Source organism: Sphingomonas sp. HMP6 (assembly GCF_013374095.1).
In the GTDB taxonomy this organism is placed as follows: Bacteria; Pseudomonadota; Alphaproteobacteria; order Sphingomonadales; family Sphingomonadaceae; genus Sphingomonas.
Genome location: NZ_AP022672.1, coordinates 2,175,247 through 2,231,534, shown reverse-complemented (window position 1 = coordinate 2,231,534; position 56,288 = coordinate 2,175,247). Strand labels below are relative to the sequence as shown.

Annotated in this window: 52 protein-coding genes (2 of these 52 only partly in view); 25 read left to right on the top strand and 27 right to left on the bottom strand. The window is 65.2% G+C overall.

Translation table 11 applies throughout. The features are described 5' to 3' along the window. Positions 1–855, top strand: partial view of a phosphoketolase family protein gene (locus tag HMP06_RS10885; RefSeq protein ID WP_176497106.1) — the 3' end only. Its footprint begins 1,545 nt before the window's first position; 855 of the gene's 2,400 nt are visible here — the last part of the coding sequence; its start codon lies off the left edge, out of view; it ends in the stop codon at positions 853–855. Continuing rightward, positions 855–1,844: an acetate/propionate family kinase gene (locus HMP06_RS10880; RefSeq protein WP_176497105.1), complete on the top strand. Its 990-nt coding sequence runs from the start codon at positions 855–857 to the stop codon at positions 1,842–1,844. The genes HMP06_RS10885 and HMP06_RS10880 overlap by 1 nt, the downstream gene beginning before the upstream one ends. Positions 1,845–1,846: 2 nt before the next feature. Here HMP06_RS10880 and HMP06_RS10875 read toward each other — a convergent pair whose 3' ends face one another. Continuing rightward, positions 1,847–2,398 (bottom strand): GNAT family N-acetyltransferase, encoded by a 552-nt coding sequence (locus tag HMP06_RS10875; RefSeq protein WP_176497104.1) that lies wholly within the window; start codon positions 2,396–2,398, stop codon positions 1,847–1,849. A 125-nt stretch (positions 2,399–2,523) separates the two neighbouring features. On the opposite strand from HMP06_RS10875, the gene HMP06_RS10870 reads away from it, so the two are divergent. The 3 genes from HMP06_RS10870 to HMP06_RS10860 all read left to right on the top strand — a co-directional run bounded on the left by HMP06_RS10870 (position 2,524) and on the right by HMP06_RS10860 (position 6,299). Continuing rightward, a complete protein-coding gene (locus tag HMP06_RS10870) occupies positions 2,524–3,975 on the top strand; it encodes an ATP-binding protein (protein WP_176498489.1) in 1,452 nt (483 codons plus the stop codon). Between the two features lie 125 nt (positions 3,976–4,100). After that, positions 4,101–4,835 (top strand): hypothetical protein, encoded by a 735-nt coding sequence (locus tag HMP06_RS10865; protein WP_176497103.1) that lies wholly within the window; start codon positions 4,101–4,103, stop codon positions 4,833–4,835. 168 nt (positions 4,836–5,003) lie between these two features. Next, positions 5,004–6,299, top strand: coding sequence for a hypothetical protein (locus HMP06_RS10860; protein ID WP_176497102.1), 1,296 nt, complete (start codon positions 5,004–5,006; stop codon positions 6,297–6,299). A 118-nt stretch (positions 6,300–6,417) separates the two neighbouring features. Here HMP06_RS10860 and HMP06_RS10855 read toward each other — a convergent pair whose 3' ends face one another. From HMP06_RS10855 to HMP06_RS10845, 3 genes are read right to left on the bottom strand one after another with little or no spacing between them, the layout of a single operon-like run. Then, positions 6,418–6,846, bottom strand: a complete 429-nt coding sequence (locus HMP06_RS10855; protein WP_176497101.1) for an acyl-CoA thioesterase — start codon at positions 6,844–6,846, stop codon at positions 6,418–6,420. Next, entirely contained in the window at positions 6,846–7,628 is a 783-nt protein-coding gene (locus tag HMP06_RS10850) for a sulfite exporter TauE/SafE family protein (RefSeq protein WP_176497100.1), read from the bottom strand. The genes HMP06_RS10855 and HMP06_RS10850 overlap by 1 nt, the downstream gene beginning before the upstream one ends. Before the next feature lie 26 nt (positions 7,629–7,654). Then, a complete protein-coding gene (locus HMP06_RS10845; RefSeq protein ID WP_176497099.1) occupies positions 7,655–8,863 on the bottom strand; it encodes an LL-diaminopimelate aminotransferase in 1,209 nt (402 codons plus the stop codon). 105 nt (positions 8,864–8,968) lie between these two features. On the opposite strand from HMP06_RS10845, the gene HMP06_RS10840 reads away from it, so the two are divergent. The 3 genes from HMP06_RS10840 to clpS all read left to right on the top strand — a co-directional run bounded on the left by HMP06_RS10840 (position 8,969) and on the right by clpS (position 12,080). Further along, positions 8,969–10,693, top strand: a complete 1,725-nt coding sequence (locus HMP06_RS10840; RefSeq protein ID WP_176498488.1) for a PHA/PHB synthase family protein — start codon at positions 8,969–8,971, stop codon at positions 10,691–10,693. A gap of 123 nt (positions 10,694–10,816) precedes the next feature. Next, complete coding sequence (locus HMP06_RS10835) at positions 10,817–11,590, top strand: phasin family protein (protein ID WP_176497098.1); 774 nt, start codon at positions 10,817–10,819, stop codon at positions 11,588–11,590. 142 nt (positions 11,591–11,732) lie between these two features. Then, a complete protein-coding gene (gene clpS, locus HMP06_RS10830; RefSeq protein ID WP_176498487.1) occupies positions 11,733–12,080 on the top strand; it encodes an ATP-dependent Clp protease adapter ClpS in 348 nt (115 codons plus the stop codon). 39 nt (positions 12,081–12,119) lie between these two features. Here the strand turns inward: clpS and HMP06_RS10825 are convergent, their stop codons facing one another. After that, positions 12,120–12,818 (bottom strand): Crp/Fnr family transcriptional regulator, encoded by a 699-nt coding sequence (locus HMP06_RS10825; RefSeq protein ID WP_176498486.1) that lies wholly within the window; start codon positions 12,816–12,818, stop codon positions 12,120–12,122. A gap of 186 nt (positions 12,819–13,004) precedes the next feature. Between HMP06_RS10825 and murA the strand changes: the two genes are divergently transcribed. Continuing rightward, positions 13,005–14,288, top strand: coding sequence for a UDP-N-acetylglucosamine 1-carboxyvinyltransferase (gene murA / locus HMP06_RS10820; RefSeq protein ID WP_176497097.1), 1,284 nt, complete (start codon positions 13,005–13,007; stop codon positions 14,286–14,288). A gap of 115 nt (positions 14,289–14,403) precedes the next feature. Here murA and HMP06_RS10815 read toward each other — a convergent pair whose 3' ends face one another. Beyond that, a complete protein-coding gene (locus HMP06_RS10815) occupies positions 14,404–15,429 on the bottom strand; it encodes an adenosine deaminase (RefSeq protein ID WP_176497096.1) in 1,026 nt (341 codons plus the stop codon). A 110-nt stretch (positions 15,430–15,539) separates the two neighbouring features. On the opposite strand from HMP06_RS10815, the gene HMP06_RS10810 reads away from it, so the two are divergent. Next, complete coding sequence (locus tag HMP06_RS10810; protein ID WP_176497095.1) at positions 15,540–17,093, top strand: DUF6311 domain-containing protein; 1,554 nt, start codon at positions 15,540–15,542, stop codon at positions 17,091–17,093. 9 nt (positions 17,094–17,102) lie between these two features. Here HMP06_RS10810 and HMP06_RS10805 read toward each other — a convergent pair whose 3' ends face one another. The 5 genes from HMP06_RS10805 to lgt all read right to left on the bottom strand — a co-directional run bounded on the left by HMP06_RS10805 (position 17,103) and on the right by lgt (position 21,885). Further along, positions 17,103–18,434, bottom strand: coding sequence for a cystathionine gamma-synthase family protein (locus HMP06_RS10805; RefSeq protein WP_176497094.1), 1,332 nt, complete (start codon positions 18,432–18,434; stop codon positions 17,103–17,105). Positions 18,435–18,508: 74 nt separating this feature from the next. Next, positions 18,509–19,267: a peptidoglycan editing factor PgeF gene (gene pgeF, locus HMP06_RS10800; protein ID WP_176497093.1), complete on the bottom strand. Its 759-nt coding sequence runs from the start codon at positions 19,265–19,267 to the stop codon at positions 18,509–18,511. Then, a complete protein-coding gene (locus tag HMP06_RS10795; RefSeq protein ID WP_176497092.1) occupies positions 19,264–19,788 on the bottom strand; it encodes a GNAT family N-acetyltransferase in 525 nt (174 codons plus the stop codon). Before HMP06_RS10795 ends, pgeF begins: the two co-directional genes overlap by 4 nt. Beyond that, complete coding sequence (locus HMP06_RS10790) at positions 19,785–20,750, bottom strand: class I SAM-dependent methyltransferase (RefSeq protein WP_176497091.1); 966 nt, start codon at positions 20,748–20,750, stop codon at positions 19,785–19,787. Before HMP06_RS10790 ends, HMP06_RS10795 begins: the two co-directional genes overlap by 4 nt. 202 nt (positions 20,751–20,952) lie before the next feature. Beyond that, positions 20,953–21,885, bottom strand: a complete 933-nt coding sequence (gene lgt, locus HMP06_RS10785; RefSeq protein WP_443026513.1) for a prolipoprotein diacylglyceryl transferase — start codon at positions 21,883–21,885, stop codon at positions 20,953–20,955. Positions 21,886–21,954: 69 nt separating this feature from the next. Between lgt and HMP06_RS10780 the strand changes: the two genes are divergently transcribed. Continuing rightward, a complete protein-coding gene (locus HMP06_RS10780; RefSeq protein WP_176497089.1) occupies positions 21,955–23,667 on the top strand; it encodes a class I adenylate-forming enzyme family protein in 1,713 nt (570 codons plus the stop codon). A gap of 120 nt (positions 23,668–23,787) precedes the next feature. Here the strand turns inward: HMP06_RS10780 and HMP06_RS10775 are convergent, their stop codons facing one another. From HMP06_RS10775 to HMP06_RS10765, 3 genes are all read right to left on the bottom strand, one after another. After that, a complete protein-coding gene (locus HMP06_RS10775) occupies positions 23,788–25,101 on the bottom strand; it encodes a hemolysin family protein (RefSeq protein WP_176497088.1) in 1,314 nt (437 codons plus the stop codon). Between the two features lie 80 nt (positions 25,102–25,181). Beyond that, complete coding sequence (locus HMP06_RS10770; RefSeq protein ID WP_176498485.1) at positions 25,182–25,610, bottom strand: nucleoside deaminase; 429 nt, start codon at positions 25,608–25,610, stop codon at positions 25,182–25,184. 82 nt (positions 25,611–25,692) lie between these two features. Then, complete coding sequence (locus HMP06_RS10765; protein WP_176497087.1) at positions 25,693–25,944, bottom strand: hypothetical protein; 252 nt, start codon at positions 25,942–25,944, stop codon at positions 25,693–25,695. A gap of 216 nt (positions 25,945–26,160) precedes the next feature. Here HMP06_RS10765 and rpmB point away from each other — a divergent pair, with 216 nt between their 5' ends. Next, on the top strand, positions 26,161–26,463 hold the full coding sequence (gene rpmB, locus HMP06_RS10760) for a 50S ribosomal protein L28 (protein ID WP_176497086.1): 303 nt from the start codon (positions 26,161–26,163) through the stop codon (positions 26,461–26,463). Positions 26,464–26,466: 3 nt separating this feature from the next. Here rpmB and HMP06_RS10755 read toward each other — a convergent pair whose 3' ends face one another. Then, positions 26,467–27,465: an esterase-like activity of phytase family protein gene (locus HMP06_RS10755; protein WP_176497085.1), complete on the bottom strand. Its 999-nt coding sequence runs from the start codon at positions 27,463–27,465 to the stop codon at positions 26,467–26,469. Positions 27,466–27,625: 160 nt separating this feature from the next. Between HMP06_RS10755 and HMP06_RS10750 the strand changes: the two genes are divergently transcribed. Further along, positions 27,626–28,045 (top strand): glycine zipper 2TM domain-containing protein, encoded by a 420-nt coding sequence (locus HMP06_RS10750; RefSeq protein ID WP_176497084.1) that lies wholly within the window; start codon positions 27,626–27,628, stop codon positions 28,043–28,045. A 313-nt stretch (positions 28,046–28,358) separates the two neighbouring features. Here HMP06_RS10750 and phbB read toward each other — a convergent pair whose 3' ends face one another. From phbB to purD, 5 genes are read right to left on the bottom strand one after another with little or no spacing between them, the layout of a single operon-like run. After that, on the bottom strand, positions 28,359–29,081 hold the full coding sequence (phbB, locus tag HMP06_RS10745; protein WP_176497083.1) for an acetoacetyl-CoA reductase: 723 nt from the start codon (positions 29,079–29,081) through the stop codon (positions 28,359–28,361). A 38-nt stretch (positions 29,082–29,119) separates the two neighbouring features. Then, the gene (gene hemH / locus HMP06_RS10740) at positions 29,120–30,160 is read right to left on the bottom strand and encodes a ferrochelatase (protein WP_176497082.1); all 1,041 of its coding nucleotides are present in this window, start codon (positions 30,158–30,160) and stop codon (positions 29,120–29,122) included. Then, positions 30,160–32,409, bottom strand: coding sequence for a xanthine dehydrogenase family protein molybdopterin-binding subunit (locus tag HMP06_RS10735; protein WP_176497081.1), 2,250 nt, complete (start codon positions 32,407–32,409; stop codon positions 30,160–30,162). The genes hemH and HMP06_RS10735 overlap by 1 nt, the downstream gene beginning before the upstream one ends. Positions 32,410–32,455: 46 nt before the next feature. Then, the gene (locus tag HMP06_RS10730; RefSeq protein WP_176497080.1) at positions 32,456–32,989 is read right to left on the bottom strand and encodes a hypothetical protein; all 534 of its coding nucleotides are present in this window, start codon (positions 32,987–32,989) and stop codon (positions 32,456–32,458) included. A gap of 59 nt (positions 32,990–33,048) precedes the next feature. After that, the gene (purD, locus tag HMP06_RS10725) at positions 33,049–34,314 is read right to left on the bottom strand and encodes a phosphoribosylamine--glycine ligase (protein ID WP_176497079.1); all 1,266 of its coding nucleotides are present in this window, start codon (positions 34,312–34,314) and stop codon (positions 33,049–33,051) included. Here purD and xseA point away from each other — a divergent pair. Genes xseA through HMP06_RS10710 form a run of 3 tightly spaced genes read left to right on the top strand, consistent with a single transcriptional unit; the run spans position 34,314 to position 36,863 of the window. After that, entirely contained in the window at positions 34,314–35,705 is a 1,392-nt protein-coding gene (xseA, locus tag HMP06_RS10720) for an exodeoxyribonuclease VII large subunit (RefSeq protein ID WP_176497078.1), read from the top strand. The two genes, purD and xseA, sit on opposite strands and share 1 nt — an antisense overlap. 11 nt (positions 35,706–35,716) lie before the next feature. Beyond that, positions 35,717–35,914 carry a DUF2093 domain-containing protein gene (locus HMP06_RS10715; RefSeq protein WP_176497077.1) on the top strand — a complete coding sequence of 66 codons (198 nt, stop codon included), beginning with the start codon at positions 35,717–35,719 and terminating at the stop codon, positions 35,912–35,914. A gap of 7 nt (positions 35,915–35,921) precedes the next feature. Continuing rightward, positions 35,922–36,863, top strand: a complete 942-nt coding sequence (locus HMP06_RS10710) for a M23 family metallopeptidase (RefSeq protein ID WP_232089600.1) — start codon at positions 35,922–35,924, stop codon at positions 36,861–36,863. A 3-nt stretch (positions 36,864–36,866) separates the two neighbouring features. Here the strand turns inward: HMP06_RS10710 and clpB are convergent, their stop codons facing one another. After that, entirely contained in the window at positions 36,867–39,446 is a 2,580-nt protein-coding gene (clpB, locus tag HMP06_RS10705) for an ATP-dependent chaperone ClpB (RefSeq protein WP_176497076.1), read from the bottom strand. A 216-nt stretch (positions 39,447–39,662) separates the two neighbouring features. On the opposite strand from clpB, the gene HMP06_RS10700 reads away from it, so the two are divergent. From HMP06_RS10700 to HMP06_RS10680, 5 genes are all read left to right on the top strand, one after another. Beyond that, entirely contained in the window at positions 39,663–42,029 is a 2,367-nt protein-coding gene (locus HMP06_RS10700) for a TonB-dependent receptor (protein WP_176497075.1), read from the top strand. A 104-nt stretch (positions 42,030–42,133) separates the two neighbouring features. Continuing rightward, entirely contained in the window at positions 42,134–44,278 is a 2,145-nt protein-coding gene (locus HMP06_RS10695; protein WP_176497074.1) for a penicillin acylase family protein, read from the top strand. 83 nt (positions 44,279–44,361) lie between these two features. Continuing rightward, a complete protein-coding gene (locus tag HMP06_RS10690) occupies positions 44,362–47,193 on the top strand; it encodes a M16 family metallopeptidase (RefSeq protein ID WP_176497073.1) in 2,832 nt (943 codons plus the stop codon). Between the two features lie 24 nt (positions 47,194–47,217). Further along, complete coding sequence (locus HMP06_RS10685) at positions 47,218–47,520, top strand: hypothetical protein (RefSeq protein WP_176497072.1); 303 nt, start codon at positions 47,218–47,220, stop codon at positions 47,518–47,520. Between the two features lie 106 nt (positions 47,521–47,626). Beyond that, positions 47,627–48,334 carry a DUF4163 domain-containing protein gene (locus HMP06_RS10680; protein WP_176497071.1) on the top strand — a complete coding sequence of 236 codons (708 nt, stop codon included), beginning with the start codon at positions 47,627–47,629 and terminating at the stop codon, positions 48,332–48,334. 18 nt (positions 48,335–48,352) lie between these two features. Here HMP06_RS10680 and HMP06_RS10675 read toward each other — a convergent pair whose 3' ends face one another. Beyond that, positions 48,353–49,420: a 5-(carboxyamino)imidazole ribonucleotide synthase gene (locus HMP06_RS10675; RefSeq protein ID WP_176497070.1), complete on the bottom strand. Its 1,068-nt coding sequence runs from the start codon at positions 49,418–49,420 to the stop codon at positions 48,353–48,355. Positions 49,421–49,547: 127 nt separating this feature from the next. Next, complete coding sequence (purE, locus tag HMP06_RS10670; RefSeq protein ID WP_176497069.1) at positions 49,548–50,039, bottom strand: 5-(carboxyamino)imidazole ribonucleotide mutase; 492 nt, start codon at positions 50,037–50,039, stop codon at positions 49,548–49,550. 108 nt (positions 50,040–50,147) lie between these two features. On the opposite strand from purE, the gene HMP06_RS10665 reads away from it, so the two are divergent. Further along, positions 50,148–50,813, top strand: coding sequence for a hypothetical protein (locus HMP06_RS10665; RefSeq protein WP_176497068.1), 666 nt, complete (start codon positions 50,148–50,150; stop codon positions 50,811–50,813). Between the two features lie 21 nt (positions 50,814–50,834). Here HMP06_RS10665 and gpmA read toward each other — a convergent pair whose 3' ends face one another. The 3 genes from gpmA to HMP06_RS10650 all read right to left on the bottom strand — a co-directional run bounded on the left by gpmA (position 50,835) and on the right by HMP06_RS10650 (position 53,390). Continuing rightward, a complete protein-coding gene (gene gpmA / locus HMP06_RS10660; RefSeq protein WP_176497067.1) occupies positions 50,835–51,521 on the bottom strand; it encodes a 2,3-diphosphoglycerate-dependent phosphoglycerate mutase in 687 nt (228 codons plus the stop codon). 127 nt (positions 51,522–51,648) lie between these two features. Beyond that, the gene (locus HMP06_RS10655) at positions 51,649–52,779 is read right to left on the bottom strand and encodes a M14 family metallopeptidase (RefSeq protein WP_176497066.1); all 1,131 of its coding nucleotides are present in this window, start codon (positions 52,777–52,779) and stop codon (positions 51,649–51,651) included. Beyond that, a complete protein-coding gene (locus HMP06_RS10650; protein ID WP_176498483.1) occupies positions 52,776–53,390 on the bottom strand; it encodes a DUF4136 domain-containing protein in 615 nt (204 codons plus the stop codon). Before HMP06_RS10650 ends, HMP06_RS10655 begins: the two co-directional genes overlap by 4 nt. A 165-nt stretch (positions 53,391–53,555) precedes the next feature. Between HMP06_RS10650 and ykgO the strand changes: the two genes are divergently transcribed. The 3 genes from ykgO (at position 53,556) to HMP06_RS10635 (ending at position 55,324) form a co-directional block, all read left to right on the top strand. After that, positions 53,556–53,681, top strand: coding sequence for a type B 50S ribosomal protein L36 (ykgO, locus tag HMP06_RS10645; RefSeq protein ID WP_010160916.1), 126 nt, complete (start codon positions 53,556–53,558; stop codon positions 53,679–53,681). Positions 53,682–53,686: 5 nt separating this feature from the next. Then, a complete protein-coding gene (locus tag HMP06_RS10640) occupies positions 53,687–54,295 on the top strand; it encodes an HAD family hydrolase (RefSeq protein ID WP_443026478.1) in 609 nt (202 codons plus the stop codon). 114 nt (positions 54,296–54,409) lie between these two features. Next, positions 54,410–55,324: a hypothetical protein gene (locus HMP06_RS10635; RefSeq protein ID WP_176497065.1), complete on the top strand. Its 915-nt coding sequence runs from the start codon at positions 54,410–54,412 to the stop codon at positions 55,322–55,324. Between the two features lie 93 nt (positions 55,325–55,417). Here the strand turns inward: HMP06_RS10635 and pyk are convergent, their stop codons facing one another. Next, on the bottom strand, positions 55,418–56,288 hold the 3' portion of the coding sequence (gene pyk, locus HMP06_RS10630; protein ID WP_176497064.1) for a pyruvate kinase. Its footprint extends 602 nt past the window's final position; the window shows 871 of its 1,473 coding nt (coding positions 603–1,473); its start codon lies off the right edge, out of view; it ends in the stop codon at positions 55,418–55,420.

Genomic DNA, 56,288 nt, shown 5'->3' with positions numbered 1-56,288 from the left:
CTCAAGGTGACGCGTGGCATTCCGTGGCGGCGGCCGATCGCGTCGCTCAACTATCTGCTGACCTCGCATGTCTGGCGGCAAGACCATAATGGCCTGTCGCATCAGGATCCTGGTTTCCTCGATCACGTCGCCAACAAGAAGGCGGAGGTCGCGCGCATCTATCTGCCGGCCGATGCGAACTGCCTGTTGTCGGTGGCCGATCATTGCCTGCGCAGCCGCGGCTATGTGAACGTCATCGTCGCGGGCAAGCAGCCCGAATGGCAATGGCTCGGGATCGACGATGCGGTGCGGCATTGCACGACCGGGGCAGGAATTTGGGACTTCGCCAGCGATGCGGGCGAGCCTGACGTCGTGATGGCGTGCGCGGGTGACGTGCCGACGCTGGAGACGATGGCGGCGGTCACGCTGCTGCGCCAGCACGTGCCCGACATCCGCATCCGGGTGGTCAACGTCGTCGATCTGATGGTGCTGCAACCCCAATCCGAGCATCCGCACGGCCTCGACGACCGGGCCTTCACGGCGCTGTTCACCGCCGACAAGCCAGTCGTGTTCGCATTCCACGGCTATCCGACGTTGGTGCACCGGCTGACCTATCGGCGGCCCAACCACGATAACTTCCATGTGCGCGGCTATAAGGAGGAGGGCACGACGACCACGCCGTTCGACATGGTCGTGCTCAACGATCTCGATCGCTACCGCCTTGCGCTCGACGCGATCGAGCGCATTCCGCGCCTCGCGCACATGGTCCCGAATGCCCGCGCCGTCTATTGGACCGCGATCGAGCGCCACAAGCTCCATATCGCCGAGCATGGCGAGGATTTGCCCGAGGTGCGCGACTGGCAATGGACACGGTGATGCGCGTCCTGACCCTCAACGGCGGGTCGTCGTCGGTGAAGTTCGGGTGGTATGACGCGGGGCAGGCGGTGGTCGAGGTATCGGCCGGGGAAGTCAGGCATGCGGATGGCGACCCGTTCGGGTCGATCGGCGATCTGCGACCCGACGCGATTGGCCACCGCATCGTCCATGGCGGCGTCGACCTGTTCGCGCCGGTGCTGATCGATCCGGCGGTTCTTGCCCGATTGGAGCGGGCTTCCGCCTTTGCGCCGCTCCATGGCCCGGCGGCATTGGCGATGATCGCGCAGGCGGAGGCGCGCTATCCCGATGTGCCGCAAGTCGCGTGCTTCGATACCGGCTTCCATGCCGATCTGCCCGATGTGGCGGCGGTCCTGCCGCTACCGGCCGACCTGCGGGGGGAAGGCATCCGCCGCTATGGATTCCACGGACTATCGTGCGAATCGATCCTGGCGCAGCTCGGCGACGCGGTGCCCGAGCGGCTGATCATCGCCCATCTCGGCAATGGCGCGAGCGTGACGGCGGTGCGGGGCGGGCGTTCGGTCGACACCAGCATGGGGCTGACCCCGTCGGGCGGCGTGGTGATGGGCACGCGCACCGGCGATATCGATCCGGGCGTGTTGCTCTATCTGCTGCGCGAACGCGGCCTGGATGCAGCAGCGCTCGAAGCGGTGATCGACCGGCAATCCGGGCTGCTCGGCCTGTCGGGGCGGTCGTCCGATTTGCGTGTGCTGCATGCCGCCGGGGACGCCGCTGCGGACCTTGCGATCCGTATCTTCTGCCGCTCGGTCGCAAAGGCGATTGCGGGGATGCTCGTGACGCTGGGGGGTGCCGATCTGATCGTCTTTACCGGCGGGATCGGCGAACACGACGCGGCAGTGCGCGCCGCCATTTGCAGCGACCTCGCCTTTGCCGGCCCCATCCCTGCGCACACCATGCCCGCGCAGGAGGGGCTGCAGATCGCGCGGCACGTCGCCGCTCTTACATCATAGCCTCACATCGCGCGCGGATATGCCCCCGGCGGCAAGCCATCGGCCATCAGTTTCCGGCTGACCAGCAGCAAGCTGTCGTCGCCCGGATAGGGTTCGACCGTGAAGCCCATGTCGCGCTCCAGTTCGATCGCAGCGTGGTTCTCGCGCGATTCGATCGCCTCGAGCACGCGCACGCCCTTGGCCTCGGCAAAGCGCGCGACATGCGCCAGCAATTCCCAGCCGATGCCGTGAAGCTTGTAATCCTTCGACAGCGCGATCGCGACCTCGCCATGCTCGAACGTCGCATCGCAGGCGAGCATCGCGGTGGCGATCATCGTCGATCCGTCGTTGGTGAAGGCCAGGAAATTCTCAGACCACCGATGGTCGACATGTGTCAGCGCGACGATCTGGGCGTGGCCGACCTCGGACAGGCCGGTCAGGAAGCGGAAGCGCAAATCCTCGCGCGTGACGTGTGTGAAGAACTCGGCGACCGTCCCTTCATCCTCGGGGCAGGCCGGACGGACGTGAAAGTCGAACCCGGTGCGGGTGGTGAGGTGCTGGCTGGGTGTGTGCATGGCGACCCCTGTAGCAGAGAATCACGGCAGGCGGCAGGACGGAATAGAGCCGGACGATAGACCCCCGGCCGATCGACGCGCGTTAGCGCTTGCCCCCGCCCCCCGGCATCGTTCATGCGAGCGCGATGACGTTTCAGGTCGACATGGGGCTCGACGGCGCGGGTCAGTCCGTGCCGATCGATCTGGAGGAATTGCTGGCGACGCGGTTGCTTGTCCAGGGCAATTCCGGTTCGGGAAAATCGCATCTTCTCAGGCGCTTACTCGAACGCAGCGCGGCGCAGGTGCAGCAAATCATCATCGATCCCGAGGGTGATTTCGTCACTTTGGGCGACGCGTACGGCCATATCGCGATTTCCGCATCGGAATATTCGATCGCCGAAGTTGCAAAGTTCGGTGCGAGAATCCGGGAACATCGCACCTCCGTCGTGCTCGATCTAGAGGGGCTGGAGATGGAGGGGCAGATGCGCTGCGCCGCCGCGTTCCTGTCGGCGCTGTTCGATGCGCCACGCGAACATTGGTACCCGGCGCTCGTGGTGGTCGATGAAGCGCAAGTCTTCGCGCCGTCGCAGGGCGCGGAGGTGACCGAGGAAGTGCGGCGCGCGTCCTTGGGCGCGATGACCAACCTCATGTGTCGCGGGCGCAAGCGTGGGCTTGCCGGGATCATCGCGACGCAGCGCCTCGCCAAGCTCGCCAAGAATGTCGCCGCTGAAGCCTCGAATTTCCTGATGGGCCGCACCTTCCTCGACATCGACATGGCGCGCGCGGCCGATCTGCTCGGCATGGAGCGGCGCCAGGCGGAGCAGATTCGCGATCTCGCGCGCGGCACTTTCCTCGCGCTCGGCCCGGCGGTATCGCGGCGGCCGGTGGCGATCCGGATCGGCGCGGTCGAGACCGGATCACGCGGTGGCGGCCCGACGCTGACCCCCTTGCCGCAACAGCAAGCGGGCGAAATGCGGCAATTCCTGTTCGCCGAAATGGAGGAGCCGGTGCGCCCCGCGCCACCGCCGCCGCGCCCACCGCGCGCGGAGCAAGTGCTCGACCGGATCGAAACGGTGGCAGAACCCGATCGCGCGCCCGCCGAGCCACGCTATGACGCCGCGCAACTGGCGCAGGTCATCGGCGACGTGCTCCACGCGATCGTCGCCGATCCCGACGCGGCGTCGCGCCCGGCATCGGTGCTGTATCAGGATTTTCAGGTGCGCTGCCGGATGGTCGGGGTGCATCCGGCCCCGCTCGATCCATCGGCCTTCTCGCGGCGACTCGCGGCGGCGCGCGCGGGGATTTTCGACGGGCTTGATGAGGAATGGGCGGAGGTGATCGCGGTGGCGGATGATCTGCCCGATGAAATGCTCGGCTGTTTCCTGTTGGTCGCCCGCGCCGCGCGCGAAGGCGCACCGTGCCCCAGCGACGAGGATTTGGCGCGCACCTATGGCACTTCCTCGATCGGCCGCGCGCGGCGGGTGCTCGGCTATATCGAGGGGCGCGGGTTGCTCGTCACGCGGATCGATCTCGCGGGGAAGCGCTCGGTCACCGTGCCGGCGCTGGGGTGGACCACGGCGTCGGCCGACGCGGGGTAAGACCGCCCCTCCCCTGAAGGGGAGGAGCGGTCTTGTGAAATGCCGCATCACGTGAACAAAAGGTCACCCTCGCTTAATCCAGTCTCTGTTGCGGTGCGGCACATCGCGCCCTAGGCAAGCCAGCGATGAGCGCCGAGTCCTATAGTTCCGCATCGGACCGGCCACGCTGGCGCGGGATCGTCCTTGCGTTGGTGGTCGAGGGCCTCATTTTGCTGCTGCTGACCACGCTCGGCAGCGGGATGTTCAAAAAGGTCGAGAAACAGCCCAAGCTGACCACCTTCGACGTGCGCCCGATCGGCCCGCCGGTCTCGAAGGAAGCGCAAAAGGCCAAGGTCGCCAGCAAGCGCAACCCGGTGAAGACCGCGTCGGCCGCACCACCCCCGCCGGTCGCGCCGCCGCCATCGCCGCTGAAGGCCCCGCCGACCAAGCTGATCCAGCTCAGCCCGGATGAGTTTGCCGCGTCCGATATCGGCAAGATCCCGTCGGCGCAGGGCGAGGGCGCGGGGCAGGATAGCGGGCGCGACAGCGTGGCGGCATACGGGCCGGGGCAGGGGCCGGGCGGCGGTGCGCTCTACAATGCCGAATGGTATCGCGAGCCGCGCGACGCCGAACTGGCCCCCTATCTGAAAGAATATAGCAAGGGCACGGGCTGGGCGCTGATCGCGTGCAAGACCGCGCCCGATTACCGCGTCGAGAATTGCCGCTCGATCGACGAATCCCCGCCGGGCGGCGGCCTGTCGCGCGCGTTGCGGCTGGCGGCATGGCAGTTTCGGGTGCGGCCTCCGCGGGTTGGGGGCAAGCCGATGATCGGGGCGTGGGTGCGGATCCGGTTTGATTTGACGGTTGGGTTTACGAAGTAGTTTCGTGTCGGGGAGACTGCGGCTCTTCTTCCTTCCCCTTCAGGGGATGTCGAACGGCAGCTATTCGTCGGGGAAGCGGACAGTTAGAAACCGCCCCGATTGCCGACCTTCATTCGGCCCACTCGCTTTCCAGTTTCAGACCCTTAACCCCAGATGATATGATGGCCCATGGGACCGATGCTCATCTTCGATAAATCGTTCTTGCAAAGCCTCAATGTTGATGAGGCGGTGATGCTCGACCAAATGTTTTGCTGTGTAATCACACCGCTTTTCTTCGCGGAAACGATGGCGGATTTGGCCAAGGATACCACCCGCGGGAGGACAGCTGAGCAGATTGTAGGGGGGCTGGCTGAACGAACTCCGGTCGTTCAAAGCTACGTAAACGCCTATCATCAGGAGCTCATTCTCGATGATCTACTGGGAGATCGTATAACAATGGATGGCCGACCAGCCCTTCCCGAGGGGATCCCGGTACGGGCGGAGGGTAAGACAGGTGTCGTCTACAAAAAATCACATGAAGCCGATGCCTTTGAGCGTTGGCAGCGAGGCCGGTTCTCCGAGGTTGAGCGGATCACTGCCCAGCTCTGGCGGGATGCGCTCTCCGATCTTGATCTGACTGCAATTTCGAAGGCGTACCGGTCGGCGATGCGGCGAGAAATTATACCAAAGAGTCACGAAGAGGCGCGCACGCTCGCCAGGAACATCATTGATGCGCCCAATCAGAACTATCGCGCCTTAATGCTCGCGCACTCGCTGTTGGAGCTGCCTCCGGAAGCACTCAAAGACATTGTCCGGGCGTGGCGCACGGCTGGCACTCCGCCATTGAGGGACTATGCTCCGTTCGCGGCGCACTGTTTGGAAGTCGATCTGTATTTCAGTCTGGCGCTTTCGAACGGCATCATTGGCGATCGCCGCGCAAGCAACAAAATCGATATCACCTATCTTCACTATCTGCCATTCGCGCAAATATTTGTGTCGAACGATCGTCTCCACCGGTCCTCGGTGCCTCTCTTTCTCGGGCCGAACCAACACTTCGTCTGGGGGCAAGACCTTAAGGCGAGCCTCGGCGCGCTTAACGCGACATTTCAGGCGATGCCTGATGAGGCGAAAGCGATGGGCCTATTCAAATTGGCGGATCGGCCACCGGTCGACGATACCGGATTATGCGGCGAGCTTTGGGATAAGTGTAGGCCAGGTTGGCGCAAGCCGCGCAAACCGATCCCTGAGCTAACTCCTGAACAACACGCGGAGATAGTCGGTGATGGGGATCGTTTTAGGGAGGCAGCATACCGAAGACCGGCGACGTACGTTGGCTCGCTAACTCAGCCAAGCAACTTCGATAACGTGCTAATTGAGCGGGCTATCCCGCGGCAGCGGGGTAGCTGGCGCATGTTTTCAGCGGAGATCGAGAAGTCGGAAGATGAGCTCAATGTCCGTCGTCGGGAGACGAAGCACCTCGATTGAGGTAACGACGAATGTCCGTTCACCTGAAGTCGCTGCTCCGAAGCGGCGTTCCCGCTTTCCACCATTTTTCGCCGTTCAGCCCGCGCATTGACGCTGCCCCATGCCATGAGGCCACGCCCTAACCCCCCGGCAAAGCCTCCAAAAACGCCCGCACCTCAGGCGCGATCGGTAGCGATTTCCCCGTCGGCAGGTGCACATTCACGATGACCATCTCGATCTTCGTATGCACCGCGCCGGTTTCCGCGTGGCACAGCTCGAAGCTCTGCGTCATGCTCGACGCGCCGATCCGGCCGATCCGCACGAACGCCTCGACCGTGTCGCCCAGCACGAAGGGCTTGAGATAGTCGATCTCGGTATGGCGGACGTGGAATTCGGTGCGCTCCCACGCCTCGCCCAGCGCCGCCGTGATCCCGGTCCAGTCCCAGAATTCGGTGACCGCGACATCGGCATATTCGAGGTAGCGCGAGTTGAAGACGACCTTCTGCCCGTCGATCTCGGCATAGCGGACCTTGAACTGGCAGGAAAAAGCGAAACCCGGACGCGCCATCAAAACAAACCCAATAATTTCACGCCGACCAGCGCCAGCACTACGGCCAGGATCGGCCCCAACACGCGGTCCGATATGCGGCTCGCGATCACACTGCCAATCACGATTCCCGGAATCGATCCGACCAGCAACGATACGAGCAATGCGCCGTCGACCGAGCCGAGCAGCCAATGGCCGATTCCGCCAAGCAAGGTCAACGGCACGGCATGGGCGATGTCCGATCCGACCAGCCGTTTGAGCGGCAGATCGGGATAGAGGATCAACAGCGCGGTCATGCCGAGCGCGCCCGCGCCGACCGAGGTGAGCGACACCAAAACGCCGAGCGCGATGCCGAGCAGCACGGTGAGTTCGCGCGCGCGGGTGTGGCCGATCTTGCCGAACGCGCGCTTCAGCGTGGCGACGATGCGCGCGCGGAACAGCGTGGCGAGCCCCGACAGGATCAGCGTGATGCCGAGCGCGATCGAGATCGCGCGACCGGTGGTGGCCGATTGCTCTCCGGCGGAATGGAGCGCCACCAGCGTCAGCACAGCCGCCGGTACGCTGCCCAGCGCCAACCAGCCGACGACGTGCCAATCGACCGTCCCGCGCCAGCCGTGGACGGTCGTGCCGACGGTCTTGGTCGCCGAGGCATAGAGCAAATCGGTGCCGACCGCGGTCGCCGGGTGGAAACCGAAAGCGAGCACCAGCAATGGCGTCATCAAGGATCCGCCGCCGACGCCGGTCAACCCGACCAGCAGCCCGACGAGCACGCCGGCCAGCGAATACAGCGGGTTGATCAGCATTGGGGGTCGATCAGCATTCGCGGGGGTCAGCCGGCCTTCGTGCTGGGAATGTTGACGCCCATCGACTGGAGATATTTCTTCACGTTGCGCGCCGCTTGCCGCAGCCGCTGTTCGTTTTCGACCATCGCGATGCGCACAAAGCCTTCTCCGTTCTCGCCATAGCCCACCCCTGGCGCAACCGCGACCTGCGCGTGCGTCAGTAATTGTTTGGAGAACTCAAGACTTCCTAAGTGCGCGAGCGCGGGCGGCAGCGGGGCCCAGGCGAACATCGACGCGCGCGGGGAGGGGATGTCCCACCCGGCGCGGCCGAAACTCTCGACCAAGACGTCGCGGCGCTTGTGGTAGAGCTGGCGGTTGGTCTCGACGATATCCTGCGGGCCGTTGAGCGCGGCGCAGGCGGCGGCCTGGATCGGGGTGAAGGCGCCGTAATCGAGGTAGGATTTCACGCGCGTCATCGCCGCGATCAATTTCTTGTTGCCGACCGCGAAACCGATCCGCCAGCCCGCCATCGAATAGGTTTTCGACAGCGAGGTGAATTCGACCGCGACATCCTTCGCGCCGGGCACTTGCAGGATCGAGGGCGTCGGATTGCCGTCGAAATACAGCTCCGAATAGGCGAGGTCGGAAATGATCCAGACCTGATTGTCCTTCGCCCAGGCGACGAGGCGTTCGTAGAAAGCGAGATCGACCGCCTCCGCCGTCGGGTTGGACGGGTAGTTCACCACGAGCACCGAGGGGCGCGGGACGGTGAAGGCCATCGCGCGTTCGAGCGCCTCGAAATATTTCTCGTCGGGCGTCGTCGGCACGGCGCGGATCGTCGCGCCGGCGATAATGAAGCCGAAGGTGTGGATCGGGTAGCTTGGGTTGGGGGCGAGCACCACGTCGCCGGGCGCGGTGATGGCCGTGGCGAGGCTGGCAAGGCCTTCCTTCGATCCCATCGTGACGACGACTTCGGTTTCGGGATCGAGATCGACGCCGAAGCGGCGGCCGTAATAATTGGCCTGGGCCTTGCGCAGGCCGGGAATGCCCTTTGATTGCGAATAGCCATGCGCGTCGGGCTTGCGCGTGACCTCGATCAGTTTCTCGATCACGTGCGGCGGGGGCGGCAAATCGGGGTTGCCCATGCCGAGATCGATAATGTCCTCGCCGGTCGCCCGCGCCGCGGCCCGCATCGCGTTCACTTCGGCGATAATGTACGGCGGCAAGCGTTTGATGCGATAGAATTCATCGGACATTGCAGGGATTCCGGCTAGAGAGACTTCGCTCCTTACGGCATTCGCGCTTTCGTGGGAATGACCGGCGGGGCCAGGACGAAGCGAGAGGACCGCCCGATGGCCGATATGCCGGATACGCCCACTGTCGCTTTGCCGAGTCTGGCGGAATTGCAGCATTGGACATGGGTGCTGGGGCGCGCGCAGCAAATGGTGCTGGAGCAGGGTCTGGACCTGGCGGGCAGCGTCCTGCCGCCGATTCCCGGGGTGACCGATCCCGCTACGCTTGCCCGCACGCGCGATTTCTGGACCGAGAGCCTGGGCCTGTGGCAGCGCATGCTGACCCCCGGCGAAGCGCCGGCGCCTGCTGAAACGCCCGAGCAGGCGCGCGACAAGCGTTTCAAGGATCCGCGCTGGCGGGAAAATCCGGTGTTCGACTGGATCCGCCAGAGCTATTTCCTGCTGTCCGACCAGATGCTCGCGCAAGTCGAGGCGGTGCAGGGGGTGGACGACAAGCAGCGCGAACAGATGCGCTTTGCCGCACGCGGTTTTCTCGATGCGATCAGCCCGTCCAATTTCCCCGCGACCAACCCAGAAGTGCTTGAGAAGACGATCGAAACCGGCGGCGAGAATCTGCTCAAGGGTTTGCAGAACATGCTCGCCGATCTCGGCAAGGGGCAATTGACGCATACCGACGCGGAGGCGTTCGAAGTCGGGCGCAATCTGGCGATGACGCCGGGCAAGGTCGTGCTGCGCACCGATCTGTACGAGTTGATCCAGTACAGCCCGACGACCGAAACCGTGCTGGCGGTGCCGCTGGTGATCTTCCCGCCGTGGATCAACCGTTTCTACATTCTCGACCTGACGCCTGAGAAGAGCTTCATTCGCTGGGCGGTGGAGCAGGGGATTACCGTGTTCATGGTGTCGTGGCGATCGGCCGATGCCAGCATGAAGGATGTGGTGTGGGACGATTATATCGCCGCGCAGATCGAGGCGATCGATACGGTGCGCGATGTGCTCGACGTGCCCGCGGTGCATACGATCGGCTATTGCGTGGCGGGAACGACGCTGGCGGCGACGCTCGCGATTCTGGCGGCGCGGGGCGAGGCGGACAAGGTCAAGAGCGCGACCTTCTTCACCGCGCAAGTCGATTTCGAAAAAGCGGGGGAGCTGCTTCATTTCGTCTCCGACGAGCAACTCGCTTTGATCGATTCGGTGACCAAGGACGGGTTTCTCGACGGGCGCTATATGGCGGCGGTGTTCAATCAACTGCGCGGGCGCGACCTGATCTGGAATTACGTCACCAACAATTATCTGCTCGGCAAGGACTATGCGCCGTTCGATTTGCTGCACTGGAATGGCGACACGACCAATTTGCCCGCGACCTGGCATCGGCGCTATCTGACGGATCTGTACCGCGACAATTTGCTGAGCAAGCCGGGCGCGCTGAGCGCGCTCGGCACCCCGATCGATCTCGGCAAGGTCACCACGCCAAGCTATATCCAGGCGGGACGCGAGGATCATATCGCGCCGGCTGAGAGCGTCTGGGCGCTGATGCGACTGTTCGTTGGCGAGAAGCGTTTCGTGCTCGCTGGCTCCGGCCATATCGCTGGCGTCGTCAACCCGCCCGCCGCGCACAAATACCAATATTGGCTGAACCCGACGCCGGTCGGGTCGATCGAGGAATTCGTCGCGGGGGCGACCGAGACCAAGGGGAGCTGGTGGCCCGACTGGATCGAATGGTTGCGGACGCAGGATGCGGCGATGGTCGACGCGACCGGCGCGCGGCGTCCGGGTGCAGGGGCACTGCCGGCGATCGCAGATGCTCCCGGGAGCTATGTCCGTACAAAATAAGCTTGTAGATCAATAGCATGGTCAACGCGTGTAACGTTATGTTGCGCCGCACCATTTTGCCTTGCAAATACGCCCCTTTGCTTTATATTGCAGTGCAGCAATAACGCGGGAGGCAAGCCGATCATGGCCAGTAAAGGTCCCAAGTCCGACGCATCGACCCCGGCAGCAAAGCCGGTTGAGAAGGTGGCGGCCAAGCCGGTGACGAGCGCGAAGCCGACGGCACCGATTGAAAAGACCGCCCCGGTTGCCGCGAAGCCCGCCGCCCCGGTTGCCGCGAAGCCCGCCGCGACGGTGGCCGTGCCGACGGCCGCCGCCGTCATTGCGGCCGTGCCGACGCCCGTCGCAGCCGTGCCGAAGTCGGCGCCCGTCGCGCCCACGATTACTACCGAAGCGAAAACTCCGGCCCCCGCACCAGCGGTGGCCATCCTCAAGAAGGAAGTCACCACCATGGAAAACACCATCAAGTCCGCCGCCGAGAAGGTTCAGGCCCAGGCCACCACGCTGTTCGGCGACGTCAACGAGCGCGCCAAGACCGCGATGGAAAAGGGTTCGAAAATGTTCGAGGACATGAACGAATTCTCGAAGGGCAATGTCGAGGCGCTGGTCGAATCGTCGAAGATCGCCGCCAAAGGTGCTGAGGAAATCGCCAAGTACACGACCGATTACGTAAAGACCTCGGTCGAGAAGGCCACCGCAACCGCCAAGCAGTTCGCCGCGATCAAGTCGCCGACCGAATTGTTCGCGCTGCAGAGCGAGCACGCCAAGTCGGCAATGGATTCGATGATGGCCGAAACCGCCAAGTTCACCGAGAACTATCTGAAGCTGCTCGGTGAAATCGCGCAGCCGATCTCGAACCGCGTCGCGGTTGCCGCCGAGAAGATGAAGATCGCCGCATAAGCGCTTCATGCCAAATTCGATGCGAAAGGGCGGTCCCGCGAGGGGCCGCCCTTTTCGTATGGCGGCATGCATCAGCCCCCTTGCCCTTACCCCCCGCAATGCCATATTTTGCGGGTACATGATCGACAGCACAACAATCTCGATGGCCGAGCGCCGCGATGGTCCCGACGATGGCGGAAAAGGTGACGACGAGGGCACCGGCATTGGTGTCGCGACCCGCACGCGCGCCAAGACCAAACAGCCCACGCCCTACCGCGTCCTGCTGCTCAACGACGATTACACGCCGATGGAATTCGTCGTGCTCGTGCTGCAGCGCTTCTTCCGCATGGATATGGAAGCGGCGACCCGGGTGATGCTCCACGTCCATCAAAAGGGCGTCGGGGTGTGCGGCATCTTCAGCTACGAAGTGGCCGAAACCAAGGTCAGCCAGGTTCTCGATTTCGCGCGGCAGAACCAGCATCCGCTGCAATGCATGCTGGAAAAGGCGTGATCTTCTAAATCCTTCCCCATTGGGACAGGATCTGAGACGTCAGCGGCCAGCCGGCAACCATCCCAGATCGAGCCCGGCATAGCGATCGACGAAATTCGCTGCCCGCTCCAGCGCGCGTTCGTCCGTAAAGGTGAAACGGCCCGCTTCACGCGCGAGCATGCCTTCATCCTCTAATTGCCGCAGCATCCGGTTGACGTGGACTGCGGTCAAACCCGTCGCATCGCCAATCTCTTCCTGCGTCAGGCCAAGCGCAAAGCTGGTGCTGATGCCAGCGTCGAGCATCCGCATCCGGTTGCGCAAATCGATCAGGATCGCCGCGACGCGCGCCTTGGCAGAGGTGCGCCCCAGCACCGCCAGACGATCGGTCAGCGCGGCACGCTCGACCTGGTTACATACTATGATGAGCGCCGCGAGCCGTGGATGGTCCGCCAATACCGCCGCGAAGGCGGACCGTTCGAACGGGCAGACCACGCAGTCGGACAAAGCCGAGATCGTCTCGCTCGCCTCGCGATACGCCAGGCCCGATACGGCGATCATGTCCCCCGCGAAATGAAAGCGGAGGATTTGGCGACTGCCATCAACCAGCAGGACCGAAGACATCATCATCCCTGTTCGAAGGATGAACATCTCTCCGGTCGTATCGTTCTCGCGCTGTACCGTGGCCCCGCGTGGGACCGGTCGGGTGCGCTCCTCCAGCAGCTCGAGCGCCCGCCGTTCGTTCGCGGTCAGCACTACCATGTCGCCCAGACGATTGGCGAAACAACTTCCTGACACGCGCGCACCATCCCCCTTGAACGATCTACACAAAGCAGGGCCGCGCCGAGTGTGCATTAAAGTCGATCAACCGGTCACCACCGGCGATCAGTCCGGAGCGGCCCAATCTATCGTGCTTGCGCGGATGTGGTGAGGCGATAAACGAAGCGGATGGATCGCATTCTCATTCGTGGCGGTAACCGCCTGTCGGGGCGCTTGCCCATTTCCGGGGCCAAGAACGCCGCGCTCACGCTGATGCCGTGCGCGCTGCTGACCGAGGAGCCGGTAACGCTGCGCAATCTGCCGCGGCTCGCCGATGTCGACAGCTTCGGGCATTTGCTCAACCAGCTCGGCTGTTCGACCCGGATCGAGGGTGCGCGGCCCGAGGATTTCGGCCGAGTGATGACGATCCGCGCCGGGAAACTCACCGCGACCGAGGCGCCGTATGACATCGTGCGGAAAATGCGCGCGTCGATCCTGGTGCTCGGACCGCTGATTGGGCGCGCGGGCGAGGCGACCGTATCGCTCCCCGGCGGCTGCGCGATCGGCAACCGCCCGATTGATCTGCATTTGAAGGCGCTTGAGGCGATCGGCGCGCAGCTCGAAATGGCGGCGGGCTATGTCAAGGCGACCGCACCGGGCGGGCGGCTGTCGGGGGGCAAATATACCTTCCCGATCGTCTCCGTCGGCGCGACCGAAAATGTCGTAATGGCCGCCGCGCTGGCCAAGGGCGGCAGCCGGATCGAGAATGCCGCGCGCGAACCCGAGATCGTCGATCTGTGCAATCTGCTCGTCGCGATGGGCGCGAAGATTTCCGGCATCGGCACCGAGACGCTGGAGATCGAAGGCGTCGATCGGCTGCACGGTGCGACCTACCGCGTGATGCCCGACCGGATCGAGGCGGGCAGCTATGCCTGTGCGGCGGCGATCACTGGCGGATCGGTCGAACTGCTCGGCGTGAAGCTGTCGGACATGCACGCGACCACCGATGCGCTGATCGCGGCGGGCGTGACGCTGGAGGAGCGCGGTGACAATCTACTCGTCTCCGCCTCCGGCCCGCTACAGCCGCTGACGCTCTCGACCGCGCCCTATCCGGGCTTCGCGACCGACATGCAGGCACAATTCATGGCGATGCTGTGCATGGCACAAGGCGCCAGCGTGCTGACCGAGACGATCTTCGAAAACCGCTACATGCACGTGCCGGAGCTCGCGCGGATGGGCGCGAATATCGAGGTTCACGGCCGTACCGCTGTCGTCCGCGGGGTCGAGCGGCTGACCGGCGCGCCGGTGATGGCGACCGATCTGCGCGCGTCGATGAGTCTGATCATTGCCGGGCTGGTGGCGGATGGTGAGACACAGGTCAGCCGCGTGTACCATCTCGATCGCGGCTATGAGCGGTTGGAAGAGAAGTTGAGCGCGGTCGGGGCGGATATCGAGCGGGTTGGGGACGGCTGAGCCAGTTTCGGTATAGATCCCGTTCGGGCTGAGCTTGTCGAAGCCCCCGCGCCACGTACGGACCGCGCGCCTGTTGAGCGGTGCCCTTCGACAGGCTCAGGGCGAACGGGAGTGGTTACCCTCGCGCCACATAGGCATCAAGCGCCGCGAGATGCCCCGCCACCACATCATCCGGCAGGAAGCTGCCGAGAAAACTGTTGCGCGCCAGCGTGACGAGATCGGCGCGGGGCAGGCCGCGTGCAGCCTCGATCGCGCGGTAATTGTCGGCGACGTACCCGCCGAAATACGCCGGGTCATCCGAATTGATGGTCGCGCGCAACCCTTCCCGGAGCATCCGGTCGATCGGATGCGCGGCCATGTCGCCGACCACGCACAGTTTGAGGTTCGAAAGCGGGCAGACGGTGAGCGTCATCGCCGACCGGGCGAGGCGCGCGACCAGCACCGGGTCCTCCAGGCTGCGATTGCCGTGGTCGAGCCGGTCGATCTCAAGCAGGTCGAGCGCCTGATAGACATAGTCCGGCGGGCCTTCCTCGCCGGCGTGCGCGACCGCTTTCAGCCCGAGCGCGCGGGCGGCGGCGAAGACGCGCACGAATTTTTCGGGCGGATGGCCGAGTTCGGACGAATCGAGCCCGACTGCCGCGATCCGGTCGAGCCACGGGCGCGCCGACTCGAGCGTCTCGAACGCGTCGGCTTCGTCGAGGTGCCGCAGGAAGCTCATGATGAGCTTGGTGGTCATGCCGTGTTTTGCCTCGGCCTCTGCCATCGCAGACAATAGCCCGGTGATGACGGTGTCGAATGCTACGCCGCGCGCGGTGTGCGTCTGCGGATCGAACATGATCTCAGCATGGACCACGCCGTCCGCCGCGGCGCGGTCGAAATAGGCGGCGGCGAGATCGTGGAAGTCCTGCGTGGTGAGCAGCACGGCGGCCCCGGCATAATAAATGTCGAGGAAATCCTGCAACCGCGAAAATTGATAGGCGGCCCGCACTTCCTCGACGTTCGCATAGGGGATTGCGACCGCGTTGCGCTTGGCGAGCGCGAACATCAGTTCGGGCTCGAGGCTGCCCTCGATGTGCAGATGCAGCTCGGCCTTGGGCAGGCTAGCGATGAAATCGGTGGGGGCGGTATGGGGCGTAGACATCGGCCATCCCTACGCTGCAGCCCGCACGAAGTTTAGCGCAAAAGCGATCATCCGGCGGTGTGCTCCTATGTTTACGAGACGTAGAGCCGCCTTGGTTATAAGCAGCGCGGATGAAACGCCTCCCGGTCCTGTTCCTGCTGCTGGCGACGGCTGTCCTGCTCTATGCCGCGTGGATGCCGCTAGCGACGCTCGATCCGCGCAATGTCGGCTGGTTGCTCGACGGGCATGACCATGGGCAAAGCGCGATCGGGCTTGCGGCCTATCTCGCCGGGGGTGGCTGGCCGCCGTTCCACATCGCCTTGCTGTCGGCGCCCGAGGGGACGAGCTTGCTGCTGACCGACAGCATTCCGTTGCTTGGCCTGTTGCTCGGGCCGTTCGCCGGGGTGTTGCCGCCCGGCCTGCAGTTCGTCGGGCCGTGGATGTTCGCGTGTCTGGTGTTGCAACTGCTGTTCGCTTGGGCGTTGGTCCGTCCGCACGCGCCCGATGTGCCGACGGCGTGGTTCGGTACCGTCCTGCTCGCGGCGATGCCGATGCTGTTCAACCGCTATCCCCATGCCAGCCTGTGCGCGCAGTGGCTGATCCTGTGGGCGCTGTGGATCTATGTCGCGCCGCGTCGTGCCGACCGGCCGTGGTGGTGGCTGGCGGTGCTTGGCGTGGCGGCGCTGGTGCACAGCTATCTGTTGCTGATGGTCGCAAGCATCTGGGGCGCATCGCTGCTGCGGCGGCTGATCGAGCGTCGGCAGGTGCGCCCGCTGATTGAGGCAGTGGGGATCATCGGCGTCGTCACGCTGCTCCTCGCGGCGCAGGGGGTGTTTGGCGGCGGGTTCGGTTCGACGCATACTTACGGCGCGTTTCCGATGGCGCTCGATGCGTGGTGGAACCCGGCCAACCCAACCTATTCGGCGCTGCTGCCGTCCTCCCCGCAGGATCACGGCCGCGGGTTCGAAGGGCTGAATTACCTGGGGGCCGGGCTGTTGCTGACGGTGCTGGTCGCGGCGGCGACGCGGCGCGTGGCGCTGCGGCAGCTGCTGTGGTTGCTGCCCGGCTTCGCGGTGCTCGCGCTCGTTGCGATCGGGCCGCAGCCGCTGTTCTTGGGGCAGGCAATTACGACGGTGGATCTGCCCTTATGGGTCACCGATGCGCTTGACCCGGTGCGCGCTTCGGGCAGGCTCGCCTGGCCGCTGACCTATACGCTCGTCTATGCCGCTGTCGTCAGCGTCATGGCGCTCCGCCGCGCGACGCTCTTGCTGGCCGCGGCGGTCGCGCTGCAAGCGATAGATCTGGCCCCGATGCTCACCGCGATCCGTGCTACGGCTGCGCGGGCGAACAGCAGCACTGTTTTCACGCGCACCCCCGACCCGCGCTGGGACAGCTTGATCGCGCGCGCGCGCCAAGTCGATTTCACACCGGCGGATGCGTTCATTAACTTGGAAGTGATGGAGGAGATCACGTGGCGCGCGGTCCGTGCGCGGCGCCCGGTCGGCTTCACCTACACCTCGCGCACCTCGCGCGCGACGAAGTTGCGCACCGCGGCGGATCGTCAGGCCTTCGAACGCGGCGTGGTGAAGCCGGGGCATCTCGTGATCGTCCAAGATGGCGCGGTGCCCGCGACGCTCGCCCTCCGCGCGATGCGGATCGACGGCGTCACGGTTATCGCGCCCTGAGCGATTGGCTCAGATCGCCGCGAGCGCCTGTTCGAAATCCGCGATCAGATCGTCGGCATCCTCCACCCCGATCGAGATCCGCACGAGATTGTCGGTGATGCCGAGCGCCTGCTTGCGCGCGTCGGGCACCGAGAGATGCGTCATCGCCGCCGGGTGCGAGGCGAGCGTCTCGGTCCCGCCGAGCGATACCGCGAGCTTGGCGATCTTCAGCGCATCGAGAAAGGCGAAGGCTTCCTTTTCCCCCCCGTTGACGAGCAGCGAGAAAGTGGAGCCCGCGCCCGTGCAATGCCGTGCGTAAATGTCGGCCTGGCGCTCCATCCCCGGCGTATCGGCAAGGAAGCCGAGATAGCCGACGCGCTCGACCTTGGGATGCTGGCGCAGGTATGCGCAGACCTTGACCGCATTCTCGCCCGCGCGGCTCATGCGGAGTTCGAGCGTTTCGAGGCTGCGCATCAGCATCCAGGCGGTGTTGGGATCGCAGATCGTGCCGATCGTGTTGCGCATCATGCGGATCGTGTTGATGTGCTCCTTCGAGCCGAGCACGCCGCCCGCGACGAGATCGCTATGCCCGCCGGCATATTTGGTGAGCGAATAGACGACGATATCGGCGCCGTGCTGCAGCGGCTTCAGCCACAACGGCCCGAGGAAGGTATTGTCGATCGCGATCGGCGGCTTTTCGCCCGTGAAGATCGCATCGCGGCTGGCGGCGACGGCCTGGATATCGACCAGCGCATTGGTCGGGTTGGCGGGGCTTTCGAGGTAGATCAACGCCACGTTGCCGGCGGTGGACGCTTTAGTGAGCACCGCGTCGATGTCTTCACGCGTCGCGCCTGCCGGAAAATCTAGATAGTTGACGCCGAACTTGCCGAGGATCCGCGCGATCAGCGTCTCGGTTGCCGCATACAGCGGGCCGGAATGGACGATCGTGTCGCCGGGTTTAACCATCGACAGGAACAACGTCGCGATCGCCGACATGCCGGACGAGAAGACCAACGCGTCCTCTGCCTGTTCCCAGACGCCGAGGCGATCTTCGAGGATTTCCTGGTTCGGGCCGTTGAAGCGCGAATAGACGAGGCCTTCGGAGCCGCCGGGGCGCTTGCCCGTCACGCCTTCGAAGTGACGCTTGCCTGCCGCCGCGTTGGGGAAGACGTAGGTCGAGGTGGCGAAGATCGGCGGCTTCAGCGATCCTTCCGAAAGTGCCGGATCATAGCCATGGCCCATCATCAGCGTGGAGGGCTTTAGCTTGCGCTCGCCGATCTTCTCGATCGAAGGCTTGGGCTTGGTGCGCGCGGCGACGCCGGTCAGATCGGCTTCGGTTTCATGCGTTTCGGTCTTCGCCATCGGATCGATCCTTCAAAAATGCTGCGCGACCCTAACGCGGGATAGTCTCAAATGATACCATCTGTGGTCGCGGATCAGAGCCCGATGATCGAAATCTGCCGGCCGTAACCCGGCTCGCCGCGATGCGTCGCGCGGCGGAAGCTGAAGAAGCGCGCTTCGTCGGCATAGGTGTCGAGGCCGAGCATCGCGACGCGGCCGATTCCGGCGCTGGCAAGGCGGTGCGCGACATAGGCCTCCAGATCGAACTGGAAGTGGCCGTCGCGCGCTTCGACGAAAAAGCGTTCATTGGCAGGGTCGTGCGCTTCGAAGCGGTGGGCGAAGGCGTCATCGACCTCATAACTGTTGCGCGCGATACACGGGCCGATCGCGGCGGTGATCCGTTCGCGCTTCGCCCCCAGTGCTTCCATCGCGAGGATCGTCGCGTCGGTGACGCCGCCGATCGCACCCTTCCACCCGGCATGCGCCGCGCCGATCACGCCTGCGTCTTTGTCGGCGAGCAGCACTGGTGCGCAATCGGCGGTGAGGATACCGAGCGCGAGGCCGGGGCGATCGGTCACCAGCGCATCGGCGCGCGGGCGCAGCCGGTCCTCGAAGGGGCTGCGGACCGTCACGCAATCGGCGGAGTGGATTTGATAGAGCGTGACGAGCGCCGCACCCGGCAGCACAGCTTCGCTCGCCAGCCGCCGGTTTTCGGCAACGGCGGCGGCGTCGTCGTCGGAACCGATCCCGACGTTCAGCCCAGCATGGAGTCCGGTGGAAACACCGCCTGTGCGCCCGAGAAAGCCATGCGCCACACCGTCGAGCGTGGCCGCGCGGACGCTCTCGACGCTCACAGCGCCAGCCGCATCAGATTGTCGTCGTCGACCGTCTCACCGACGCGAAACGCGATACGCCCGATATCCTCGAACCCGTATTTCTCGTAAAAGCGGTGCGCGCGGTGATTGTCGACATAGACGCTGAGGATAATCTCCTTCGCGCCGTGGCTGCGGGCATGTTCCAGCGACCAAGCCATCAATTCCTGCGCGACGCCCTGGCCATGCCATGCGCCGAGCACGTAGAATTGGTAGAGTTCGATCGCATCGGGACGCCATTCGCCCGGGAAGGTGACCGGGCCCATTTTGACGAAGCCGATGATCTCGTGGCCACCTTTTTCATTGGCCGACAGCGCGAGCCGGATTGCAAAATCGGGGTCGGACAATTGCGACGGCAAGCCGTTCGCGCCGAACGCTTCGTCGAGGAAGGCGGCGAGGTCGGACTGGCGATAGAGCGTGCCGAACGTCTCGGTAAAGGAGCGCCGCGCCATCGCGGCGAGCGGGGCGCCGTCGATGGTGCGGGCATCGCGATAGGTGATCATGCAAATCCTGCGGGGTTGGGCCAGCCGGGCGCAGTGACGGCGAGGACCTGAAAGAGATTGCCCATGTCCTGCGTCAGGCGCGCTTTGTCCACGGCGATCTGATCGGCGCGGTCGGGCGCGGCCTTGGCGAGCGCCGTGGCGCGCGCGTCGATGCCGAGCGCAGTGAGAAACGCGCCCTGGCCGACCGGACCAGCGACGTGCGCGCGCTCGACCAAAGCGGCGGCGGCGAGCGTGCCGAAATCGACATGCGCGGTCAGATCCTGTTCGCCGGGCGCCTCGAATGGGTTGGCGAATTCATGGCCGCGCACCGCCTGCAGCGTGTCGCCGATCGCCGGGCCGTCATAGCCATAATCGATCGCGAGCAGCGCGCCGCCCTGCGCCACGATCCGCTGCGCCAGACCGCGCAGGATCGCGACGCTGGCGGGGGAGGTTTCGATCACCGATCCGGCGGCGGCATCGCGCAAGGATTCGGGGATGACCGAATCGGGGACTTGCTTGCCCGCGATCGGCAGGAACAGCGTGTCCTGGCACGCCACGAGCCGTTCGAACCAGCCCGCGCTCCCCCGCACTAATTGCCGGATCGGTAGTGCGTCGAAAAATTCGTTGGCGATGACGATCAGCGGACGATCGGTCGGCAGCGTGTCGATCGCGTCGTGCCACGTCGCGTGCGGTATGCGCTCACCCTGGCGGCTGCGCAGTACCGGGCTGGTTTCGACCAGATGCACCGGTGGTGTGAAGCTGGCTTTGGTCATCGCACGCATCGCATCGGCGCTGAGCGTTCCGCGACCGGGGCCGAGTTCCACCCAAGCTGCCTCGGGGCGTCCGGCACGATCCCAAAGGTCTGCGCCCCAAAGCCCGATCAGCTCACCGAACATCTGGCTGATTTCGGGGCTGGTGGTGAAATCCCCGCCAGCGCCCAGTGGATCGCGCGTCGCATAATAATGCTGGTTCGCGGCTGCCATGAACTGCGCGAGCGAGATGGGTCCGGCCAGCGTGATCGCGCGGGCCAGGCGGTCGGCGAGGTTTTCTTCCCCCCTCCCGCTTGCGGGAGGGGCTGGGGACGGGCTCACGCTTTCCCTCGCAGCCTACCGTTTGGGGCTGGCGTCGCGCCCTCCCCCAGCCCCTCCCGCACGCGGGAGGGGAGAAAGAAAGTGCGCCCTCCCCTCACGCGACGCTCTCGCCCCCGGCGATCGGCTCGATGCGGGTACGGCGGCCTTTTGCGGTGACGATCAGGTACAATCCGCCGACGATCATCGGCAGCGTCAGCACCTGACCCATATGGATCGTGTTGGCGAAGAAGCCGCCCGCCCATTCGCGGAATTGCCCGTCGGGCTCGCGAAAATATTCGACCGTGAAGCGCGCGAGGCCGTAGCCGAACAGGAACAGCCCGACGAGCTTGCCCGGCTCATAACGCGCCTTGGTCCGCCAGAAGGCGAACCACAGGATCGCGAACAACGCGAGCCCTTCGAGCCCCGCTTCGTACAATTGGCTCGGATGGCGCGCCGGTTCGATCATACCGGACATGACCGTATCGGGGAATATGATCGCCCACGGAACGTCGCTCGGCTTGCCCCACAATTCGCCATTCACGAAATTGGCGATGCGCCCGAAAAACAGCCCAAACGGCACCGCGCAGGCGAGGTAATCGTGGATTCGCAGCCAATCGAGCTTCTGCTGCCGCGCGAAGAGAATGATACCGATCGATGTGCCGATCATTCCGCCGTGGAACGACATGCCGCCGTCCCACAGCCGGAAGATGCCGAGCGAGAACAGCAATTGCGGGGCGTAGAACGCGGCATAGCCGATCCGTCCGCCCAGGATGATGCCGAGCGTTGCGTAGAACACGAGATCGTCGGCATGGCGCCGCGCCATCGGGCTGCCCGGCTGCGCGATCAGCTTGAGCAGATACCACCAGCCGACGACGATGCCGGTGATGTAGGCGATCGAATACCATTTGATGTCAAAATTAATGATCCAGAAATGAATCGGCAGCGCGACCTTGCTTAAGCCCAAGTCGGTGAAATGCAGGTGCTGGGTGCCGCTCGCTGCAGCGGCATCGATGAGCGGGCCGAGCACCGGTTGAAGATGAGACAGGATCAAGGCTTTTCCCCGGAGGTTTGCGCCTCCATAAAGGCGGTAAGCAATAAGACCAAGTGGAGAGCGTGGATGCCGAGCAAACTGGACCTGCGGATGGATGCTGCGCTGGCCGCGTTGACCGGGGCGGGCGGGCCGCTCGCGCTCGGCTCGGTCAATGTCGGCGGGATCGAGCTGCCGCTGATCACCGGCGTGCCGCAGACGCTGCCGCCCTATTTCGCGCATTATTGCGCCGAACATGCCGACAAGACCTTTCTGGTTGCGGGCGATGAGCGCCTGACCTTCGCCGCCGTCTATGCGGCTGCCGCACAAGTGGCGCGGGCGCTGGTGGCAACGCACGGCGTGCAGCCGGGCGATCGCATCGGCATTGCGATGCGCAATTCGCCGTCGTGGATCGTGCTGTATATGGGCACACTCATGGCGGGCGGCGTTGCGACTCTGCTCAACGGCTGGTGGCAGTCGGTAGAGCTCGCCGCAGCGATGGCCGATGTCGAATGCAGCATCGTCTTCGCCGATCCGCCACGCGCGAAACGGCTCGCGGCGATCCCCGATCTCAAAACCACGGTCGTGACGATCGACGACATGCAGCCCTTGGCAACCGCGCTCGCCGTGCTGACCGCGGCTGGCGACATGACGCTTCCGACGGTCGCGCCGACCGATCCTGCGACGATCCTGTTCACCTCGGGCTCGACCGGCCAGTCGAAGGGCGCAATCAGCGATCACCGCGCGGTGACGCAGGCGGTCTACAATTATCTGGCGCAGGCGCTGGTCATGCTCGGTATTACGACCGCCGACGGCAACCCGCCGGTCGGGCAGCCCGCGACCTTGCTGAACGTGCCTTTGTTCCACGTCACCGCCGAAGTGCCGGTGTTCCTGCAAAGCTTCGCGATGGGGCGCAAACTGGTGCTGATGCCGAAATGGGATGCCGAGGAAGCGATGCGGCTAATCCAGGCCGAGCAGGTCAGTTACTTCGTCGGCGTGCCGCTGATGAGCTTCGAAATCCTGACCCACCCCAAGCGCGGCGACTATGATCTGTCGACCGTGACCGATTTCGCCGCGGGCGGTGCGCCGCGCCCGGTCGAGCATGTCCGCCGCATCGCCGAGGAAATGGGCGGGCCGAAGCCTTTGCTCGGCTATGGCCTGACCGAGACCAACGGCATCGGCTGCGGCAATTTTCGCGACAATTATCTCGACAAGCCCAATTCGACCGGGCGCGCGTCGCTGCCCTTGGTCGATCTCGCGATCCTCGACGGATCGGGCAAGCCGGTCGCACAAGGCGAACGCGGCGAGGTCGCGATCCGCTCGATCTGCAACTTCACCGAATATTACGGGCGGCCCGATGCGACCGAGGCGGCGTTCACGCCCGACCGCTATTTCCTGACCGGCGACATCGGCTATGTCGATTCGGGCGGCTATCTGTTCATCGTCGATCGCAAGAAGGACATCATTATCCGCGGCGGCGAGAATATCTCGTGCCAGGAGGTGGAAGCCGCGATCTACGAACATCCTGCGGTCGCGGAGGCGGCGGTATTCGGCCTGCCCGACGAACGGTTCGGCGAAGTGCCCGGCGCGGTGGTGCTGGCGCGGGCTGGCGAAGCGCTCGACACCGAAGCACTGTGCGCCTTCCTGTTTGCGCATATCGCGGCGTTCAAGGTGCCGCAGCGGATCTGGTTCGTTGATGAGGCGCTCCCGCGGCTGGGGACCGAGAAGATCGACAAGGTGTCGCTGCGGACCAAGTACCGCGAGATCGCGGCGGCGGAGGCGAGCGAGACGGTGGGGGCATAGCGAGCGAACACCTGCCGTTCGTGCTGAGCTTGTCGAAGCACTGCTTGCCCTACGCATGGCGTCGCGTGCGCAGAGGTGCCCTTCGACAGGCTCAGGGCGAACGGAACCGGAGGCGCGGCGTTACCCCGCGTCGCGCGCGCTGCTGATCAGGAGCTTATCGATCCGGCGGCCGTCGAGATCGACCACTTCGAATTTCCAGCCTTGCTCGACAAAGCTCTCGCCCTCGCCCGGCAAATGGCGGAACACCGCGAGCGCGAGGCCCGCGACGGTCGCGTAATCGCGTTCCTCGGGCAGATCGATGCCGAGCCGTTCGGCCAGCGCATCCGCCGCCATATGCCCGGCGACGAGCAGCGATCCGTCGTCGCGCGTCACCACGGTGGGCGCATCTTCCGGGTCGGCGTCGGAGGCGAATTCGCCCGCAATCGCGGCAAGCAGATCGGCGGGCGTCACGATCCCTTCGAAATGGCCATATTCGTCGTGGATTAGCGCCATCGGCACCTCGGCCTGGCGCAGTGCATCGAGCGCGTCCATCGCGTCGATCTGGTCGAGTACGACCGGTGCCTGCCGCATCAGCGTGCGCAGGTCGAGCGGCTCGCCCTTGAACAGCGCGACCGCAATATCGCGCGCCTGCACCACGCCGATGACCGCGTCGACCGATCCTTCGGCGACTGGCAAGCGGCTGTGTGACGCCTCGACCAGCGCAGCACGCAGGCCCGCATCATCGAGCGTGGCGTCGATCCATTCTATGTCTGTTCGGGGCGTCATTACCTCGCGGACGGGGCGATCCGCCAAGCGGACGACGCCCGAGATAATCGAGCGTTCATGTTCCTCGATCACGCCCGATTTGCTCGCTTCGGCGACGATCAGGTGCAGTTCCTCGGCGGTGACATGCTCCTCCGATTCGCGCTTCAGGCCCATCAGGCGGAAGAGCGCGCCGCTCGACGAATCGAGCAGCCACACGACCGGGGCAGCACCCCAGGCGAGCGCCATCAGCGGCCCCGCCATTGCCGCTGCGATCGGCTCGGGCGCGCGCAGCGCGATTTGCTTGGGGACAAGCTCGCCGATGACCAGCGACAGATAGGTGGTGATGCCGATCACGATCGCAAAGCCAAGCGACTGGGTCGCTTCGGCGCTAAGGCCGAGAAATTCCATCCGCGCCGCGACCGGCCCGCCCAGGCTCGCGCCCGAATAGGCACCCGCCAAAATCCCGATCAGGGTGATGCCGACTTGGGTGGTCGACAGGAATTTGCCCGGGTCGGCGGCGAGCGCCATCGCCGCGCGCGCGCCGCGCTTGCCAGTGCGCGCCATCGCCTCCAGCCGTGCTTTCCGCGACGAAACAATCGCCAGTTCGGACATGGCGAAAACGCCGTTCAACACGATCAGCGCGAAGATGATCGCGACGTCGATCCACGGGAAGGGGGGAAGCGGGTGCATAATACTGTGCGCTTCCTTCGCGCGATTCGGGCGAATTCACAACCGTCGCTTTATTTTCGAATGTTGCTGGGGTGCGGGCCTCAGCGCCGCGTGGCAAAGAAATCGCGGAGCAAGGCGGCGGCTTCGCCTTCGCCAAAGCCTGGAAACACTTCCGGCCGGTGGTGGATCGTCGGCTGGCTGAACAGCATCGGGCCATGCTCGACCGCGCCGCCCTTGGGATCACTCGCGCCATAATAGAGCCGCGCGATCCGGGCGTGGGCAATGGCCCCGGCACACATCGCGCACGGCTCCAGCGTCACCCACAAATCGCAATCGCTCAGCCGATCTGAGCCGATCGCCGCCGCTGCCGCGCGAATTGCTAATATCTCGGCATGCGCGGTGGGGTCGTGCAGGGCGCGCGGGGCGTTGGCGGAAGTCGCGATGATTCGCCGGCCCTGCACGACCACCGCCCCGACCGGCACTTCGCCCGCCGCTGCCGCGCTGGCGGCGGCGTCGAGCGCGGCGCGCATGGGGGCAGGGAGCGGGATCATCCGCGCCCCATGCCTTACGCTAGGCGAAACCGCCAGATCGTCGGTGCGATCATCAATGATGTTATTGCGTCGTGACGGTATTGCCGTCCGCGCCGGCCGGCTTGATCACCTTGACGGTCGGCACCTCGACCGTCTTGGTGGTGGTGCCGAATTCGACCGTCGCCATATTGGCGGTCACCTCGGGGGCCTTGCCGCCATTGACGCTGACCGTCGGCAGCGAGCCCGCCTTGCTGTCGATCTTTAGCATGCCGAGTGACACGAGCGCGACGACGACGAGGGCGGCAAGGCCGACCAAAGCCAAAAGGAAACGCATGGGAACTCTCCTGTTATGCCCAGCGAATGGGCCAAATCGATCCGTTACCGTAACCAAACGCCGGGTCCGCGCGATCGTTGCATGACCGATGCGCATTTGGCGAGGCCGGTTTTGCGCTCAGGCCGCACGCGATGTTGACCTGCCCCCCGCCTTTCGGTATGCGCCCCGCCTTCACGAGCCTCATTACGGGCTCGCTCATCGACTCAGGAATTCACGATGGCCCGCATTTGCGAACTGACCGGCAAGGGCCGGATGGTGGGAAACAACGTCTCCCACGCCAATAACAAGACCAAGCGCACGTTCCTGCCGAACCTGCAGAACGTCACGCTGATTTCGGATGCGCTGGGTACCAGCGTTAAGTTGCGCGTTTCGGCCCATGGGCTGCGTTCGGTCGAGCATGTCGGCGGGCTGGACAATTGGCTGGTCAAGACGACCAACGACAAGCTCTCGCTGCGGGCACGCCGCTTGAAGCGCGATGTGTCGAAGAAGCTGACCGCAGCCATCTCGGCTGCCGCTTAATCCTTATTTCGCCCGGTTCCGCTGCGGTGGAACCGGGTCGAGCCTGAATTTCAGCAGCAGGCTGCGCTGAACCGGAAGCTGGTTGTCATCGGACACCAGCCAGAGGATTGTCGCGCGCCCTTCGCGCGTTGCGGCGACCCCTTCGAAATTGTCGTGGATGAGTGGTGCCGCGAGCGTCGCGATGTCGCGACCGCGCACTGTCGCGCCGGGCCGGACTTGCGCCGGGTCGACCACGCTCAGCACGCTCGAAAAACGCGCCCAGCGAAACCCCCGATTCAGGATCAGCCAGCGCCCATCGGGCAGCACGGTCATGTCGCTCGGATCATAGCCTTGTGGCGGCAGATAATTGAAGCGGAAGCCGCTGCGCGGGTGGAGGACAGGATCGCCGTAGAAGACGATGCCTGCGCGCCCCGGCTTGCCGGGCCATGGGCGCTGCTCGCCGATCGTGGCCATCCCACCGCCGGGCAGCAGCGTCATCGCCTCTGGCCCTGCATTCTCGCCCCAATCGTGCATCGCGGGCGGGCTGACGCGCGCCTCGGCCCGGGCGAAACCGGGGGCATAGCGCCAGAAGGCGTTCGCATTCTCGAACCCGACCCAGATTGCGCCGGTCTTTGGATCGACGCTCATCGATTCGCTGTCGCGACTCCGCTTCGACCAGCCGGTGCCCGGCCCGCCGGGCAAATCGCCGAACTCGGCCGCGCGGACTTTCCAGTCGGACCCCAACACGAATCGCACGATATTGCCGCCATCGCTCAACAAGGTGAAGTGATCGCCAGCGATGGAAAGGGAGGAATAGCCGCCAAAGGCCGGGTCATGGCTCGAGAGTTTGATCCCGCCGAGCCACACCAGATCGCCGACGCGGCGACGGCGCGAATCGTCGCGATCGAGCATAACCGGCGTCGCGCGCATGTCTGCCCGCTTCCCCAGCACCGGGCGATGCACCGGTCGCGTTCCTTCGGGAACGAGGAACAGCACAAGTAGGAGCGACCAGAATATCCGCATTGCCTGCCCCTGCGGGAGCCGAAGGCATCGCGCAACCATCGTCTCCCCACCGGGCGTGATGAACGGCGGCTAACAACCTCATTCAGCCTCGTCTCAGTGCGACTCGGCCATAACCGCATCATCGGACACAGCCCAACCGGCCCCGAACAGGAGACGTACCATGATGAAGAAGCTCACGCTCGCCGCCACCGCGCTGGCCATGACCGCGACCGGTTTGGCCGCAACGCCCGCCGCCGCACAGCGCTACGACAACAGCCAGTCCTATGCCTATGATCAGGCGTATAGCGACGGCTACAATCGCGACGATGTTCAGTATCGTCGCGATTACCGGGACGACCGGCGCGATGATCGCCGTTACGACCGGCGCGATGATCGCCGCCAGTATCAGGACCGCCGCTATTACAACCAGTCGCGCAACCGCTGCCGTAGCGACCAGGGCACGATCATCGGCGCGATTGCGGGCGGTCTGCTCGGCAACGTGATCGCCGGGCGTGGCGACCGAACGCTCGGCACCGTGCTTGGGGCAGGTGGTGGTGCGCTTGCGGGCCGCGCGATCGATCGGGATGGGTGCCGGCGGTAAGGGCGCAGGGGCGGCTACGTCCGCCCCTATGCTCGCCTAAGCGAGCAGCGCCCTTACCGGACGGCGGGTCGCCCTAGCGAACCCGACCGACGGCGGCTTTGCCGACCGGCGTTGAACAGTTTCACAGGTACCCCCGTGTTGCGCAGCCGGGGGGCGGGGCCGGCCTTTCCTCGAGAAGGCCGGCCCCGTTTGGTTTTTCTCCGGGGGCGCCGACGGCAAAGCCGTCGGCCGGATCGGGGCGCTGCCCCGTCCGTCGTCCGTGCCGGTTCGTGCGCTGCGCGCAGCGGCGCGGGCGTGGCCGCGCCTCGAACCGTCAGTACATGTGCTGCCCGCCGTTGATCGACAGCGTTGACCCGGTCACGAACCCACCCGAATCGCAGCACAGGAACGTCACAGCGCGCGCGATCTCGGTCGCCTGGCCGAGCCGCCCGACCGGGATCTTCGCGACGATCTTCTCCAGCACGTCGGCGGGCACCGCCGCGACCATGTCGGTGTCGATATAGCCCGGTGCGATCGCGTTGACCGTCACGTTGAACTTCGCGCCTTCCTGCGCCAGCGCCTTGGTGAAGCCGTGAATGCCCGATTTGGCGGCGGCGTAATTGACTTGGCCATATTGCCCGGCTTGGCCGTTGATCGACCCGATGTTGACGATCCGGCCCCATTTGCGCTCGCGCATGCCCGGGAACACGCCCTTGGCCATGTTGAAGCAGCCGCCGAGATTGGTGTCGATCACCTCTTTCCACGCCTGATAGGTGAGCTTCATGATCGTGCCGTCGCGCGTGATGCCGGCATTGTTGACCAGCACGTCGACCGGCCCGAGATCGGCGGCGACGCGGGCGCAGCCGTCCTGGCAGGCGTCATAATCGGCGACATCCCATTTATAGGCGGCGATCCCGGTGCGTTCGGTAAACTCGCGGGCGCGCTCGTCATTGCCGGCATAGGTTGCCGCGACGGTCATACCCGCCTCTTTCAGGCCAAGGCTGATCGCCTCGCCGATGCCGCGTGTTCCGCCGGTTACGATTGCCACGCGTGCCATATGTCTCTCCTCCTTGGATCTTCGTCCGCGAAGGTACGCTAGGCGGGCGCGACCCACCCTTCAAGTTCCCGTGCGAGTAAAGTCTGTAACATATCAATGCCGATATCGCTGTCGTTAAGGCACGGAATATAGGCGAAGTGCGTCCCGCCTTTCTCCTCAAAGCTCTCGCGCCCGCGAATCGCAAGTTCTTCGAGCGTTTCGAGACAATCGGCCGAGAAACCCGGTGCGAAGATGGCGATCTTGGTGATGCCCTTTTCGGGCAGTTCCTCAAGCGTGGTGTCGGTCGCGGGATCGAGCCATTTCGCACGTCCGAAGCGCGACTGGAACGAGACGACGAGCGGCTTGCCCAGCCGCTCGCCCAACAACCGCCCGGTCTTCTGGCAATGGCAGTGATAGGGATCGCCCAGTTCTAGCGTGCGCTCCGGCATCCCGTGGAAGCTGGCGACGATCGCTTGCGGTTCGAAATCGAGCTTCGCCACCGCCGCCTCGATCGATTCGGCGAGCGCGTCGATATAGGCGGGGTCGTCATAATATGGCGGCAGCGTGCGAATCGCCGGCTGCCAGCGCATCTTCGCGAGCTTTTCGAACACCTTGTCGTTGGCGGTCGCGGTGGTGGCACCACAATATTGCGGGTAGAGCGGCGCGATCAGGATGCGGTCGCAGCCGGCGTCCTTCATCGCCTGTATGCGCTCGGGAATCGACGGCCTGCCGTAACGCATCGCCCAATCGACCATCACGTTGGGCCCAAACGCGCCCTGCAACGCGGTATTCTGCGCCTTGGTGATGGCAGCGAGCGGCGAACCGTCGTCGCTCCACACTTGCGCATAGGCCTCGGCCGATTTGGCGGGGCGCGTGTTGAGGATGATGCCACGCAGAATCGGCTGCCACAGGATCGACGGAATTTCGACGACGCGCTTGTCCGACAGGAATTCGAGCAGATACCGCTTAACCGATTTTACGTCCGGCCCGTCGGGCGTGCCGAGATTGGTGAGCAACACGCCGACCTTGCGGGTGCGCACCGGCGGATGCTCCGGGGGGAGCAGCTCGGGAGGAAGGGGAGGCGGAAGAACAGGCGGCATCAGACGGTTCCGGGAACGAGCGGCAGGCTCCGCAAGCGTCCCCCCGTAGCGGCTTGCAGCGCGTTGGCAATCGCCGGTGCAACCGGGGGCACCGCAAGTTCGCTCACGCCACCCGGTTCGGCCTCGCTCGGGATCAGTTCGACCGTGATGTCGGGCGTGTCAGCAAGCCGCGGCAGGCCGAGCGCGCCGAAGCTCCGCGCCTGTGCCAGATTCGCTTTGAACCCGATTCCACCGCCGATCGCGGCGGCCATGCCGAACAGCAGCCCGCCTTCGATTTGTTGTTTGACGATGTCGGGATTGACGTGCCGCCCGCAATCGACCGCCGCGACGATTCGGTCGACGCTGACCGCTTGTCCTTCCCCGACATGCGCTTCGACCAGCACCGCGATGTGGCTCCCGCGAAAGCTGTGGCAGGCGATGCCCTGGCCGCTACCCGCGACGCCGCCCTCCCAGCCGCCGAGTGACGCGGCGGTCGACAGGCAGCGCGCGAGCCGCGCATCGCCACCGAGCATCCCGATGCGATAGGACAGTGCTTCGGTGCCCGCCATGTGCGCGAGTTCATCGAGAAAACATTCGGTGAAAAAGGCGGTGTAACTGTGCGCGCCCGATCGCCAATGTCCGGTCGGCACGCCGATCTCGGCCGGGTGGTGATCGATCGCATAGGCCGGGATGCGATACATCGGCTTCGCGCCCGCGACGGCATAGCGATCGCTCGCCCCGGCCAGCGACAGCGCCGTGCTGAAGCCGCGATCCTGCGCGAGCAGGCGGCGGGCAAGCTGCTGCCCGGTGGCGGGGGCAGCGATCTTCGCCTGCCAGCCGAGAATTTGTCCGTTCGCGCCGAGGCGTGCGTTCATCCGCGCGCGCGCTGGCGGACGGAAGCGATCGTGCAGCAAATCCTCCGCACGGCTCCACACCAATTGCACCGGGCGGTTGAGCGTCTTGGCGAGCACCGCTGCCTGCGCCGCGCACTGCGTTTCCAGATTCGCGCCGAACGACCCGCCGATCAGCATCGGGTGCACCAGCACCGCATCCTCGGACAAGCCGATCGCGGCGGCCGCTGCGGCGCGGGCCAGACCGGGGGCTTGGGTCGGCAACCATAGATCGAGCTTGCCGCCGCGCAGCTGCGCGGTCGCGGTCATCGTCTCGATCGCGGCATGGGGGGCGAGGCCGACCTGATAGTCCGCCGTGACCAGCTTGGCGTCCTTGAACGCCGCCGCCACATCGCCGGCTTGGGCGAGTCGCGTGCCCGGCGCGTCGAGCGCGGCTTTCAGCGCAGCCGCGATGCTGGCATCGTCGATTCGGCCCCCGCGCGTTTCGAAACGCGGGGCCATCGCGTCGAGCGCCGCGTTCGCTGCCCACCAGCTATTGCCGACCGCCGCGACCCATTGGTCGTTGGTGACGACGTGCCGCACGCCCGAAATCCGGTCCGCCGCCGCGCGGTCGACGCGCACCAGCTTGCTGTCGCCGACCGGCCCCTGGCGAATGCTGGCGAAGAGCATGTCGGGCAAGCGGATGTCGCCCGCGAAATTGGCGGAGCCGTCGATCTTCGACGGGGCATCAAGGCGGGGGAGCGATTGGCCGTAGAGGCGGTTGGCAGTATCGCCGCGCAACGGCAGCGGATCGGGCAATGCGGTATCGCCGAAGTCGCGCGCTGCCTCTGCCGCCAGCTCGGCGAAGCGCAGCCGGTCCTTGCCGTGCGTGACGAAGCCGTCGCCGGTCGCGCAGGTCTGCCACTCGACCTTCCAGCGTGCGGCGGCTGCCTTGCACAACAGGATCCGCGCCGCCGCGCCCGCCGCGCGGAGCGGATCCTCGAAAGCGCGTACCGAGCTCGATCCGCCGGTGAACCTCAAGCCGATCTGCACTGCATGGGCGTCGCGCCATGCTTTCATCAGAGCATCGTCGCCGCCCTCGAACAGTTCCTCCGCCCCGAACGGATTGGCGTAGAGCGGATTGAGCGGGGCCGGTTCGACCGCGACGGTGCGCCAATCCGCGCCCAGCTCATCCGCGACGATCTGGGGAAGGGTGGTGTAGACGCCCTGGCCATGCTCGGCCTGCGGCACCGCGACCGCGACATGGCCGTCATCGCCGATCTTGATCCACGCGCCAAACACCGTCTCGCCCTGGTCGGCGGTGAGATTGGGCAGATATTTCCGCGGCCACAGGTTCCACGCGACGACCAGCCCGATCCCGGCGCCACCGCCGATCAGCAGCGTGCGGCGGTCGATCCGGGGAAGCGAAGGCGCGGGCATTGCCTTGCTGTATCGCGGCTGTGCAGGCGGCGAAAGGGGCGTGCGCCTATCCGCCCAATTTGCCGAAGGCGGCCTCGTACCCGGCATGATCCCCGGCGGCGAGCAGCTTGGCCTGTTCGATCCAGCGGTCGCGTGCCATCCGGCCCTGGAACGTGCCGAGCTTTGCGTCGAGGTCGGCAGCCGTTTGCGGGGTGAGCGCCGCGATCTGTTCGATCCGGGTGATGCCCTCGCCAGCAAGTGTGGCGGCGAGCTTGGGGCCAAGGCCCTTGATCCGGGTCAGCTCGGTTGCTGCCGGTGTCTCGGCGGTGGGAGCCTCCGCAACCGGCTCGGCGGGCACGTCGCTGACCGCGCCATCGCTGGAGATCGCGGTCGGCTCGGTCGTCGCCCCATGCTCTTCGGCGACCGCGAAATCGTCGGCCATCTGCTTCTGCGCGGCGGCGTTGCGGCGGCGTAGCACCGTCCCCCACCAGATCCCGGCGATGACCGCTACCGCGAGGACCAGGATCAGGACGACGTGGGTAATGGTGATCGGCACCATCATGTCGATCGCCTGGTTCGGATTTTGTGGGCCATCGGCCATAAAAATGCTCCTGTGCGTACAGCCAGATACAGCCAGATACAGCCAGATACAGCCTTCGATCAGCCCGCGTCGCGTTCAATCTCGCGCCACCCGATATCGTTCCGATAGAATCCGCCGGGAAAATCGATCGCGGTCAGCGCGCGATACGCGTCGGCCTGCGCATCGGCGATCGTCGGCCCGGTCGCGGTGACCGCGAGCACGCGCCCGCCCGAGGAAACGATCTGCCCGTCCTGCAGTCGCGTGCCCGCCTGAAACACCGTCGCGCCCTTCGCCTCGGCCGCAGCGATGCCGTCGATCGGGGCGCCGGTCTCGGGCGTGCCGGGATAGCCCTTGGCGGACATCACCACGGTGAGCGCCGCCGCATCACGCCATTTGGCGGGGCCGCGCGCGCCCAATTTGCCCGTCGCCACCGCCAGCAGCACCGCGAGCAAATCCTCGTCGAGCCGTGCCATCAGCACCTGGCATTCCGGATCGCCGAAGCGGGCGTTATATTCGATCAGCTTGGGGCCATCCGCCGTGAGCATCAGCCCGGCATAGAGCACGCCCGAAAACGGTGTCCCCGCCGCCGCCATTGCCGCGACCGTCGGGCGTACGATCTCGTCGAGCGCGCGCGCTTCGAGGTCTGGCGTCAGCACGCGCGCCGGGCTGTACGCGCCCATCCCGCCGGTATTCGGCCCAGTATCGCCGTCGCCGACGCGCTTGTGGTCCTGCGCGGTCCCAAACGGCAGGATGTCGGTCCCGTCGGTCAGCACGAACAGGCTAACTTCCTCGCCCTCCAAGAACTCCTCGATCACCGCTTCGCCGCCGCGCGCGCCAAACAGGTCAGCCAGCGCACCTTCCGCTTCCTCGCGCGTCATGGCGACGGTGACGCCCTTGCCCGCGGCCAGGCCATCGGCCTTGATCACGACCGGCACGCCGAACTTGTCGAGCGCCGCGCGCGCCTCGGCGCGGCTGGTCGCGTGGATATATCCTGCGGTCGGGATGTTCGCGCGGTCGCACACCGCCTTGGTGAAGGCTTTTGATCCCTCAAGCTGGGCGGCGGCTTTGTCCGGCCCGAATACGGCAATCCCGGCGGCGCGGAGACTGTCGCCCAGGCCATCGACCAGCGGCGCTTCCGGGCCGATGACGACAAGCTCGATCGCCTTGTCTGCACAAAACGCGACGGCCGCGGCATGATCGGTCACATCGAGCGCCACAATCTCCGCATGCGCCGCAATGCCCGGATTGCCGGGCGCGGCGAACAGTGTACCCAAGGCTGGCGATTGCGCCAGCTTCCACGCGAGCGCATGTTCGCGACCACCCGAACCGATCAGCAGGACATTCAATGGCGGACCCTCAAGACGTGTTGTTCGATGCGGCAGCGCGCCTGCTAGCCGACAGCGCGCCCGACGACAACGTGAGTGCGCCGGGTAATTCGGTGATGGGCGTCGGCGAGCTTGCCAACAAGCTGAAGCGCGTGGTCGAGAGCGAATTCGGCCATGTCCGGCTGCGCGGCGAGATTTCGGGCTATAAGCGCGTCGCCTCGGGCCATGCCTATCTCAGCCTGAAGGACGAAAACGCCGTCATCGACGGCGTGATCTGGAAGGGCAATGTCGCGCAACTGGGCTTCACCCCGCAGGACGGGGCCGAGGTGATCGCGACCGGCAAGGTCACCACCTATCCCGGCCGCTCCAAATATCAGATCGTGATCGATCGCATGGAATTGGCGGGCGAAGGCGCGCTGATGGCCTTGCTCGAAAAGCTCAAGGCCAAATTGGCGGGGGAGGGGGTGTTCGCAGCTTCGGCCAAGAAGCGGTTGCCGTACTTGCCCGCGCGGATCGGCGTGGTCACCTCGCCGACGGGAGCGGTGATCCGCGACATTCTGCACCGGCTCGAGGATCGCTGCCCAACGCATGTGCTGGTCTGGCCGGTCAAGGTGCAGGGGGCCGGATCGGCGGCAGAAATTGCCGCCGCGGTGCGCGGGTTCGACGCGATGCCGCCCGAAACGCGGCCCGATCTTGTCATCGTCGCGCGCGGCGGTGGCTCGATCGAGGATCTGTGGGCGTTCAATGAAGAGGTGGTGGTGCGCGCGATTGCGGCGTGCAGCATCCCTATCATCTCGGCGGTCGGGCATGAGACCGACACCACGCTCGCCGATTTCGCCGCCGATCTGCGCGCGCCGACGCCGACGGCAGCGGCCGAAATGGCGGTGCCGGTGCTCGCCGATCTGCGTCTCACGCTGGCGGGCTATGGCCAGCGCACCGAGAAATGCGTGCGGCGGTATCAGCAGCGCGGGCGCGAGCAGCTCGACGCGCTGGTCCGCGTGCTCCCGCGCCGCGACGCGTTGCTCGGGCCGCAACGGCAGCGTGCCGACGACCTCGGCGCGCGGCTCGATCGTGGGCTGGAACGCCGCGTGACCGTGGCGCGCGGGCAGCTCGACCGCTCGGGCGCTGCGCTGCGACTGTCGACGCTCGAACGGCAGCTCGAACGCGCGAAGGAGCGGGTTTCGGCGACATGGCGGCTGGTCGAATCGCTCGGGCCGAATGCGATCCTCGACCGCGGCTATGCCTTCGTGTCGGCGCGTCCTTCCGGTGCAGTGATCGGATCGGCCGAGGCGGCGCGTGGTGCTGGCGCGGTCACGCTCCATTTCCGGGACGGACAAGTCGATGCGAAGGTTGAGCGCAGCGGCCCCAAAGCATATGGTGCGGCCAAACCCGATCAACCGATCCTTTTGTAAGCGAGCCCGCCATGCTGATGTCCAATACTGATCGCGCGGCGCGGCTCCATTTCATGGCGAACGGGTTTCGCGTGCTCAGCCCGGGCGACCATGTCGTCTGCGCGTCATCGGGTGCGCGGGTTGCGCTCGACGATCTGCGCTATTGGAGCGTCGCGCGGCAGGAGGCCTATGCTACCGCCGCACTGGCCACCGCGGCGATGAGCGAATGACGCAGTCATGAAGCGGCGCGGGGGGCGCTCGGAAAGGCCGGCATTCTGGACGATCGGCCTCGCGGCAATGCTCGTACTGGGTAGCTGCGCGACCGTGCCTGATCGCCCGCAGATTCAGCCGCTTCCGCCCACGCCAATCGAACGCAAGCCGACCGTTCAGCCGCGCCAGGGGCCGGTGCGCGACAGTTTCAGCTATGCGGGATCGATGATCCAGGGCGGAATCGTCATCGGCATCGCGCCGAGCGGCACCAGCCTGCTCAGCTTCAACGGGGTGGACGTGCCCGTGGCCGCCGATGGCCGCTTCCTGATCGGGTTCGATCGCGATGCCGGGCCGACCGCCACGTTGGTCGCGACACTCGACGATGCGCGGCGCATTCGCGACACGCTGACCATCGCGCCGCGCGGCTGGGACGTGTCGCGGCTCAACAGCCTGCCCAAGATCCCGCTACCGCAGCCTGAATTCGATCGGCTTCGCCCGGCCGAACTCGCGCAGATCAACGCCGCGCGCCGAATCCAGTCCGATTCGCAAGGCTGGCGGCAGACTTTCCTGTGGCCGACGACGGGGCGGATTTCGACGCTGTTTGGGTCGCAACGCATCTACAAGAATGGCGAGGCGGGATCGTATCATTCGGGGCTCGATGTTGCGAAACCGACCGGATCGGTGATCCTGGCGCCCGCCGATGGTGTGGTGATCCTGGCGGCGGATCGTCCCTTCACGCTGGAGGGCAATTTGCTGATGATCGATCATGGCGCCGGGTTCAACACCGCCTTCCTGCATCTGTCGCGGATCGACGTGCGCGTCGGGCAACGCGTGATGCGCGGGCAGCCGGTCGCGCTGTCAGGCGCGACCGGGCGTGCTACGGGTCCGCATCTCCACTGGAGCCTCAGGTGGCGCGACGCGAAGATCGACCCGCTGCTCGTTGCGGGACCGATGCCGCGCGCTGAGTGACGCTCACTCGACGCGCAGCTCAAGCTTCCCGTCACCTTCATCGACCTTGACCGTCGCGCCGTCCTTCACCGCGCCGCGCAGGATCAAATCGGCGAGTGGGTCCTGCAGATAGCGCTGCACCGCGCGCTTGAGCGGCCGCGCGCCGTACACCGGATCGTACCCGACCCGCCCGAGCCACAGCCGCGCTGCGTCGGTGAGGTCCAGCCCGACCTTGCGCTCATCAAGCAGCTTGGCGATCCGCGCGACCTGAATGTCGACGATCGGCGCCATTTCCGCTTGGCCCAGCCGGTGGAACAGCACGATCTCGTCGAGCCGGTTGAGGAATTCGGGGCGGAAATGTCCGCGCACGATCTCCATCACTTGCGGCTCTACACTCGCGACATCCTCGCCATCGCCCAACGTCGTCAGCACCTGGCTGCCGAGGTTGGAGGTCAGCACGATGATCGTGTTGGTAAAGTCGACCGTGCGGCCCTGCCCATCGGTCAGCCGCCCGTCATCGAGCACTTGCAGCAGGATGTTGAACACATCGCCGTGCGCTTTCTCGACCTCGTCGAACAACACCACCTGATACGGCCGCCGCCGCACCGCCTCGGTCAGCACGCCGCCTTCCTCATAACCGACATAGCCCGGAGGCGCACCGATCAGCCGCGCGACGGCGTGCTTTTCCATGAACTCGCTCATGTCGATGCGGACCATCGCGGTCGGATCATCGAACAGGAATTCGGCGAGCGCCTTGGTCAGCTCGGTCTTGCCGACGCCCGTCGGCCCAAGGAACAGGAAGCTGCCGAGCGGCCGGTTGGGGTCCTGCAACCCCGCGCGTGCGCGCCGCACTGCGGTCGAGACAGCGCGGATCGCGTTCGCTTGCCCGATCACGCGCTTGCCGATCGTCGCTTCCATCGCGAGCAATTTGTCGCGCTCGCCTTCGAGCATCCGCTCGACCGGAATGCCGGTCCAGCGCGCGACGACGCCCGCTATATCCTCGGCGGTCACTTCCTCGCGCAGCATCGCGCCCTTGGTCGCGCCCGCCGCTGCATCCAATTGCCGCTGCAATTCGGGAATGCGCCCGTAAGACAGCTCGCCCGCCTTGGCGAGGTCGCCCGCACGTTGCGCCTGTTCGAGTTCGAGCCGCGCGGCGTCGAGCTGTTCTTTCAGCTTCGCCTCGGCTGAGATCTTGTCCTTCTCGCCCTGCCAACGTGTGGTCAGTTCGGCCGATTGCTGCTCCAGATTGGCGAGTTCGCCCTCCAGCGTGACGAGCCGGTCCTTCGACGCCGCATCGGTCTCGCGCTTCAAGGCTTCGCGCTCGATCTTTAACTGGATGATGCGCCGGTCGAGGATTTCGATTTCCTCGGGCTTGCTCTCCACTTCCATGCGGATGCGGCTGGCGGCTTCGTCCATCAGATCGATCGCCTTGTCGGGCAGGAAGCGGTCGGTGATGTAGCGATGCGACAGCGTCGCCGCCGCGACGATCGCGGCATCGGTGATCCGCACGCCGTGGTGGAGCTCGTATTTCTCCTTCAACCCGCGCAGGATCGAGATCGTGTCAGGCACGGTCGGCTCGCCAACGAACACCGGCTGGAAACGGCGCTGGAGTGCTGCATCCTTCTCGACATATTTGCGATATTCATCGAGCGTGGTCGCGCCGACGCAATGCAGCTCGCCGCGTGCGAGCGCGGGCTTGAGCAAATTGCCCGCATCCATCGCGCCTTCGGATTTCCCAGCACCAATCAGCTGATGCATTTCGTCGATGAACAGGACGATGTCGCCCTCGGCCGCCTTCACTTCGTCGAGCACGCCTTTCAACCGCTCCTCGAATTCGCCGCGATATTTCGCACCCGCGATCAGCGAGCCCATGTCGAGCGACATCAGCTTGCGGTCCTTCAGCGTGTCGGGAACGTCGCCATTGGCGATGCGCAAAGCGAGCCCTTCGGCGATCGCGGTCTTGCCGACGCCGGGTTCGCCGATCAGCACCGGATTGTTCTTTGTGCGGCGTGCGAGAATCTGGATCGTGCGGCGGATTTCCTCGTCGCGGCCGATCACCGGGTCGAGTTTGCCGTCGCGCGCCGCCTGCGTCAGGTCGCGCGCGAATTTTTTGAGCGCGTCGAATTTGTCCTCGGCACCCGCGCTGTCAGCGACGCGGCCGTTGCGCACCGTCTCGATTGCTTTGTTGAGTGCTTCTGGGGTTACGCCTGCCGTCTTGAGCGCCTTGCCCGCCACGGTGTTCAGCGACAAGGCCAGCGCCACCAACAAGCGCTCGACCGTGACGAAGCTGTCGCCCGATTTGGTCGCGATTTGCTCGGCCTGGTCGAGCACGCGCACGGTGTCATTGTCGAGCCCCGGCGTTGCTTGCGCCCCGCCGCCGCTGACCGCGGGGATCTTCGAGAGCGCGAGATCGGTTTCGGAAAGCGCGCGCTTGGCATCGCCCCCGGCGGCGGCGATCAGGCCCGAGGCCATGCCCTGCTCGTCCTCGAGCAGCGCCTTCAGCACATGCTCGGGCGAAATCCGCTGATGGCTCATGCGGATCGCGACGGTCTGCGCGGATTGCAGGAATCCCTTGGCCCGGTCGGTAAATTTTTCGATGTTCATGGTGGAAGTGTCCCTCCTTCGTTGCACCGCATGTAGTGTTGCATATGTGCAACACAAGGGCCGGAAGGCGTTCGATCGCCACTGTAATGTTTCGGACGCAAAAGGATCATGCTTCCGTCTCCAAATTTACGCATTGCCGCAACGCAGCATCGGTAGGCGCTGGGCCGGCGCACAGGGAGTGGTGTCGCCACATCCACGAAAGATGGGGTCTACATCATGAACCGTTCTGCCTTCTTCCTGCTTGCCGGCGTAGCTTTGTCCTGGCCGCTCGCCGCGTCCGCGAGCGATGTGCCGGCTGCTCCCGCTCTTGCTCCCGACGCGACGCCTGTCGCCGACGAACCCTCAGGCGACATCATCGTCGTCGGCAAGGGCCAGACGCGCCAGGTGCAGGAACTGAACCAGGCCGATATCGCGATCCTGGCGCCCGGCACCAGCCCCTTGAAGGCGATCGCCAAGCTCCCCGGCGTCAACTTCCAGTCGGCCGATGCGTTCGGAGCGTACGAATGGTCGCAGCGCGTCTCGATCCGCGGCTTCAACCAGAACCAGATCGGTTTCACGCTCGACGGCATTCCGCTCGGTGACGGGTCTTACGGCAACACCAACGGCTTGCATGTCAGCCGTGCGATCTCCTCCGAAAACGTCGCCCAGACGATCGTATCGCAAGGCGCCGGTGCGATCGGGACGCAGGCGACCAACAATCTTGGCGGCACGATCGAATTCCGTTCGTCCGATCCGACGTCGAAATTCGGCGTGCAGGCGAACGGCACCTATGGCAGCAACGATACCTATCGCACGTTCTTCCGGCTCGACACCGGCGTGCTGGGCGACAATGGCCCGTCGGCCTATGTCTCCTATGGCTATCTGACCACGGACAAGTGGAAGGGCTTCGGCAAGCAGAAGCAGAACCAGGTCAACGCGAAGTTCACCGCACCGGTGTCGCCAGACGTTCGTCTCGTCGGCACGTTCAACTTCTCCGACCGGCGCGAGCAGGATTATCAGGATCTGTCGCTCAACCAGATCAGCCGGCTGGGCCTCAACCTCGACAATATCGCGAACAATTTCCCGCTCGCGATCCGGATCGCGGATGTCGCCAACAACATCGACACGCGCAACAACACGACCGGCGCGTTGGGTGCCGACGGCTTCTCCGATGTGACGGGCAATCGCCCGACCAACCCCGCTGCGGGGACGGTGTATCCGGCTCCTTACGGCGCGACCGGGACGGTCGATGATTCCTATTTCGATGCCTCCGGTCTGCGGCAGGATTATCTCGCGTCGTTCGGCGTCGAGACGCGCAAGGGCGCGGCGATCCACGGCGAACTCAAGGCCTATTACCATTCCAACCACGGCCAGGGCACGTGGTTCACGCCCTATGTCCCCTCGCCATCGGGCGTGCCGATTTCGGTGCGCACGACCGAATATGACATTCGCCGCAAGGGCGTGTTCGGATCGATCGGCACCAATCTCGGCATGTTCGGCGATGTGACCGTCGGCGGCTGGTATGAACGCAATGATTTCCGCCAGGCGCGCCGTTTCTACGCGCTCGACAGCCGCACTGTCCCGACCCGCAGCGCGCTCCAGCTCCAGGAAAATCCCTTCTTCACGCAGCGTTACGGCGCGTACACGACCGACACGCTGCAATATTACGTGCAGGACAAATTGAGCTTCGGCGCGTTGACGGTCGATCTTGGCTGGAAGGGTTTCCAGGTCAAGAACAAGGCGAGCCAGATCGTCGTCAGCGACACGGCGGTCGGCGCGATCGATGCGACCGACTGGTTCCAGCCGCACGCGGGCGTCTCGTACAAGCTGAGCAATTCGGCCGAGCTGTTTGCCGATTTCACCGAATCGAAGCGCGCCTTCGTTTCGGCCTGGACCAACGGCCCGTTTTCGACCGGTCAGAATGGGTTCAACGCGCTGATCTCGACGAACAAGTTGAAGCCGGAGCAGTCGGACACGTTCGAAGGTGGCGCGCGCTTCAAGAGCGGCCGCTTTAACGGCTCGCTCGTCGGCTATTATGTCGATTTCAGCAACCGCATCCTCGGCACCACGGTCGGCGCCGGAATTGTCGGCAATCTCGCGACGCTCGCCAATGTCGGGTCGGTTCGCTCCTACGGGATCGAAGCGGCGGGCGAAGTGAAGCTGCCGTACGGCTTCGGCATCTTCGCCTCCTACGCCTATAACGACTCGACCTACCGCGATAATGTGCCGGTCGCGGGCGGCACGCCGATCGCGATCAAGGGAAAGACCACGGTCGATACCCCGAAGCATCTCGCCAAGGGCGAACTGACCTATTCCGGTTCGGTGTTCTTCGGGCGGATCGGTGCGGACTATATGAGCCGTCGCTACTTCACCTACACCAATGACCAGTCGGTGGCGGGGCGCGTGATTGTCGATGCCACGATCGGGGCGCACGTCACCATCGCTGACCGCAAGTTCGAAATTCAGGGCAATGCGACCAATCTGTTCGACAAGAAATATGTCGCGACGATCGGGTCGAACGGCTTTGGCTATGCGGGTGACAATCAGACGTTGCTCGCGGGCGCTCCGGCGCAGTTCTTCGTGACGCTGAAGGCCGGCTTCTGACCGGGCGACGGTGCCACCCCGGCCGGGGTGGCACCGTCACAAGCCGCTCGCACACCGCGCGGTCCCGCGCTAAAGCTCCGCCAAACGATAAGAGGTTAGGGCGGATGCGGGGCTGGTTTGGGCGTGGAATAGCCGGGTTGGCGCTTGTCGTAGCGCTCGCCGCGTTTGGCCTTGCGATGTGGGAGCCGCTTGCGGCCACTTCGGTCGCGGCACCGCCCGCACATCGCTATGACAGCGTCATCGCGCGCGACCGCTACGGCGTGCCGCACATCTTCGGCAAGACCGATCCCGACGTGGCGTACGGTGTGGCCTATGCCCATGCCGAGGACGATTTCGCGACGCTGCAGGAAGCGGTCGCGATGACGCGCGGTCGGCTGGGCGCAATGAGCGGGGCGGACGGCGCGAAGGTCGATTACACGCTGGCCCTGCTCGGCGCGCGTGAGACGGCGCACCGCGATTACGACAAGCAACCCGCCGATATTCGTGCGCTGCTCGATGCTTATGCGAGCGGCCTCAACGCCTATGCCCGGCGGCATCCGGAGGAGGTGCGACTGTCGAAACTCTTCCCGGCGAATGGCGAGGATATCGCGACCGGCTTCGTGTTGCGCACACCGTTCTTTTTCGGGCTCGACCAGACGCTCGGGGCGCTGACCGGCGACAAGCCGCTGCCGCGTGAGGATGCCGGCGCAACCCCCGACAGCCCCGATCCGACCGCGCTCCCCGCAACGGGCGAGGCGATGCCGAACGGCTCCAACGCCTTTGTCGTCGCGCCGAAGCGCTCGGCCGACGGCTTCACGCGTGTCGTGTCGAACTCGCATCAACCGTGGAAGGGGCCGGTCGCCTGGTATGAACTCAGCGTGCAATCGGGCACCGGCTGGCATTTCTCGGGCGCGACCTTCCCCGGCGTGCCCTTCCCGGTGATGGGGCATAACGAGACGCTGGGCTGGACCAACACCGTCAACCGGCCCGATCTAACCGACGTCTACAAACTCGTGACCAACGCCGATGGCACGCAGTACCGCTTCGACGGGAAATGGCTGCCGCTCGAAGCGAAGCGCGTCTGGCTCAAGGTCGCGTTCGGGCCGTTCGTGCTGCCGATCCCGAAAATGGCATATCGCGCGGTGCAAGGGCCGGTGGTGGTCAACAAGAGCGGGGCCTATGCGATCCGCTATGCCGGGGCCGACCAGCTCCGCATGGTCGAGGAATATTACCGCCTGACCCGCGCGCGCAATCTCGCCGAATGGCAGAAGGCGCTGGCGATCCAGGGCGTGCCCGCGACCAATTTCCTCTACGGCGATGCGCAGGGCAATATCGCTTATGTCTACAACGCGAGCTTCCCCAACCGGAAGCCGGGGTTTGACTACAAGCGCGTCCTGCCCGGCGACACGTCGCGTGATCTGGCGGCAGGGACGGTGCCGTTTGCGCAGGTGCCGAAGAATGTGAACCCGGCGTCGGGGTTTCTGGTCAACGCCAACAACACGCCATTCCAGGCGGCGGGGGCGGGCTCGGAACTCAAACCGGCGGACTATTCCCCGCTGCTCGGAATCGAGACCGACACGACCAACCGCGGCACGCGCGCGGTGGAGCTGATGGGGCAGGATTCGTCGATCTCGGCGGCCGATCTCGACCGTATCAAATACGATACCGGCGTCAGTCGGCTGAGCTGGGCGGCGCGCTGGTACCGCGATGTCGCGGGCGTAGATCCGAAGGACGACGCGCAGCTCACGGCGGCGGTGGCGCTGCTCAAGCGCTGGAACTGGGATTTCGACGGGAAGCACGCTGGCCAGGCGCTTGCCGCGATCCTGCTGCGGACCGGGCAGAAATGGCATTATCAGCGCCGTCCTGAACTGGATCCGCGCGATGCGCTGGCCAAGGCGGCGGCCTATCTCCAGACGCATTTCGGAACGCTCGATCCGCCGCTCGGCACCGTGCTGCGGTTGCGCCACGGGAAGGTTGATCTCCCGCTCGATGGCGCGCCCGACGTGCTGCGCGCGGCCTCGACCTGGACCGAGGCGGATGACGGGCGGCTCGTCGTCAATCACGGCGACAGCTTCATCATGTTCATGGAATGGGACAAAAAGGGCCGCGTCGCCTCGCAATCGATCCAGCCATACGGTGCGGCCACCACCCGTCCGGACTCGCCGCATTACAGCGATCAGGCGGCGTTGTTCGTCGCGCACAAGACCAAGCCGGTGCACTTCTGGCGCAACGATCTGCGGCGGAATGTCGAGCGGGTGTACCGGCCCTAAAGGGTGCGATTGCCTCCGCCAAACCTCCCGCTATACTCCGCCACCACAGTAAAGTTTTCATCGCCTTCCCAAGAGGATATCTCATGACCGTAAAGCTGTTCGCGCTCTCGGGCGTTGCTTTGACGACGCTTGCCATGCCCGCTTTCGCCCAGACCGCGGCGCCCGCGCCGAAGCCGGTGCCGGTGGCAGAGCTCGTGAAGCAGGTCGATATCCCCTACAGTGAATTCCGACTCGACAATGGCCTGCGCGTCATCGTCAACACCGATCGCAAGGCGCCCGTCGTCGCGGTCAGCGTTTGGTACAATGTCGGTTCGAAGTTCGAACCCAAGGGCAAGACCGGCTTCGCGCATCTGTTCGAGCATCTGATGTTCAACGGCAGCGAAAATGCCCCGGGCGATTACTTCACCTACACCAAGCAGATCGGGGCGACCGATCTCAACGGCACGACCTATTTCGACCGCACCAATTATTTCGAGACCGTGCCGTCCTCGGCGCTCGAGCGCACGCTGTTCCTCGAAAGCGACCGCATGGGCTATCTGCTCGGCGCAATCACGCCCGCCGTCATCGACGAACAGCGCGGCGTCGTGCAGAATGAGAAGCGCCAGGGCGACAATCAGCCGTTCGGCCTGGTCGAATATAAGCAGGTCGAGACGCTGTTCCCGACCGACCATCCGTATGGCCACAGCACGATCGGATCGATGGCCGATCTCGATTCAGCCAGCGTCGAGGATGTGAAGAACTGGTTCCGCGCGAATTACGGCCCGAACAATGCCGTGCTCGTCTTGTCGGGCGATATCGACGCCGCGACCGCCAAGACGCTCGTCACCAAATATTTCGGTGCCATCCCGAAGGGGCCGCAGAGCGTCGCCCCCGCCGCCGCCGTGCCGACGCTCGCCGCGCCCAAGGTGGAGACGATGAAAGATCGCGTTTCGAACACGCGTATCTATCGCATGTGGGCCGTACCCGGTCTCAACGACAAGGATTCGGTCGCGCTCGATGTCGCGGCCGGTGTGCTCGGTGGCCTGTCGAGCAGCCGGCTCGACAATGCATTGGTGCGCAAGGAAAAGCTCGCCGTGCGTGTCTCGGCGAACAATGAAAGCTTCGCGCAAGTCGGCATGTTCAGCATCAGCGCCGATGTGCGCCCTGGCGTCGATGCGGCGCTGGTCGCCAAGCGGCTCGACGAGATCGTCGCCGACCTGATCGCCAACGGCCCGACCGCCGACGAAGTCCAGCGTGTCGCGACGCTCAACGCCTCGGGCCGCATCGCGGGGCTGGAATCGGTCGGCGGCTTCGGCGGCAAGGCGGTCGCGCTTGCCGAGGGCGCGCTCTATTCGGATGATCCGAGCTTCTACAAGAAGCAGCTCGCGACGCTTGCCGCCGAGACGCCCGCGCTCGTCAAGGCGGCGTCGGCGAAATGGCTGACGCGCCCGGTCTATGCGCTGACTGTCGTCCCCGGTGCGCGCGATGCCTATGTCGAATCGACCCCGCCCGCCAAGGTCGCCACCGCGCCGGAACCGGCGGGCGCCAAAGCCGTGGGGGGCACGCGCGGCGCGCTGCCACCGGTCGGCACGATCTCCGACCTGGTCTTCCCCAACGTCGAGCGCACCCGGCTGAAGAACGGGATCGAGCTGGTCTATGCGTATCGCAACGCCGTGCCGATCACGCAGGCAGTGATCAGCTTCGACGCCGGTGTCGCGGCCGATGTGCCGGGCAAGCTCGGTACGCAGCAACTGACCCTCGACATGATGGACGAAGGCACGACGACGCGCGATTCGATCGCGATCGCGGAGGCCAAGGAACGGCTGGGTGCGAGTATCTCGACCGGCTCGGGGCAGGATCGCACGACGCTGTCGATGTTCACGCCGAGCGCCAATCTGGGCGGTTCGCTCGAACTCTTCTCCGACCTCGTGCGCCATCCGAAGTTCGATCCGGCCGAAGTCGCCCGCCTGAAGAACCAGCAAGTCGCGCGGATTTCGGCCGAACTGACCAACCCGCAGGGCCTTGCGCAACGCGTGCTGCCGAAACTGGTTTATGGTGCGGCCTCGCCTTATGCGAAGGGTTTGGGCAGCGGCGATGCCAAGGCGGTTGCACAATTGACGCGCGACGATCTTATTGCGTTTCAGCAGGCTTGGCTGCGCCCCGACAAGGCCAAGATCTTCGTCGTCAGCGATCGCCCGCTGGCCGAAATCAAGGCAGCACTCGACACGCGCTTCGGCGATTGGACCCCGATGGGCGCCGCCGGCACCAAGGATTTTAGCGCCCCCGCCACCCCCGCCGCGCCGAAAATCCTGCTGATCGACCGGCCTGATTCGCCGCAGTCGCTGATCATCGGTGCCGCCCCGACGGCGTTGGTAGGGACCGACGAATTGCTCCCGCTGCTCGCTGCCAATGATTCACTCGGTGGGGATTTCACCGCACGGCTCAACATGGACCTGCGTGAGGCGAAGCATTGGTCGTACGGCGTCAGCGGTAATTTCCGCCGCGCGCAATATCAGACGCCCTATGTCATCGGTGCGCCGGTCCAGGCCGACAAGACCGGCGATTCGATCAAGGCGTTGCAGGGCGACGTGAAAGCGTTCCTCACCACCAACGGCGTCACCAAGGACGAGTTCGATAGCACCGTCAGCGATGCCATCCGATCGCTGCCCGGCAATTTCGAAACCTCGGGCGCGGTCTTGGGCGCGATGCAGCAGAACGATCTCTACAAGCGTCCCGACGATTATTACGCGTCGCTCCCGCAAAAATATCGCGCGCTGAGCGTCGCCCAACTTGACGCTGCGGCACGCGCGGCAATCGACCCGGCCAAGTTCATCTGGATCGTCGTCGGCGATGCGTCGAAGGTTCGCCCTCAGCTTGACAGCATCGGGTTGCCGGTTGAGGTGGTGAGTGCCGCATCCGTCGCGGATGTGCGCTGAAGATTCGCGTTTAGGAGAGAGATAATGGCTGCAATCGACGGAAGCTGGGATACGGTCGTCAAGTCGCCGCTGGGCGACCAGAAGGCCACGTTGACGGTCAAGACCGACGGCGCGAGCTGGACTGGTTCGCAAGTGGGCGCACAGGGCAGCCACGAAATCACCGACGGCATCGTCGAGGGTGAGACGATCAAGTGGACGATGTCGATCGTCGTGCCGATGCCGATGACGCTGACCTGCCAGGCAACGGCGGAGGGCGACACGCTGACTGGTTCGGTCGGCGCAGGCGCCTTCGGCAGCTTCCCGATGACCGGCACGCGCCAGGCGTAAGCCTACGCTTCGAAACGACACGGGGCCCGCTTCCGCAAGGGAGCGGGCCTTTTGCTTGACGGGAACGGGCGGGCGCTAGATTCTGGTGCCCGAACGGAGAATCAAGATGCGCCTTTGGTCGGTCAGCATGATGGTGGTCGCGTTCGGCACTGCGTCGATGGCGCAGGCTGCCGAAACGACGCCAAACTACACCTTCGATTATGCCTATCCGGCGGCGGCGGGTCAGATCGGCCCGCTGCGTGCCTGGCTGGAGGCGGATAAGGCGCGGATGCGCGCCAAGCTCGCGGCCGACGCCGCCGCCGCCCGCGCCGATGCAAAGAAGGAAGGCTTCCCGTTCCGCAGCTACGACGCGTCCAAGACGTGGAAGGTGGTGACCAGCACGTCGCGCTTTCTCAGCCTGTCGGGCGATGTGGGCAGCTACACCGGCGGCGCGCACGGCATGTCCCAGTCGCTGTCGCTGGTCTGGGACAAGAAGGCAGGGCGTCAGGTAAAGTCCAAGGATGTGTTCGTATCGTCGGCGGTGATCCAGGCTGCTTTCGGCACCGCGTGGTGCGCAGCGTTGAAGACGGAGCGGACGAAGCGTCTCGGCGCGGACGCCGGGCAGGACGATATCTTCAAATGCCCCAAGGTCAGCGACCTCACGCTCTTGCTGGGATCGTCCAACGGCCGGGTGATCAACCGGATCGGGCTGATCGCCGACCCCTATGTCGCGGGCTCCTATGCCGAAGGGCCGTATGAGCTGACGCTGCCTGTTGGCGCGGCAGCTCTACGTGCCGTCAAACCCGCCTATCGTAAGGATTTTGCACGCCCCTGAAGCTCGCAGCCCGGCGCGTTACCGGCCCAGCCGCGTAACATGCCCCATCTTGCGGCCCGGGCGTGTCTCCTTGCCGTACAAATGCAGATGCGCGCCGGGTTCCGCCAAGATCGCGGCCCAGCGGTCGGCATCATGCCCGATCAGATTTTCCATCGCCACCGTCGGCGCGGTTAATCCCGTGTCGCCGAGCGGCAGGCCGCAGATCGCGCGAATGTGGTTTTCGAATTGCGAGGTGACCGCGCCTTCGATCGTCCAATGCCCGCTATTGTGGACGCGCGGCGCCATTTCGTTGAACACCGGGCCATCGGCGCTCGCAAAGAACTCGCACGCCAGCACCCCGACATAGCCCAATCGGTCGGCGATCCGCCCGGCGAGCGCGGCGGCCTCGCCCCAGCTTGCCGCGATCTCTGCGGGTGCGGGCAGGGTCGAGCGCGCCAGCACGCCGTCCTTATGTTCGTTCCACGGCGGCGGATAGCTGACCATCTGCCCGTCGCGCCCGCGCACCAGCAGGATCGAGAATTCGTGGCTGAACGTCACGAACCCCTCAAGGATCGCGGGCCGCGCGCCGATCGCCTCCCATGCCGCCGGAACGTCGCCGGGCGTGGTGATGCGCACTTGCCCCTTGCCGTCATAGCCGAGCCGCAGCGTCTTGAGGATCGCCGGGCAGCCGATCTCCGCCACCGCTGCCTCCAATTCGGCGAGCGTCTCGACTTTGGCCCAGGGGGCGGTGCGGCCGCCGAGCTCGCCGACGAACTGCTTTTCCTGCGCGCGGTCCTGCGCGATGCCGAGCGCGGCGGGGGCGGGGTGGACCGGCACCTTTGCCGCCAGATAGATCACCGGATCGAGCGCGATATTCTCGAACTCGTACGTCACGACATCGGCCGCCGAGGCGAATTCGTCGAGCACGATGCGGCTGTGATAATCGGCGCGGGTGAAGCTGGTCGCGGTCTGCGCCGCCACCGCTTCCTCGTCGGGCGCGAGCACGCGGGTGTGATAGCCAAGCTGGGCTGCCGCCACCGACAGCATCCGCCCGAGCTGCCCGCCGCCGAGAATGCCGATGGTGGAGCCGGGGGGGAGGGGGTTCATACGATCGATCTCGAATGCCGTTCGTGCGGAGCTTGTCGAAGCACAGCTCTCCGCGAACGCAGGTGGCGTTTGTTGCTCGGGCCCTTCGACAGGCTCAGGGCGAACGGATAGCGGTGGGCGTCGCGCCTCACGCCGGATCGACCGCGACGCCGTCGGTCTGGGCCGCACGCCACGCCTGCAACCGCGCGCTCAAATCCTCGTCGCTAAGCGCCAAAATCGCCGCCGCCAGCAACGCTGCATTCTTCGCACCCGCCTTGCCGATCGCCAGCGTGCCGACGGGCACCCCGGCGGGCATCTGCACGATCGAATAGAGGCTATCGACGCCCTTCAGCGCCTTGCTCTCTACGGGAACCCCCAGCACCGGCAAATGCGTCAGCGCCGCCGCCATGCCGGGCAGATGCGCCGCGCCGCCGGCCCCTGCGATCACCACCTTGATCCCGCGTTCGGCCGCGCTGGTGGCATAATCGTAGAGCCGCTGCGGCGTGCGGTGCGCCGATACCACCTTCGCTTCGTGCGAAACGCCCAATTCGCGCAGCACATCGGCGGCATGGTGCATCGTCTCCCAATCGGACGTGCTGCCCATGATGATGCCAACGTGGGGAATCTCTGCCGCGGTCATGCCATTTGCCTAGCGGGCGGCGCGGGGCAGGGCAACCGTGGCGAAACGGAACATTGCAGCCCCGGCATGAGTTGAGCAGCGCACTAACCACCACAGGAGGTCCTTTTCATGACCCGTATTTTCAACGCCGTTTCGGTCGCCGCCATGTCGGCTGCGCTCGTCTTCTCCAGCCCGGTTGCTGCCGCCGGCAAGCACGAGCGCGCGCAGGCCGCAATCGCCGAAGCGCGCGCGAAGATCGACGCCTCTGTCAAGATCGGCGCGAGTGCGCAGTCGCCGCGGCTGCAGGCCGATGCCCAGGCCGCGCTGCGCACCGCCGAGGAACGCCTTGCGCGCGGCGACAAGGAAGAAGCGATCGCCGCCGCGCACCGCGCCAGCCAGCTTGCCGATACGGCGTTGGGTGAGGCCCAGCGCGCGCAGACGTTGAACGCGCAGGCCAACACCGCCAATGCGCAGGACGCTGCGGCCGATGCGCAGGCCCAGGCGGCGGCCGCCAATGCGCGCGCCAATGCCGCTGAACAGGCTGCGGCGAGTGCGGAAGCCGCTGCTGCCGCCGCGCGCGCGGCACCGCCACCGGCGCCGGTCGTGATGGTCGCTCCGCCGGCCCCGCCGACGACGACGGTCACCACCGAGGTGGTCAAGACCGCTCCAGCCGCGAAGCCGAGGACGGTCGCGAAGCGCAGGGTCGTCCGCCGCAGCGTGCGGCATGTCGCGGCACGCCCCGCCCCGAGCGTAACGACCAAGACGACAACGACGATCAAGACCGAGCCGAACTGAGCCCGGCCCGGCCCGCCGCCGCTACCGTTCGCTCAGATAATAGCGATCGGTGGCGGTGAGGGCGTCGTCGAGTTCATAGACGATCGGCTGGCCGGTCGGGATTTCCAGCGTGGTGATCGCGTCATCGGGAATGCCCGACAGATGCTTGACCAGCGCGCGCAGCGAATTGCCGTGCGCGGAGATCAACACGCGCTTGCCCGCCCTGAGTTCGGGCGCGATGCGACCCTCCCAATACGGCAGCACGCGCGCGATCGTGTCCTTCAGGCTTTCCGCATTGGGGATCGCGATGCCCGCATACCGCCGATCGGCCGACAGGTCATAGGCGCTGCCCGGCTCCATCGGCGGCGGCGGGATGTCGAAGCTGCGGCGCCAGATATGCACTTGGTCGGCACCATATTCGGCGGCGGTCTCGGACTTGTCGAGGCCGGTCAGCCCGCCATAATGCCGCTCGTTGAGCTGCCAATTCTTCTCGACCGGCAACCACAGCCGCTGCATTTCCTCGAGCGCCAGATTGAGCGTCTTGATCGCGCGCGTCTGCAGCGACGTGAAGCAGAGATCGAAATCGAGCCCCTTCTCCGCCATCAACCGCCCCGCCGCGCGTGCTTCCTCGGCGCCCTTCTCGGTGACATCGACATCCCACCAGCCGGTGAAGCGGTTTTCGAGGTTCCAGGCCGACTGGCCGTGGCGGATCAGGACGAGGGTGGGCATTGATTATTGTCTCCTTCCCCGGCGAAGGCCGGGGCCCAGTTGCGCTGTCGGATATCGTTAGGGCGCGACACTATCAACCAACCTCTCGCGACTGGGCCCCGACCTTCGCCGGGGAGGCGAGGAGGCCTTAAATCCCGTCGATCATATCCGCCAGCACCTCAAGGCACGCATGCGCCAGCGCCTTCGAGCGCTCGCCCGACCAGCCGAATTCGGCGTCGGGGTTGGGATCATGGTCCTTGAACGGCATCTCGAGCGTCATCGACACCGCGCCAAAGCGCTCGGCGAGTTGATTGGTCGACATCGACAGATTGGCGCGGCCCGGCGCGGATTTGTCATAGCCCTTGGCGGTCTGGAAATCGGGCGTGTGCGCTTCCAGCCGGCGGCCGAAATCATAATATTTCTCGCCCAGCGCATCGGTCCACGACGGAATCCCCTCGAACCCGGCCAGGAAATTGGCCGCGATCGCTTCGTCGCCGTGCACGTCCATCGCGAACGCCACGCCGGTCTCGTCCATCGCGTTGCGGACGCACAAAACTTCGGGTGACTTCTCAGGGGTCGGCGTGTGCCATTCGCGGTTGAGGTTCACCCCCGCCGCATTGGTGCGCAAATGCCCGCGGAACGACCCATCGGGGTTCATATTGGGCACGCAGTGGAAGGTCGCCTTGGCGAGCAGCGCCTCTGTCACCGGGTCGGCGGCGTCGGTCAGCCGTTCGAGCACGCCCTCCAGGAACCATTCGGCCATGCTCTCGCCGGGATGCTGCCGCGCGTAGAGCCAGACATGCTTGGGGCCGCTGCCGATGTCGAGGCAATCGATCGCGCGTCCGTCGATCGACTGGCCAAGCTCGCGGTGCGTGACGCCCGGGCGCGCGGCGATGCGCGCGACCAGCGCGTCGTGGCGCTCCATCGTATAGGGTTGGAAATAGGCGAACCACACCAATTCGCTGGTGCCGGTCCATTCGAATTCGAGCGCCCCGTCGACATAGCGCGTCGGCGCCATCCGCCACGTCTCGCGATCGGTGCTGACGCGCACCTTGTATCCCGGCCAGCCGAACGGGTACGCCGAGCCGCCCGCATTGGTGATGCGAAAGGTTACCGTCCGCCCGCGCGCGCCCGCCACCCGGAAGTGGAACCATTGGTAGAAATCCGACAGATGATCCTGCCGGATATTCAAGGTGACGCGGTCATCCTCGACCGCGACAACCTCGATATTACCGCTGTCGAAGGCGGCGTTGATGCTGAGCGTTGGGGGCTGGGTCATTTCACCGTGATAGTGCGGCCCGATTCCCCGGGGAAGCCCTGGAACAGCGCGCGCGCCAATTTCGCCGCGGTCGGGTCGGTCTGCGCTTCGGGTGCGGCCCCGTCGGCACTGGTTTCAGCGCGGCCTTCCCAGATCACCGTGCCGTCGCGGCGGCGGCGGATCTGCACTGTCATTTGCGTGACGACGACCTCGCGGAACCGCTGCGTGCCGACCGGGAAGGACACGCCGCCGCCAAGACCGACGCCGCCACCACCACCGCGACCACCGCTAAACCCGCCGCCGCCCAGGCCGATCGTCAGCCCGCCGCTCTTGGGCGGGCCCTGTCGCGCGGTGCGGCTGAAGCCGAGCACTGCGACATATTGCGCGGTCGTCCCGCTCGCCGGGATGGTGAAGCCGTTCTTCAGGGCCTCGGTCTCGATCGCGGCGGCGTAGCTCCGGAATTCCAGCCCCGGCGCGCCGGCACCCGGCATCGGCTCGGTCGTCAGCGTCCCCGTCTCAAGCGGCGCGCCCAGATGGAAACGCGATACTTCGACCGGCGCGACTCGCGGCGTCGTCGCGCACGCACCGAGCGCGGCAGTTGCCGCCAGTGCCAATCCCAAACCCAGTTTCATCATGCTATTCCTCGACCAGCAACAAACGTTGCACGGGTGTAACGCTTGGACCCCGGCTGCCGGTTCCGCGCCTTTTCGCGGGTGCTTCGGCTTGACTTAGCCGGAAGGCGACCATATGCGCAGCCCCTCTTTTCCACATTCCAGAATTTGCAAAGCGAATCGATCATGAAGATCCGCAATTCCCTGAAGTCGCTCAAGGGCCGTCACCGCGATAACCGCGTGATTCGTCGTCGTGGCCGCACGTATATCATCAACAAGACGAACCGCCGGTTTAAAGCCCGCCAGGGCTGAAGCCAGTGGCGAAGGCCGTCGTCTTCGACGTCGGCAACGTCCTGTACGACTGGAATCCCAGGTTCCTGTACGAGCGCCTGACCCCACCGGGTCCGGCGCTCGATGCGTTCCTGCGTGATGTCGCGACCAAGGACTGGCATTTCCAGCATGACGCCGGCCGTCCGTTCGCCGAAACCTCGGCCGAGCTGAGCGCTACGCATCCCGACCATGCGGACTTGATCGCGCAGTGGGGGCCGCGCTTCACCGAACAGCTCGGCGACATGCTGCCGGACATGCGCGATCTTGTGCTGGAGCTCGATACCGTAGGCGTGCCGCTTTACGCGATCACCAATTTCTCGGGCGAATTCTGGCCACCGTTCCGCGCGCGTGAAGCGGATCTGTTCGATCGCTTCAAGGGCATCGTGGTGTCCGGCGACGAACTGCTCACCAAACCCGATCCCGCGATCTACCGCCTCGCCCTCGATCGCTTCGCCCTGGGCGCGCCGGACTGCGTGTTCGTCGACGACCGCGCCGACAATGTCGCGGGCGCGCAGAATGTGGGGATGGAGGCGGTGCTGTTCACCGACGCGACCGCGTTGCGCGGCGATTTCGCGCGGTTGGGTGTCCTCGGATAGGTCAAGCTGGCAGACGAACTGTCTGGGATTGGTGCTTAGCCGCCAGTCCGCTTTTAGGTTTTCAATCGCGGAAAGCTGCCCCTATCGTGGGCGTCTGCGGGTGGGGGATGATCGATGAAAGGTCTTTTGAAGTGGGCGTTCGCGCGCAAGCTGGCTGACCCTAGCGCAGGCTCCGTGCCTACCTCAATGGAAGTCGGACAGGTCTACTCCTTTCAAACTCGGCCCTATACGGAGTTTTCGCCTCCCGCGACAGGCCGATTTGCTGCGATCAAAATCCTCGGCATCAATGAAAATTATGTTTTCATTGCTGTTCTGGACGGCATTTGGTCCAACCCGCCGACGGTTGCGGAGGTCCGAACAGCGTCCATAATCAACGAACATCGCTTCGCCCAAACGGGTAGGCCGGCCGTTTTCGGTGTCATCCGCGAGTGGTGGAAACCAGCGAGCGATTTAGACGAGTTCAAGTTTGTGGGAACGCAGCCGGCCTCTCGCGCGGAACGATCGTATTTTGATGCGTTTGTAAGCCACGCTCCCGGATCATGTACTTCCACATTGTTCGGTGCAAACCACGCCGCAGAAGGTGAGTGGCGCTGGTCGAATGACCGGGAAAACGTCGTCATCGAGGTCGAGAAAAAGAACACCAAGAATGAAGCCGAGCGAGCGGCCAAGGAGGAGCGGTATCGCACCCGGTTGATCAAGCTTACGTGGGAGCAGCTTAAATCGGAGACGCCTTTCGAGAGATGGTCCCCATCGCCACCGTTCCCGCCCGAAGAGTTCACGGATGCCGCTCGCGCTGTGATCCGCAATGCTTGCGACGCCCTCAAAGAGCTTGGCCCCAAACCTCGAAGGGCGGATGTCCGGACCGTCCTGAAGAAGACCGTCATCTGGTTCAACGAAGCGGACGAGAAGGCCGGTGGCGTCATCGAGACCGAAGAGCGCGAGGACATATGCGCCGTGCTCGAAGAGATGGCCCATGTGGCGCGGCAGAAGGTCCTCGTGGAGGAGATAGACGAGTGGCGCGAGTGGTAAGGCTTGGGGTGGTCTTACAACAGAACGGCAGGTTTCGGGTCGTTCGATCCTCTGCCCTAATGGCAGAAATTGGGCGAAAGCCGCCGCCACCCCTCAGTGCGCATACCCCTTCAACTCATCCCCGACGATCCGCACCACATGCAGCACATTGGTCGATCCCGGGGTCTTGAACGGCACGCCCGCCATCAGGATCACGCGGTCGCCGGCCTTGGCCAGGCCGTGGCGCAGCGCCATGCGCTTGGCCTTGGCGACCATTTCCTCGAACGAATCGACGTCCTTGGTGTGGATCGCATAGGCGCCCCACAGCAGCCCGGCGCGGCGCGCGGTCTCCAGCGTGGGGGTCAGCACGATCAGCGGCACGCCCGGTCGCTCGCGCGCAACGCGCCGCGCGGTCGAGCCCGAGGTGGTGAAGCACACGATCGCCACCGCATCGACCGTCTTTGCGATGTTCTTGGCCGCCTCGGACAGCGCGTCCGCCGTGGTCGGGTCGGAGCGGATCACGGTGAAATGGATGCGGTCGCCATGCGTCGGGTCGCGTTCGACCGCTTCGCCGATCGCGTTCATCATCGCGACCGATTCGGTCGGCCATGCGCCCGCGGCGCTTTCCGCCGACAGCATGATCGCATCCGCCCCGTCATAGATCGCCGTCGCCACGTCGGACACTTCCGCGCGGGTCGGGGAGGGGCTGGTGATCATCGATTCGAGCATCTGCGTCGCCACCACCACCGGGCGGCCGAGCCGACGCGAAACCTCGATGATACGCTTTTGCAGCGGCGGCACGCTTTCGGGCGGTAGTTCGACGCCGAGATCGCCACGCGCGACCATCACGCCGTCGCACGCCTCGACGATTTCCTCGAGCCGGTCGATCGCCTGCGGTTTTTCGATCTTCGCGAGCAGCGCCGCCTTGCCGCCGATCAGTTTTCGCGCCTCGGCCAGATCCTCGGGCCGCTGGACGAACGACAAA

Excerpts from the sequence above, each read along its gene's own strand:
- HMP06_RS10755 (WP_176497085.1), bottom strand. The coding sequence starts at position 27,465 with ATGCGGATATTCTGGTCGCTCCTACTTGTGCTGTTCCTCGTTCCCGAA.
- HMP06_RS10845 (WP_176497099.1), bottom strand. The coding sequence starts at position 8,863 with ATGTCCGATGAATTCTATCGCATCAAACGCTTGCCGCCGTACATTATC.
- HMP06_RS10870 (WP_176498489.1), top strand. The coding sequence starts at position 2,524 with ATGACGTTTCAGGTCGACATGGGGCTCGACGGCGCGGGTCAGTCCGTG.
- HMP06_RS10665 (WP_176497068.1), top strand. The coding sequence starts at position 50,148 with ATGACCCGTATTTTCAACGCCGTTTCGGTCGCCGCCATGTCGGCTGCG.
- murA (WP_176497097.1), top strand. The coding sequence starts at position 13,005 with ATGGATCGCATTCTCATTCGTGGCGGTAACCGCCTGTCGGGGCGCTTG.
- gpmA (WP_176497067.1), bottom strand. The coding sequence starts at position 51,521 with ATGCCCACCCTCGTCCTGATCCGCCACGGCCAGTCGGCCTGGAACCTC.
- HMP06_RS10875 (WP_176497104.1), bottom strand. The coding sequence starts at position 2,398 with ATGCACACACCCAGCCAGCACCTCACCACCCGCACCGGGTTCGACTTT.
- HMP06_RS10805 (WP_176497094.1), bottom strand. The coding sequence starts at position 18,434 with ATGGCGAAGACCGAAACGCATGAAACCGAAGCCGATCTGACCGGCGTC.
- HMP06_RS10675 (WP_176497070.1), bottom strand. The coding sequence starts at position 49,420 with ATGAACCCCCTCCCCCCCGGCTCCACCATCGGCATTCTCGGCGGCGGG.
- HMP06_RS10775 (WP_176497088.1), bottom strand. The coding sequence starts at position 25,101 with ATGCACCCGCTTCCCCCCTTCCCGTGGATCGACGTCGCGATCATCTTC.
- HMP06_RS10835 (WP_176497098.1), top strand. The coding sequence starts at position 10,817 with ATGGCCAGTAAAGGTCCCAAGTCCGACGCATCGACCCCGGCAGCAAAG.
- HMP06_RS10680 (WP_176497071.1), top strand. The coding sequence starts at position 47,627 with ATGCGCCTTTGGTCGGTCAGCATGATGGTGGTCGCGTTCGGCACTGCG.
- purE (WP_176497069.1), bottom strand. The coding sequence starts at position 50,039 with ATGACCGCGGCAGAGATTCCCCACGTTGGCATCATCATGGGCAGCACG.
- HMP06_RS10880 (WP_176497105.1), top strand. The coding sequence starts at position 855 with ATGCGCGTCCTGACCCTCAACGGCGGGTCGTCGTCGGTGAAGTTCGGG.
- HMP06_RS10710 (WP_232089600.1), top strand. The coding sequence starts at position 35,922 with ATGAAGCGGCGCGGGGGGCGCTCGGAAAGGCCGGCATTCTGGACGATC.
- HMP06_RS10840 (WP_176498488.1), top strand. The coding sequence starts at position 8,969 with ATGCCGGATACGCCCACTGTCGCTTTGCCGAGTCTGGCGGAATTGCAG.
- HMP06_RS10765 (WP_176497087.1), bottom strand. The coding sequence starts at position 25,944 with ATGCGTTTCCTTTTGGCTTTGGTCGGCCTTGCCGCCCTCGTCGTCGTC.
- HMP06_RS10780 (WP_176497089.1), top strand. The coding sequence starts at position 21,955 with ATGCCGAGCAAACTGGACCTGCGGATGGATGCTGCGCTGGCCGCGTTG.
- clpS (WP_176498487.1), top strand. The coding sequence starts at position 11,733 with ATGGCCGAGCGCCGCGATGGTCCCGACGATGGCGGAAAAGGTGACGAC.
- HMP06_RS10850 (WP_176497100.1), bottom strand. The coding sequence starts at position 7,628 with ATGCTGATCAACCCGCTGTATTCGCTGGCCGGCGTGCTCGTCGGGCTG.
- clpB (WP_176497076.1), bottom strand. The coding sequence starts at position 39,446 with ATGAACATCGAAAAATTTACCGACCGGGCCAAGGGATTCCTGCAATCC.
- HMP06_RS10650 (WP_176498483.1), bottom strand. The coding sequence starts at position 53,390 with ATGAAACTGGGTTTGGGATTGGCACTGGCGGCAACTGCCGCGCTCGGT.
- HMP06_RS10825 (WP_176498486.1), bottom strand. The coding sequence starts at position 12,818 with ATGGTAGTGCTGACCGCGAACGAACGGCGGGCGCTCGAGCTGCTGGAG.
- HMP06_RS10860 (WP_176497102.1), top strand. The coding sequence starts at position 5,004 with ATGGGACCGATGCTCATCTTCGATAAATCGTTCTTGCAAAGCCTCAAT.
- HMP06_RS10865 (WP_176497103.1), top strand. The coding sequence starts at position 4,101 with ATGAGCGCCGAGTCCTATAGTTCCGCATCGGACCGGCCACGCTGGCGC.
- HMP06_RS10655 (WP_176497066.1), bottom strand. The coding sequence starts at position 52,779 with ATGACCCAGCCCCCAACGCTCAGCATCAACGCCGCCTTCGACAGCGGT.
- HMP06_RS10695 (WP_176497074.1), top strand. The coding sequence starts at position 42,134 with ATGCGGGGCTGGTTTGGGCGTGGAATAGCCGGGTTGGCGCTTGTCGTA.
- rpmB (WP_176497086.1), top strand. The coding sequence starts at position 26,161 with ATGGCCCGCATTTGCGAACTGACCGGCAAGGGCCGGATGGTGGGAAAC.
- HMP06_RS10770 (WP_176498485.1), bottom strand. The coding sequence starts at position 25,610 with ATGCGCGCCGCGCTCGACGCCGCCGCCAGCGCGGCAGCGGCGGGCGAA.
- xseA (WP_176497078.1), top strand. The coding sequence starts at position 34,314 with ATGGCGGACCCTCAAGACGTGTTGTTCGATGCGGCAGCGCGCCTGCTA.
- HMP06_RS10815 (WP_176497096.1), bottom strand. The coding sequence starts at position 15,429 with ATGTCTACGCCCCATACCGCCCCCACCGATTTCATCGCTAGCCTGCCC.
- HMP06_RS10635 (WP_176497065.1), top strand. The coding sequence starts at position 54,410 with ATGAAAGGTCTTTTGAAGTGGGCGTTCGCGCGCAAGCTGGCTGACCCT.
- HMP06_RS10700 (WP_176497075.1), top strand. The coding sequence starts at position 39,663 with ATGAACCGTTCTGCCTTCTTCCTGCTTGCCGGCGTAGCTTTGTCCTGG.
- HMP06_RS10690 (WP_176497073.1), top strand. The coding sequence starts at position 44,362 with ATGACCGTAAAGCTGTTCGCGCTCTCGGGCGTTGCTTTGACGACGCTT.
- HMP06_RS10685 (WP_176497072.1), top strand. The coding sequence starts at position 47,218 with ATGGCTGCAATCGACGGAAGCTGGGATACGGTCGTCAAGTCGCCGCTG.
- HMP06_RS10715 (WP_176497077.1), top strand. The coding sequence starts at position 35,717 with ATGCTGATGTCCAATACTGATCGCGCGGCGCGGCTCCATTTCATGGCG.
- HMP06_RS10750 (WP_176497084.1), top strand. The coding sequence starts at position 27,626 with ATGATGAAGAAGCTCACGCTCGCCGCCACCGCGCTGGCCATGACCGCG.
- HMP06_RS10855 (WP_176497101.1), bottom strand. The coding sequence starts at position 6,846 with ATGGCGCGTCCGGGTTTCGCTTTTTCCTGCCAGTTCAAGGTCCGCTAT.
- HMP06_RS10730 (WP_176497080.1), bottom strand. The coding sequence starts at position 32,989 with ATGGCCGATGGCCCACAAAATCCGAACCAGGCGATCGACATGATGGTG.
- HMP06_RS10810 (WP_176497095.1), top strand. The coding sequence starts at position 15,540 with ATGAAACGCCTCCCGGTCCTGTTCCTGCTGCTGGCGACGGCTGTCCTG.
- ykgO (WP_010160916.1), top strand. The coding sequence starts at position 53,556 with ATGAAGATCCGCAATTCCCTGAAGTCGCTCAAGGGCCGTCACCGCGAT.
- HMP06_RS10735 (WP_176497081.1), bottom strand. The coding sequence starts at position 32,409 with ATGCCCGCGCCTTCGCTTCCCCGGATCGACCGCCGCACGCTGCTGATC.
- hemH (WP_176497082.1), bottom strand. The coding sequence starts at position 30,160 with ATGCCGCCTGTTCTTCCGCCTCCCCTTCCTCCCGAGCTGCTCCCCCCG.
- phbB (WP_176497083.1), bottom strand. The coding sequence starts at position 29,081 with ATGGCACGCGTGGCAATCGTAACCGGCGGAACACGCGGCATCGGCGAG.
- HMP06_RS10795 (WP_176497092.1), bottom strand. The coding sequence starts at position 19,788 with ATGATCACCTATCGCGATGCCCGCACCATCGACGGCGCCCCGCTCGCC.
- HMP06_RS10790 (WP_176497091.1), bottom strand. The coding sequence starts at position 20,750 with ATGGCAGCCGCGAACCAGCATTATTATGCGACGCGCGATCCACTGGGC.